This is a genomic window from Pseudomonas sp. HMSC076A11 (assembly GCF_001810205.1).
Taxonomy (GTDB): domain Bacteria; phylum Pseudomonadota; class Gammaproteobacteria; order Pseudomonadales; family Pseudomonadaceae; genus Pseudomonas; species Pseudomonas aeruginosa.
Map to the genome: position 1 here is coordinate 356,491 of NZ_KV800287.1, position 46,284 is coordinate 402,774.

At 68.0% G+C, this 46,284-nt stretch carries 38 protein-coding genes; 19 read left to right on the top strand and 19 right to left on the bottom strand.

The genetic code is table 11. From position 1 onward, the window contains the following. Nucleotides 1-172: 172 nt before the first annotated feature. Complete coding sequence (locus HMPREF2716_RS09355) at nt 173-598, bottom strand: VOC family protein (RefSeq protein WP_003158599.1); 426 nt, start codon at nt 596-598, stop codon at nt 173-175. Nucleotides 599-698: 100 nt separating this feature from the next. Here HMPREF2716_RS09355 and HMPREF2716_RS09360 point away from each other — a divergent pair, with 100 nt between their 5' ends. Continuing rightward, nucleotides 699-1,583 (top strand): LysR family transcriptional regulator, encoded by an 885-nt coding sequence (locus HMPREF2716_RS09360; RefSeq protein ID WP_003085663.1) that lies wholly within the window; start codon nt 699-701, stop codon nt 1,581-1,583. Here HMPREF2716_RS09360 and HMPREF2716_RS09365 read toward each other — a convergent pair. Next, nucleotides 1,556-2,509 (bottom strand): LysR family transcriptional regulator, encoded by a 954-nt coding sequence (locus HMPREF2716_RS09365; RefSeq protein ID WP_003085661.1) that lies wholly within the window; start codon nt 2,507-2,509, stop codon nt 1,556-1,558. The two genes, HMPREF2716_RS09360 and HMPREF2716_RS09365, sit on opposite strands and share 28 nt — an antisense overlap. Before the next feature lie 220 nt (nt 2,510-2,729). Here HMPREF2716_RS09365 and HMPREF2716_RS09370 point away from each other — a divergent pair, with 220 nt between their 5' ends. The 6 genes from HMPREF2716_RS09370 (at nt 2,730) to HMPREF2716_RS09395 (ending at nt 9,391) form a co-directional block, all read left to right on the top strand. Next, the gene (locus HMPREF2716_RS09370; protein ID WP_003116494.1) at nt 2,730-3,164 is read left to right on the top strand and encodes a RidA family protein; all 435 of its coding nucleotides are present in this window, start codon (nt 2,730-2,732) and stop codon (nt 3,162-3,164) included. Beyond that, nucleotides 3,161-4,408 (top strand): aminotransferase class V-fold PLP-dependent enzyme, encoded by a 1,248-nt coding sequence (locus tag HMPREF2716_RS09375; protein ID WP_070621866.1) that lies wholly within the window; start codon nt 3,161-3,163, stop codon nt 4,406-4,408. Before HMPREF2716_RS09370 ends, HMPREF2716_RS09375 begins: the two co-directional genes overlap by 4 nt. Nucleotides 4,409-4,696: 288 nt before the next feature. Further along, the gene (locus HMPREF2716_RS09380) at nt 4,697-5,992 is read left to right on the top strand and encodes a 3-keto-5-aminohexanoate cleavage protein (RefSeq protein ID WP_003124233.1); all 1,296 of its coding nucleotides are present in this window, start codon (nt 4,697-4,699) and stop codon (nt 5,990-5,992) included. Then, complete coding sequence (locus HMPREF2716_RS09385) at nt 5,989-7,236, top strand: MFS transporter (RefSeq protein WP_003085654.1); 1,248 nt, start codon at nt 5,989-5,991, stop codon at nt 7,234-7,236. The genes HMPREF2716_RS09380 and HMPREF2716_RS09385 overlap by 4 nt, the downstream gene beginning before the upstream one ends. 30 nt (nt 7,237-7,266) lie before the next feature. After that, nucleotides 7,267-7,968 (top strand): haloacid dehalogenase type II, encoded by a 702-nt coding sequence (locus tag HMPREF2716_RS09390; RefSeq protein WP_003085652.1) that lies wholly within the window; start codon nt 7,267-7,269, stop codon nt 7,966-7,968. A 106-nt stretch (nt 7,969-8,074) separates the two neighbouring features. Next, entirely contained in the window at nt 8,075-9,391 is a 1,317-nt protein-coding gene (locus HMPREF2716_RS09395; protein ID WP_003106624.1) for an Nramp family divalent metal transporter, read from the top strand. A gap of 51 nt (nt 9,392-9,442) precedes the next feature. Here the strand turns inward: HMPREF2716_RS09395 and HMPREF2716_RS09400 are convergent, their stop codons facing one another. From HMPREF2716_RS09400 to HMPREF2716_RS09410, 3 genes are all read right to left on the bottom strand, one after another. Then, nucleotides 9,443-9,916 carry an SRPBCC family protein gene (locus HMPREF2716_RS09400; protein WP_003085649.1) on the bottom strand — a complete coding sequence of 158 codons (474 nt, stop codon included), beginning with the start codon at nt 9,914-9,916 and terminating at the stop codon, nt 9,443-9,445. A 68-nt stretch (nt 9,917-9,984) separates the two neighbouring features. Continuing rightward, the gene (gene ampDh3 / locus HMPREF2716_RS09405; RefSeq protein ID WP_003106625.1) at nt 9,985-10,752 is read right to left on the bottom strand and encodes an N-acetylmuramoyl-L-alanine amidase AmpDh3; all 768 of its coding nucleotides are present in this window, start codon (nt 10,750-10,752) and stop codon (nt 9,985-9,987) included. 626 nt (nt 10,753-11,378) lie between these two features. Beyond that, nucleotides 11,379-11,774 carry a DoxX family protein gene (locus HMPREF2716_RS09410; RefSeq protein WP_003114197.1) on the bottom strand — a complete coding sequence of 132 codons (396 nt, stop codon included), beginning with the start codon at nt 11,772-11,774 and terminating at the stop codon, nt 11,379-11,381. A gap of 560 nt (nt 11,775-12,334) precedes the next feature. Here HMPREF2716_RS09410 and HMPREF2716_RS09415 point away from each other — a divergent pair. Then, a complete protein-coding gene (locus HMPREF2716_RS09415; protein WP_003085644.1) occupies nt 12,335-12,562 on the top strand; it encodes a hypothetical protein in 228 nt (75 codons plus the stop codon). Between the two features lie 209 nt (nt 12,563-12,771). On the opposite strand, the gene HMPREF2716_RS09420 is transcribed toward HMPREF2716_RS09415, so the two are convergent. From HMPREF2716_RS09420 to HMPREF2716_RS29675, 5 genes are all read right to left on the bottom strand, one after another. Further along, a complete protein-coding gene (locus HMPREF2716_RS09420) occupies nt 12,772-13,593 on the bottom strand; it encodes an aldo/keto reductase (protein ID WP_003109743.1) in 822 nt (273 codons plus the stop codon). 31 nt (nt 13,594-13,624) lie between these two features. Continuing rightward, nucleotides 13,625-14,065, bottom strand: coding sequence for a VOC family protein (locus HMPREF2716_RS09425; protein ID WP_003085641.1), 441 nt, complete (start codon nt 14,063-14,065; stop codon nt 13,625-13,627). A gap of 85 nt (nt 14,066-14,150) precedes the next feature. After that, nucleotides 14,151-14,474 (bottom strand): DUF3325 domain-containing protein, encoded by a 324-nt coding sequence (locus tag HMPREF2716_RS09430; protein ID WP_003114195.1) that lies wholly within the window; start codon nt 14,472-14,474, stop codon nt 14,151-14,153. Next, nucleotides 14,474-15,994 (bottom strand): PepSY-associated TM helix domain-containing protein, encoded by a 1,521-nt coding sequence (locus tag HMPREF2716_RS09435; RefSeq protein ID WP_003103038.1) that lies wholly within the window; start codon nt 15,992-15,994, stop codon nt 14,474-14,476. Before HMPREF2716_RS09435 ends, HMPREF2716_RS09430 begins: the two co-directional genes overlap by 1 nt. Beyond that, nucleotides 15,991-16,287, bottom strand: a complete 297-nt coding sequence (locus tag HMPREF2716_RS29675) for a DUF3649 domain-containing protein (RefSeq protein ID WP_003085639.1) — start codon at nt 16,285-16,287, stop codon at nt 15,991-15,993. The genes HMPREF2716_RS09435 and HMPREF2716_RS29675 overlap by 4 nt, the downstream gene beginning before the upstream one ends. 655 nt (nt 16,288-16,942) lie before the next feature. On the opposite strand from HMPREF2716_RS29675, the gene HMPREF2716_RS09445 reads away from it, so the two are divergent. Continuing rightward, entirely contained in the window at nt 16,943-18,934 is a 1,992-nt protein-coding gene (locus tag HMPREF2716_RS09445; RefSeq protein WP_003118645.1) for a DEAD/DEAH box helicase, read from the top strand. A gap of 13 nt (nt 18,935-18,947) precedes the next feature. On the opposite strand, the gene HMPREF2716_RS09450 is transcribed toward HMPREF2716_RS09445, so the two are convergent. Continuing rightward, on the bottom strand, nt 18,948-19,598 hold the full coding sequence (locus HMPREF2716_RS09450) for a class I SAM-dependent methyltransferase (protein WP_003118644.1): 651 nt from the start codon (nt 19,596-19,598) through the stop codon (nt 18,948-18,950). A 117-nt stretch (nt 19,599-19,715) separates the two neighbouring features. On the opposite strand from HMPREF2716_RS09450, the gene HMPREF2716_RS09455 reads away from it, so the two are divergent. From HMPREF2716_RS09455 to prpD, 6 genes are all read left to right on the top strand, one after another. Continuing rightward, nucleotides 19,716-20,438 carry a GntR family transcriptional regulator gene (locus HMPREF2716_RS09455; protein WP_003085635.1) on the top strand — a complete coding sequence of 241 codons (723 nt, stop codon included), beginning with the start codon at nt 19,716-19,718 and terminating at the stop codon, nt 20,436-20,438. A 10-nt stretch (nt 20,439-20,448) separates the two neighbouring features. Next, nucleotides 20,449-21,345: a methylisocitrate lyase gene (gene prpB / locus HMPREF2716_RS09460; protein ID WP_003103044.1), complete on the top strand. Its 897-nt coding sequence runs from the start codon at nt 20,449-20,451 to the stop codon at nt 21,343-21,345. A 92-nt stretch (nt 21,346-21,437) separates the two neighbouring features. After that, nucleotides 21,438-22,565 (top strand): bifunctional 2-methylcitrate synthase/citrate synthase, encoded by a 1,128-nt coding sequence (gene prpC / locus HMPREF2716_RS09465; protein WP_003103050.1) that lies wholly within the window; start codon nt 21,438-21,440, stop codon nt 22,563-22,565. Nucleotides 22,566-22,695: 130 nt separating this feature from the next. Continuing rightward, the gene (gene acnD / locus HMPREF2716_RS09470) at nt 22,696-25,302 is read left to right on the top strand and encodes a Fe/S-dependent 2-methylisocitrate dehydratase AcnD (RefSeq protein ID WP_003085627.1); all 2,607 of its coding nucleotides are present in this window, start codon (nt 22,696-22,698) and stop codon (nt 25,300-25,302) included. A gap of 118 nt (nt 25,303-25,420) precedes the next feature. After that, nucleotides 25,421-26,608, top strand: coding sequence for a 2-methylaconitate cis-trans isomerase PrpF (gene prpF, locus HMPREF2716_RS09475; RefSeq protein WP_003103056.1), 1,188 nt, complete (start codon nt 25,421-25,423; stop codon nt 26,606-26,608). Nucleotides 26,609-26,742: 134 nt separating this feature from the next. After that, entirely contained in the window at nt 26,743-28,227 is a 1,485-nt protein-coding gene (prpD, locus tag HMPREF2716_RS09480) for a 2-methylcitrate dehydratase (protein WP_023120831.1), read from the top strand. Here prpD and HMPREF2716_RS09485 read toward each other — a convergent pair. Then, on the bottom strand, nt 28,205-28,993 hold the full coding sequence (locus tag HMPREF2716_RS09485) for an AraC family transcriptional regulator (protein ID WP_023120832.1): 789 nt from the start codon (nt 28,991-28,993) through the stop codon (nt 28,205-28,207). The two genes, prpD and HMPREF2716_RS09485, sit on opposite strands and share 23 nt — an antisense overlap. A 106-nt stretch (nt 28,994-29,099) precedes the next feature. Here HMPREF2716_RS09485 and HMPREF2716_RS09490 point away from each other — a divergent pair, with 106 nt between their 5' ends. Continuing rightward, on the top strand, nt 29,100-29,915 hold the full coding sequence (locus HMPREF2716_RS09490) for a sulfite exporter TauE/SafE family protein (protein WP_003085615.1): 816 nt from the start codon (nt 29,100-29,102) through the stop codon (nt 29,913-29,915). A gap of 125 nt (nt 29,916-30,040) precedes the next feature. Here the strand turns inward: HMPREF2716_RS09490 and HMPREF2716_RS09495 are convergent, their stop codons facing one another. Continuing rightward, on the bottom strand, nt 30,041-31,456 hold the full coding sequence (locus HMPREF2716_RS09495) for an amino acid permease (RefSeq protein ID WP_003103066.1): 1,416 nt from the start codon (nt 31,454-31,456) through the stop codon (nt 30,041-30,043). Between the two features lie 430 nt (nt 31,457-31,886). Then, nucleotides 31,887-32,096 carry a hypothetical protein gene (locus HMPREF2716_RS09500; RefSeq protein ID WP_003147247.1) on the bottom strand — a complete coding sequence of 70 codons (210 nt, stop codon included), beginning with the start codon at nt 32,094-32,096 and terminating at the stop codon, nt 31,887-31,889. A gap of 154 nt (nt 32,097-32,250) precedes the next feature. Between HMPREF2716_RS09500 and HMPREF2716_RS09505 the strand changes: the two genes are divergently transcribed. Continuing rightward, entirely contained in the window at nt 32,251-35,376 is a 3,126-nt protein-coding gene (locus HMPREF2716_RS09505) for a transglycosylase domain-containing protein (RefSeq protein WP_003123023.1), read from the top strand. Between the two features lie 4 nt (nt 35,377-35,380). On the opposite strand, the gene HMPREF2716_RS09510 is transcribed toward HMPREF2716_RS09505, so the two are convergent. From HMPREF2716_RS09510 to azoR1, 3 genes are read right to left on the bottom strand one after another with little or no spacing between them, the layout of a single operon-like run. Further along, nucleotides 35,381-36,544 carry an AAA family ATPase gene (locus HMPREF2716_RS09510; protein WP_003109755.1) on the bottom strand — a complete coding sequence of 388 codons (1,164 nt, stop codon included), beginning with the start codon at nt 36,542-36,544 and terminating at the stop codon, nt 35,381-35,383. A 55-nt stretch (nt 36,545-36,599) separates the two neighbouring features. Then, nucleotides 36,600-36,905 (bottom strand): DMT family transporter, encoded by a 306-nt coding sequence (locus tag HMPREF2716_RS09515; protein ID WP_003103070.1) that lies wholly within the window; start codon nt 36,903-36,905, stop codon nt 36,600-36,602. A 9-nt stretch (nt 36,906-36,914) separates the two neighbouring features. Beyond that, nucleotides 36,915-37,553, bottom strand: coding sequence for an FMN-dependent NADH-azoreductase AzoR1 (azoR1, locus tag HMPREF2716_RS09520; RefSeq protein WP_003120774.1), 639 nt, complete (start codon nt 37,551-37,553; stop codon nt 36,915-36,917). Between the two features lie 126 nt (nt 37,554-37,679). Here azoR1 and HMPREF2716_RS09525 point away from each other — a divergent pair, with 126 nt between their 5' ends. Beyond that, nucleotides 37,680-38,609: a LysR substrate-binding domain-containing protein gene (locus tag HMPREF2716_RS09525; protein WP_003123025.1), complete on the top strand. Its 930-nt coding sequence runs from the start codon at nt 37,680-37,682 to the stop codon at nt 38,607-38,609. A 144-nt stretch (nt 38,610-38,753) separates the two neighbouring features. Here HMPREF2716_RS09525 and putP read toward each other — a convergent pair whose 3' ends face one another. Further along, nucleotides 38,754-40,274, bottom strand: a complete 1,521-nt coding sequence (gene putP, locus HMPREF2716_RS09530; RefSeq protein ID WP_031800179.1) for a sodium/proline symporter PutP — start codon at nt 40,272-40,274, stop codon at nt 38,754-38,756. 311 nt (nt 40,275-40,585) lie between these two features. Then, complete coding sequence (gene putA, locus HMPREF2716_RS09535) at nt 40,586-43,768, bottom strand: bifunctional proline dehydrogenase/L-glutamate gamma-semialdehyde dehydrogenase PutA (protein ID WP_003114187.1); 3,183 nt, start codon at nt 43,766-43,768, stop codon at nt 40,586-40,588. A gap of 463 nt (nt 43,769-44,231) precedes the next feature. On the opposite strand from putA, the gene HMPREF2716_RS09540 reads away from it, so the two are divergent. Further along, a partial coding sequence (locus HMPREF2716_RS09540) for a TonB-dependent receptor (RefSeq protein WP_070621867.1) occupies nt 44,232-46,284 on the top strand: 2,053 nt, incomplete at its 3' end.

The following is a 46,284-nucleotide window of genomic DNA, read 5'->3' on the forward strand; positions in this document are numbered from 1 at the left end:
TGCGTCGCAGGGGGATGAAGGTGGAAGGGGACTGGCGCCGCTGGGTAGCGTGGTGCGCAAGAAAGAGTGCGCGACGTCGAGCCTGCCGGATGAGCAGTCCAGCTGCGCGGCGCTGGAGTTCTGCACGGACTGCGCGCAGTAAGCGCAGCCTCCAGGCGGAGCGCCGGCAATCTCACTTGGCGAACAACTGGTCCATGTCGCGGAAGCTCTTGAACTCCAGCGCGTTGCCGCAGGGGTCGAAGAGAAACAGCGTGGCCTGCTCGCCGACCTGGCCCTTGAAGCGGATGTAGGGCTCGATCACGAAGCGGGTGCCGCGCTGCTGCAGGCGTTCGGCCAGGGCGTGCCAGTCGTCCCAGGCGAGGACCACGCCGAAGTGCGGCACCGGCACGTCGTGGCCGTCCACCGGGTTGCTGCCGGCGTGGCGCTGGGAGTCGGTCTGCGGGTGCTGGTGGATGACCAACTGGTGGCCGAAGAAGTCGAAGTCGACCCAGTGCTCGGCGGAGCGGCCTTCGCTCAGGCCGAAGACCTCGCCGTAAAAGCGCCGGGCGGCGGGCAGGTCGTGGACGGGGATGGCGAGGTGGAAGGGCATCAGGCTCATGGCGCGGTTCCTCTGTGGGTGTGCCGGGATTATTTGCCGTGCCGATTTCGATGGAAAGCGCATAATATTTCGCCTGAGCAACACTTTTTTCGAGGCTTGGATGATCCGCGAACTCCGCACCCTGGTCGCCGTGGCGCGCCGGGGCTCCTTCGCCGCGGCGGGGGAACAGGTGGGGCTGACGCAGTCGGCGGTGAGCGCGCAGATCCGCGCGCTGGAACGCAGCGTCGGCGTCGAGTTGTTCAAGCGCACGCCGCGCGCGGCACACCTGAACGAGGTCGGGAGGCAGGCGGTGCGTACGGCCGAGCAGATCCTCGCGCTGTTCGACGGCATCGGCCAGGGCGACAGCCCGCGCGGACGCCTGCGCATCGGTGCGGTGAACACGGCGCAGACCGGGCTGCTGCCGGAGGTGCTCAAGCGCCTCGCCGAACAGGCGCCACACATCGAGCCGCAGGTGGTGCCGGGCGTCTCGCTGCACCTGCTGGACCAGGTGGACGCCGCCGAACTGGACCTGGCGATCCTCATCCGCCCGCCGTTCAACCTGCCGCGCGGGCTCTCCGCGCAACGGGTCGAGCGCCAGCCGTTCGTGCTGATCGCGCCGCCGCAATGCACTGCGACGGATGCGCTGGAATTGCTGCGCACGCAACCGTTCATCCGCTACGACCATGTGTCCTTCGGCGGTCGCCTGGTGGGCGATTTCCTCGAGGCGCAACAGCTCAGGCCACGCCAGGTGATGGAGCTGGATGAGATCGACGCGATCGCGCGGATGGTGGAGAACGGTCTCGGCGTGGCGCTGCTGCCCCGGGCCGGGCTGTGGCTACGCGAGCCGGCGCGGGTACGGGTGATCGAACTGGGCGCACTGGAATTCCAGCGCGAGCTGGTGATGGTCAGCCGCAGCGGTTCGGCGCAGGACGACCTGGTCGGTGAATTCCGCCGCGCCCTGCTGGCCGAGACGGCGGCTCAGGAGGCCGCGCCGACCACCGCGTAGCGCGGCGCCGGGCGCGCCAGCTCGCCGAGGAAGGTCCACAGGCGTTCGGCCTCGCCGGGTAGCGGCAGGCGGCGACGGATCAGGGTGTAGCGCAACGGCACGTCGAAGCGCTGGCCGCCGGCGCGCACCAGGCGACGGCTGGCGAGGTCCTCGCGGACCAGGGTATGCGGCAGCCAGGCGACGCCCAGGCGCGACTGGGCGAAGAAGCGCAGCCCCTCGGTCTGGCTGGAACTGTGATGGCGCTGGAGGAACAGGCCGCTGTCGCGCAGCAGCGGTTCCAGGGCCCAGCCCAGGTGGCATTCCTCGGAGTAGCCGAGGAACGATAGCGCTTCGGTCTGCAGGCGGTCGAGGTTGAACAGCGGCTGGCCGGCGGCGTCCGGCGCGCAGACCGCCACCAGTTGTTCGTGGCCAAGCTCCAGGCGCTGGAACTCGGCTTCGCTGTCGATGCCCAGGCGGCGCGACACCGCCTCGCCTTCGTCGAGCAACGCCACCACGTAGTCTACCGAGCCGTCGCGCAGGCGCGACAGGCATTGCGGCAGGTAATCGCAGTCGACGCTGAACTTGGCGCTGCGGAAGTCCGCCTGCAGGCGCGGAATCCAGTGCGGGAAGAACACCGAGGAGAGGATGTGCGGGGCGCAGAAACGAATGCGCCGCTGGGCGTCTTCGTCGCGCTCGCGGATCGACTGGCGCAGGTTGTCCAGGGCGCGCACCGCGTCCTGCGCCACGCCTTGCAACTGGCGGCCGGCCTCGGTCAGTTCGAGGGCGTGCTTGTGGCGCTCGAAGACCGGCGCGCCGAGCCACTGTTCCAGGGTCTGGATACGCCGGCTGAGCCCGGACACGGAGACATGGCACTCCTGCGCCGCACGGCTGAAGCTCTTGATCCGACAGAGGACGAGGAAGTCCTTGAGCATCACCAGGTCGATCATCGTTGCGCGTTCCTCAACGGTCGGGCGTTTTCAGTCTACTTCGCGCGGCGGTGCCTGTTGCAAGGCTAAAGTTCGGTTTGTTTTGCCGATTTGGCAAGCAGCTCGTCGACTCCCGCAAAACAGACCGGGAAAACCGGCCCACAGTAGTGAGGTCGCGCTTTTCCAGCCATCGACCCGCCCGAGCATCGTGGCCGGGCGGGTCCGCCACGAGGACAGGACCATGCAGACATCCCCCGCTCCGGCCATCGTCGCCGGCGGCGCCTACCAGCCGGTGGTGCTCCACGCCGGCATCGCCTACGTCAGCGGCCAGTTGCCGCGCCAGCACGGCGAGCTGCGCTGGACCGGCAAGGTCGGCAGCGAACTCGACCTGGAACAGGCCCGCCAGGCCGCCCGGCTCTGCGCGGCGCGCTGCCTGCAGGCGCTGGAGGAGGCGCTGGGCGGCCTGCAACGGGTCGAGCGGCTGCTCAAGGTGACCGGCTACGTCGCCAGCGCGGCGGGTTTCGTCCAGCAGCCGGCGGTGATCGATGCCGCCAGCGAATATTTCGACGAGGTGCTCGGCGCGCGCGGCGGCCACGCCCGCGCCGCCGTCGGCGTGGCCGAGCTGCCGCGCGGCGCCGCGGTGGAGGTGGAACTGATCGCGGCGGTGCGGCCATGAGCGCGCTCTTCCCCGCCGCCCCCGACGCCTTCGGTGCCGACGAACTGCTGCGCCTGCGCCGCGAGACCCCGGCCTGGGGCAGCTACGCGCACTTCGCCCATGGCTCCGCCAGCCTGCCGCCGCAGGTGCTCTACGACGCCCTCGACAACTGGCTGGAAGCCGAGCGGCGCTGGGGCGTGCAGCGCGCCGCCGAGCATTTCGCCGAGCCCTTGCTGGCGGTCCGCGACAGCGTCGCGCGAGTGCTCGGCACCCAGCCACGGCACATCGCCCTGCTCGACTGCGCCAGCCGCGCCTGGTCGGTGGCCTTTGCCGCGGCCCTGGCCGCCCATCCACGGATACGGGCGATCAGCAGCTTCGACGAATACGGTTCCAACAGCCTGTGCCTGCTCGCCGCGCGCCAGCAGCGCGGGCTGGAGCTGCGCCTGATCGACGCACGCGGCGACGCCGCACAGCTGTTGCAACGGCTCGACGAGCAGTTGCACGACCTCGCCCCCGGCCAGACGCCGCTGCTGTCGCTCAGCGCGGTGCCCACCGGGCATGGCGCGGCTACCGCGCTGGAGGGCGTGGCCGAGCGCATCCGCGCCCATGACGGGCTGTTCTTCCTCGATGCCAGCCATGCGGTCGGCCAGTTGCCGCTGGCGGTGGAGGCGATCGGCTGCGACGTGCTGGTGTTCCCGCCACGCAAGTGGCTGCGCGGGCCAAAGGGACTCGGCGTGCTCTATCTCGGCGAACGCGCCCTGGAGCGCCTGGCCCTGCCCGACGGGCTGGACGTCGGCGGCGCGCAATGGAGCGACGCCTTCGCCTTGCAGGCACGGGATGATGCGCGGCGCTTCGAATGCTCGGAGTTCAACCCGGGGCTGCGCCTGGCGCTCAAGGCCAGTTGCGACTACCTGTTGCAGACCGACGTCCAGCGCATCGCCCGGCGCAACCGCCAGTTGCGCGAACGCATCGCCCAGCAGCTCTACCGCCGGCTCGGCTGGACGCCGCTGGAACAAGGGCCGCACGCCAGCGCGTTGATGACCTACGCGGCCCCCGAACTGAGCGGCGAGCAATGGCTGAAGCGCCTCCACGCGCGCGGCGTGAACGCCTCCTACATCGGCCCGCAGTATGCCCGCTGGGCGCTGCGCGAGCAGGCGCTGCCGGGGGTACTGCGCCTGACTCCGCACTACCTGACCGACGACAGCGAGATCGAGCGCCTCGGCGAGGCCCTGGAGGATTGCCTGCGACAGCGCGCCGCCAGTTGAGCGACCTTGCGCGAATGGCAACGTTGCGCCGCCGTGCCGGCGGTTGGCGCAACGCCGGGCGATTTGCGCAAGGTCTTTGTGCCGGCGGCAACGAGCGTTGCCGAATGCGCCGCGCACGGCCGCCGCCATGCGGTTTAAATCCCTCTCGTAGAACAACGCATAACGATCCCGCCAGCGACATCTTTCACCTGCCTGAGACACCGACGACTTTCGACGCCCTGGGCAGCCTTTCGGTCCCCCGCGGACCGCTCCGCCCTCAATGGAATGATGAATGGAGGAAAGACGACCATGACCGGATCCCGGAAAACCCTGATTCTCGGATGCGCCTCCACCGGCGCCAAGTTCACCCCGCGCAACCACGCCGCCACCGGCGACCGCCTGCTCGACAGCATCTGCACCGGCGCCACCATCCGCACCGCCCCTGGCGAACTGCTGGACGAAGCGCGCCAGCTCTACGAGATGGGTTGCCGCTACTACCACTATCACGCGCGCAACCCGCTGACCCAGGAACAGACCACCGACAACGACATCTACCAGGCGGTCAGCCGCGCCCTGCAGAACCGCTTCCCCGACCTGATGTTGAGCTTCGGCGCCAGCCGCAACGGCAGCGAGGTGCAGGAGAACATCCGCCGCTTCGGCGAGTGGGAGCGGGTCAGCCACTGCGCCATCCCGCTGCACCTGGGCGGTGCGCACTTCGTGACGATCCAGGCGGCCATCGAATTGCAGGTGATCTGCGAGCTGGAGAAGCAAAGGCGCAAGCTCGACCTCGACTATGCCTCCAGCCCGGCCTTCCTCGCCGACCTGCGCGACTACCAGCCGTCGACGGCGCTGGAAAAGGCCGAGTTGCAGACCCACTCCACCAGCAAGGGCGCCGACTACGGGGTGACCTCGCCGATGACCCAGTTCCAGGTCTACCGCAACGCCATCCAGGCGCGCCAGAAGCTCGGCCTGTTCCACGAGGTGGAGTGGGTGCAGCACGTGCGCAGCTACGCCATGACCCGTTTCGCCGTGGAGCACCCGCGCCTGCGCCTGGGCGGTTCCGGCCAGTTGAACGTGATCCTGCTGTTCGGCTTCTCGCCACGCCTGCCGTTCCCGGAGACCTACCAGCAGTTCCGCGCGGTGATCGAGAGCGCCAAGAGCCTGGAGTACGATATCGGCGAACCCGGCGTGCGCAAGCGCAAGGTCAGCATCACGGTCGGCGCGGCGGTGATGCCGCAGCATGCCGCGCAGCACTTCCGGCCGCTCGACGTCGGCCCTCGCGCCGGCACCCCGCTCTGCGCGGTGCGCCGGCTGGCCGCCTATGCCGCGCAGGCGGACAGCCAGGTCGACGTGCTGCGGGTCGGCATGGAGGACACGCCCTATGCGGTGGACGATGACGGCCAGGTGACGCTCAGCGACAACTGCCAGTTGCTGCGCCAGGCTCTCGACGAACTGCGCGCCAACGGCGCCGAGGCCGAGCTCGACGGCGAACGGATCTTCCAGCGCATGGGCATGGAACGCACCCTCGGCGAATACCTGTCGCTGCAGCGCCTGCATCCGCTCGGCGAAGCCAACTTCACCCTCGCACGGGAGTTCGTCCAGTGACCGCCGCCCTCGCCGCGAACCCGACCCAGCGCTACCGCTGGGTCATCCTGCTGATCGCCACCTTCGCCCAGGCCTGCGCCTGCTTCTTCGTCCAGGGCATCGGCGCGATCGCCGTGTTCATCCAGAACGACCTGCAACTCTCGTCGCTACAGATCGGCCTGCTGGTGTCGGCGGCGCAGCTGGTGCCGATCGTCGGCCTGCTGGTGGCCGGCGAGCTGCTCGACCGCTACTCCGAGCGGCTGGTGGTCGGCCTCGGCACGCTGATCGTCGCGCTGGCCCTCTGCGCCTCGCTGTGGGCCACCGACTACCTGACCATCCTGCTGTTCCTGGTGGTCGTCGGCGCCGGCTACAGCACGGCGCAGCCGGGCGGCAGCAAGTCGGTGTCACGCTGGTTCGCCAAGACCCAGCTGGGCTTCGCCATGGGCATCCGCCAGGCCGGGCTGCCGCTGGGCGGCGCGCTGTCCGCCGCGCTGCTGCCGTACCTGGCGGGGATCTACGGCTGGCGCAGCGCATTCCTCGCCGGCGGCCTGGTAGCGTTCCTCGGCGCGCTGGCCTTCATGCTCTTCTACCGCACCCCGCCGGACGCCCCCGCGCCCGGCGCGAACCCCGCCGAACGCGACCTGGGCGCGGTGGTGAAGTCGCGGCTGGCGATGATCACCGATCCAGCGATGAAGAACATCGTCTGTTCCGGGGTGGCGCTGATCTCGGTGCAGTACGGCATCCTGGTGTTCACCGTGCTCTACCTGCACGAGACCCTGGAGATCGGCATCGGCATGGCCGCGACCCTGCTGTTCGTCGCCCAGGGCAGCGGCGTCGCCGGGCGCATCCTGCTGGCCGCCTGGAGCGACCGCTGCCGCGCCGGGCGCTACTTCCCGGTGATGGTCTGCCTCGGCGCGGTGATCCTCGGCCTGCTGGCGCTGGTCCTGCTGCCCCTGCAATCGCCGTTGGGGATGGGCCTGGTAGTGGCCTGGCTGGGCTTCTTCGGCTTCGGCTGGTACGGTCCCTGGGTGGCCTATGTGGCGGATACCGCGCCGGTCGGCAAGACCGGCTTCGCCCTCGGCCTGGCGATGGCCATCAACCAGTTGGCGATCGTTCTCGCGCCGCCGGCGCTGGGGCTGCTCAAGGACTTCAGCCACAGCTTCGTCCCCGGCTGGCTGGCGCTCTGCCTGATGGCGGCGGTAGCCCTTGTGGTCACCGCCTGGAGCGGCCGCGGCCTGCCCACCGCGCTGCCACAGAAGCACTGAAGCGATGACGGCCACGGCCGAGGAGGCACGATGCGCGCGATCCTGTTCGATGTGTTCGGTACCCTGGTGGACTGGCGTTCCAGCCTGATCGAGCAGTTCCAGGCGTTGGAGCGCGAACTCGGCGGGACCCTGCCCTGCGTGGAACTGACCGACCGCTGGCGCCAGCAATACAAGCCGGCGATGGACCGGGTACGCAACGGCCAGGCGCCCTGGCAGCACCTCGACCAGTTGCACCGGCAGAGTCTCGAGGCCCTGGCCGGAGAGTTCGGCCTGGCGCTGGACGAGGCCCTGCTGCAACGCATCACTGGCTTCTGGCACCGCCTGCGGCCGTGGCCGGACACGCTCGCCGGGATGCACGCGCTGAAGGCCGACTACTGGCTCGCCGCGCTGAGCAACGGCAACACCGCGCTGATGCTCGACGTCGCGCGGCACGCCGGGCTGCCCTGGGACATGCTGCTGTGCGCCGACCTGTTCGGCCACTACAAGCCCGACCCGCAGGTCTACCTCGGCGCCTGCCGCCTGCTCGACCTGCCGCCGCAGGAGGTGATGCTCTGCGCGGCGCACAACTACGACCTCAAGGCCGCGCGCGCCCTCGGCCTGAAGACCGCGTTCATCGCCCGGCCGCTGGAATACGGCCCCGGCCAGTCCCAGGACCTCGCCGCCGAGCAGGACTGGGACCTGATCGCCAGCGACCTGCCGGACCTGCACCGGCAACTGGCGGCCTCGGCCTGACCGACTTCCTCCTTCCTGCCCCCTGAACCGCTCGCCCAACCCGCGCGCCACGGCGCGCCGGGAAAGGCGCGCGCAGCGCCGGCACGCGTCCGGCAGGAGCTTCGTCATGTCCGCGAAGGATACCCCGGCCCCCCAGGCCGCCGAGCCCGGTCGCGCCCAGCCGGTCGAAGTCCCCGGCGGCGGCCACTGGTGGCGCCGCCTGCTGGCCTTCGCCGGCCCCGGCTACCTGGTCGCGGTGGGCTACATGGACCCGGGCAACTGGGCCACCGACGTCGCCGGCGGCGCGCAACTGGGCTACCTGCTGCTCTCGGTAATCCTGCTCTCCAGCCTGATGGCGATGCTGCTGCAGGCGCTGTCCGCGCGCCTGGGCATCGCCAGCGGCCTGGACCTGGCCCAGGCCTGCCGCGAACGCTACTCGCCGAGCACCTGCCGCCTGCTGTGGCTGGCCTGCGAGACGGCGATCATCGCCTGCGACCTGGCCGAGGTGATCGGCACCGCCATCGCCCTGAAGCTGCTGTTCGGCCTGCCGCTGGCCTGGGGCGCCTTGCTCTGCGTGGGCGACGCGCTGCTGGTGCTGGTCCTGATCGGACGTGGCCAGCGGCCGCTGGAGGCCTTCGTGGTGGCGTTGCTGACACTGATCTTCGCCTGCTTCGCGGTACAGTTGCTGCTCTCGCGTCCCGAACTCGGCGAGGTGCTCCAAGGGTTCTTGCCGAGCCCGCGGGTGCTCAGCGACCCGGCTGCCCTGTACCTGGCGATCGGCATCGTCGGCGCGACCGTCATGCCGCACAACCTCTACCTGCATTCCTCGCTGGTGCAGAGCCGCGCCTACCCGCGCAGCCTTGCCGGCAAGCGCCAGGCGCTGCGCTGGGCGGTGGCCGACAGCAGCCTGGCGCTGACCCTGGCGCTGCTGGTCAACGCGGCGATCCTGATCGTCGCCGCCAGCGTGTTCCACCGCAACGGGCACACCGAGGTGGTCGATATCGAGCAGGCCCACGCGCTGCTCTCGCCATTGCTCGGCCTGGAACTCGCCTCGCTGCTGTTCGCCGTGGCGCTGCTCGCGTCCGGCCTCAACTCGACGGTCACCACCACCCTGGCCGGGCAGATCGTCATGGAGGGCTTCCTCCGCCTGCGCCTGGCGCCCTGGGCGCGGCGCCTGCTGACCCGTGGCGTCGCAGTGCTGCCGGTGCTGCTGGTGACCCTGCTCTACGGCGAGGATGGCACCGCGCGGCTGCTGATCTTCAGCCAGGTGATCCTGTCGATGCAGTTGCCGCTGGCAGTGATCCCGCTGCTACAGTTCGTTTCCGACCGGCGCCTGATGGGCCCGCTGGCGATCGGCGCCGGGACCCGGTGGCTGGCCTGGGCGGTAGCGCTGGCGATCGTCGGCCTGAACCTGCAACTGCTGGCCGACTTCGCGTTCGGCTGAGCATTGCCTGAGGGCACGCTGCGCGGTGCGGGACGCGCACTCAGGCAATGCTCAGCCATCGAGACCGCGGGGAAAACGGTCGGCCACCAGGTTCAAGGCGATGCCATGCTCCAGGCAGGCCTTGAGCCCGGCCAGCACCAGGGTGAAACCTTCGGTGGCGTCGACCACCCGCGGGATGACCTCTTCCGGGGTGCCGACGAAACCGCTGTTGCGGATGCTGACGAAGGTCCCGGCGCCGGGCAGTTCCTCGAACAGCCACTCCACCTGGGAAGGGTTGCTGTCGCCATTCGGCCATTCGATGAGGATGCGGCGGTTCGTCTGCAGGTCCTTCACTTCGATTTCCTGGGAAACCCCGTACATGTCCCAGTGCCAGCGCAGCCGTTTCCCGGCTTCGAGGCGGGCATCGCCGCGGCTGAACCAGAACCTGGCGGTGATGGCCGGATCGACGAAGGCTTCGAAGACCTCGGCGATGGGGCGGCGGATCAGCATTTCCGCCTTGGCGACGACCTGTGCGACGGCAGTCATGGCAAGTCCTCCATGGGGGTGGGCAAGGGAGCGGCCGCCGCATCGGGCGGCCGCTCGTGGCTAGTGGCTCAGGCCGGGTATTTCTCGTTCAGAGCGTAGAGGATCGCCGCCGTCTCCACATCCAGCGCGCCGTCGTAGTTCTCCGGGCGGAAATGCATCTGGAAAGCGCGCAGCAGGCTGGTGAAGTAGGCATCGTCGACCGTCGCCGGCAGCGCATAGCCGTACAGGCGGAACGCCTCCAGCAGGTCGGCGCGCGGCGGCAGGCCGTCGCGCTCGAAGCCTTCGCGATAGCGATCGCGGGTGGCGTCGTCGTACCAGGCGCCGATACCGGCCTCGTAGAGTTCCTTCCAAGGCAGCTTCGGACCCGGGTCGGACTTGCGCCCGACGGCGATGTCGGAGTGGCCGACCACGTTCTTCGGGGTCATGTCCGGGTAGCGCTGCAGGATGTTCTTCGCCAGTTGCTTGAGTGCGTTGATCTGCGAGCGCTCGTAGTCGGGGAAGGTGAACACGCCGTCGTCGTCGCGGGCGAGGTTGACGATCTCGATGCCGATGGAGGTGTCGTTGAGGTTGTCGCGGCGCGCCCAGCCGCTGACGCCGGCGTGCCAGGCGCGGTCTTCCTCGGCGACCAGGTTGAAGATGCGCTGGCCCTTGAAGCCGGCGGCCTTGTAGCTGGGGTCATGCGGCGCCGGGATCAGGTAGTGGGCACTGGCGGCGCCGGTGGTCAGCGCCTTGACCGAGGCGGCGAAGTCGAGCGCGGTGTAGTGCAGCACCAGGAAGCGCACGCGTTTGCCGTAGGGGGTAGTGGTGCGATAGCTGTTGTAGTCGATGGTCAGCATGGTTTTCACCTTTTTGCGGATGATGGAAAGCCCCCGGCCACAGGCTCGCCTGTAGCTAGGGACGTCGATGCAGCGATGAGGTTCAGGGGCCGGCCAAGAAAACGCGGACCCCGGCTAAACCGGAAGGAAGAAGACCGGGCATAAAAAAGCCCGGCACGCGGCCGGGCAAAAGGGATACACCAAAGGCAAGCCCCAGCGAACTGGGGGTGCGGGGGCTCACCGAGGCCACTGAACGATGGCGTTATGACAGCACCCGGCACAACCGAACTTTAAGTTGGCCGGACGCCGTGCGGGCGCACCCCAGAGCCTTTCGCACCGGTCGCCGCCCGCTGCGTCCGGTTGCGCGGCGGGCAGAAACGACGAAGCCCGGCGCTGGGGCCGGGCTTCGAGGGCGACCACGGGAAACGTGATCATGGGAAAAAACTACCGCGAGCGTCCCGCCGCGTGCAACACCGTTCGTCCGTTGGCCGCTCTACTTTGCACTTCTTCACAAAGTTCACCAATAGCCATACAGACCCTCGACAGAGTGACTACTACTCTATCCACGCCAGGTCCGATTGCTCCTCCATCTCCTGGCATTCCCGGCCACTGTCCACCCCCGCACAGTGGCTTTTTTTCGCCTGCGCCTAGCGTCGTGCCAGCGGCGCCTCGTCCCGCGCCAGCATCAGCGCCAGGATGCAGCCGAGGAGGAACGCCTGCAGCGCCAGGCGAGCGGCCAGCAGCGTCGGCGGGAAGGATGGGAACAGGTCGGGGTGCTGCCACATGTAGAGGTTGGCCGGGGTCACGCAGAGGGTCAGGATGAACAGCCCGCACGCCGCCAGCCGGCGCCATGCCGGCACCAGCAGGGCGGCGGCGCCGAGCAGTTCGAAGACCCCGCTGACCCACACCGCCGCCAGCGGCCAGGGCACGTAGGGCGGGACGATGCCGACGAAGAAATCGGTGAAGACGAAGTGGCCCAGCCCACCCAGCAGGAACCAGGCGGACACGAAGGCCAGGAGCAGCGTGCGAGCGGGCGACGGCATGGATAACCTCGGCGCGGCGATGGAACGGCAATCCTGCCACGCGCCGCCGACGCCAGGCCCATAACCTTTGCCCGGTTGGCAGGCGTCCGCCGAAACAAATGCTCAAACATTCCCGCCGCCGGGGCGACATCTGCTCAAAAAATGTCCTGGCCTTTCTTCGTCGAAAGACATACAATCCGGGACTGCGTACCAAACTGAAAGTCAATCAGGCTTTACCCCAAGACCGGGCCCACAGATGAAAAGGGCTCTACCATCAGGGTTACAGCCTTCCGATGGTTCTTCGGTCGCCACTCTTCTGAAGCAATCCCCTGCCAAGCAGGGCCGATGGGAAGACCGGCGTCCCGCAATACCACCCGCAGATTGATCAGGATCCTGGCCTGGAAACTTTCCTGCCAATCGATCCTCTGATTAGTACCTGAACTGCCAGCTTGCTCTTTTCGAAAAAAGCCGGCATAACCAGTACGTTCCCCCGACACAAAGCTTTCTTGGCACTGTCACGGAGCGGGAACATTTGCAATATACGCTGCTCCATAAGCGTGAAAGTAAAGGAACATAAGAATATGTCTATTCAACATCGTACTCAGGATGCAATTCGCACCCTAACCGCCGCATTTGCGCCGTTCGACTGCCTGATCCAGGCAACTCGTAAAGGAAACTTCAGTTTCACCATCGTTGACCAGCATGGCGTGGCCTGCCACAGCGAGCGCCTGTATCCGGAGCAGTACGACGACTCCGGCAAAATGGAAGAAGTGATCAATCGAGTTCGCAAGAAAACACTGGCTGCCTGAATCATGCAAGCATCAGCGCGAATGCAAGGAAAAGCCCCGTCCCCGACGGGGCTTTTTTGTGGGACAGCGAAAAGTACAGGTTAAGTTGAAGAAAGTTCCCACGCAGGAAATAAATATTTACTTATTCCTTTTTAAATATTTCCTCGCCAACTTCGTCATATTCCCGCGGCCAGGGGAAACAAGCGCAGGCCGTTTCTCCCGTACTCCACTCAGACGATCGCCAGGTTTCGCTTGCGGGTAGGCGGCGGAAACGCCTGGTCGAGCGCCCGCAGGTCATCGGCGCTCAGTTCCAGGTCGGCCGCCGCTGCATTCTGGCGGATGTGAGCGGACGTCACCGCCTTCGGGATCGCGATCACCCCCTGCTCCAGTAGCCAGGCCAGGGCGACCTGGGCGCTGCTGGCGTCGTGGCGCGCGGCGATCTCGCCGAGCGCCGGGTGCCGTAGCAGCCTGCCGCCCTGCCCCACCGGACAGTAGGCCATCACCGGCATGCCGCGCTCCTGGCACCAGGGCAGCAGGTCGTATTCGATACCGCGTTCCTCCAGGTTGTACATCACCTGGTTGGCGGCACAGGCGCTGCCGTCCAGTTCGTACATGTCGCCCAGGTCGAAGTTGGACACGCCCCAGCGCAGGATCTTGCCCTGGTCGCGCAACCGCTCGAAGGCTTCGATGGTTTCCTCCAGCGGATACCGGCCCTGCCAGTGCAGCAGGTAGAGGTCGATGGTTTCGCAACCGAGCCGGCGCAGGCTGCGCTCGCAGGCCGCCGGCAGACCCTTGCGGCTGGCGTTGTGCGGGTAGACCTTGCTGACTAGGAAGACCTCTTCGCGGCGTCCCGCGATAGCCGCGCCGACCACGTCTTCGGCGCCGCCCTCGGCGTACATCTCGGCGGTATCGATCAGCGTCATCCCCAGCTCGATGCCTTCGCGCAGCGCCGCGACCTCGCGCTTGCGTTCGCCGGGCTGCTCGCCGATATGCCAGGTACCCTGGCCGATGGCGGCGACCTCCTGGCCATCGATCAGCGTGAGCGTTTTCATGCAGCGTCTCCTGTGGTGAATGGACGGGGCCTCATGCCCAGGGATCATAGCTGCCGAAGCTCCAGACGTGGCCCTCCGGATCGCGGCAAGTGAAGCCGCGACCGCCGTAGTCCTCGTCCTTGATGTCGATGACGATCTCGGCGCCGGCGGCCTGGGCGCTGCGGAACAGGGCGTCGGGATCGGCGACCACCAGGTAGAGGCTCTGGGTATTGCCGCCGGCTTCGTCGACGTGCCGCATCAGCCGACCGTAGGCGTTGTCGCGGACGCTCGAGCCGAGCATCAGCATGCCGTTGGCGCCGTTCGGGCTGGCGTAGGTCAACTCGGCGTGGAGCACCTGTCCGTCCTCGCCGGGCACCACCAGCTTGCGCTGGAAGCCAAAGGTCCGGCACAGCCAGTCGATGGCGGCCGGCGCATCGCGGTAACGCAGGCAGGGAATGACGCTGGCGACGGTGTTGCTGGCGGGCGTGTGCATGGCGCATACCTCCGGGGGAAAGCACGACCACCAGCATAGACGCTGGACCGGACCGCCCCCGAGGCACGGATGGGCGGCGCGCCCTTCAGCGCAGCAGCGCCAGCACCCCGCCGAGCAACGGCACTCCGGCGGCGCAAGGCAATGCCCAGCGTGGCCGCCAGGCGAGCAGCAGGACCAGCGTGCCGGCCGCCAGCATCAGCAGGCAGGACCAGAAGACGATGCCGATCTCCACGCCCTGCCGGTGGATCGAGAAGGCCAGTGCCAGGCCCAGGTCGAGCAGCGCCACGCCGCGTAGCAGAAGCACCCGGGGAGCCGACGGCTCGTGGCCGAGGAGGTTCTTGTGGTGGCGGTTCATGGCCAGGCAGAGAGCGGTGAAAGCCAGCAGGTTGAGGCCGAAGACCAGCAGCATCAGGCCACCTCCTGGACGTTCAGGCGTCGCCGGACGGGCTTGCTCGACGCTTGCCGACGTCGCCAACCTAGCCAGGCGCAGAGCAGGCCGAGGCCCAGCAGGCTGAGGTCGACGCCGGCCAGCACCCAGTCGCCGCGCTGCAGGCTGGCCAACAGGTTGCCTTCCGGGCTACGCAGCAGGCCGAGCAGCGGCAGGCCCAGCGCCAGCACGGCGGCGAGGCGCAGTTGCGTGCGACCGAGGGTCCCGCTGTTGCGGCGGACGATGGCCCACAGCGCGACCAGCGCCCAACTGGCGCAAAACACGCGGATCTCCCAGGTGTCGCGGCCGGCCAGTTGCGTCGGCAGCAGGCGGTTGCCCCACAGCAGCGCCAGGCTGGCCAGCGGCAGGCCGCCGCAGACCGCCAGGTTCAGCGCCCGCACCAGACCAACGCCACGACTGCCGCGGACCTCGCGCTTGGCCAGCCAGACCTGCAACCCGCCGAAGATCATCATCGCCCCGGACAGCCCGAGCAACAGGTACATCCAGCGCACCAACTGGCCGCCCCACTGGATCATGTGCAGGCCGGTCAGCCAGCCGTAGGTGGCGTAGCCGGGCGCATAGGACGGCTGGGCATGCAGCAGTTCGCCGCTGGAGGCATCGAAGTTGACCGTGCGCTGGTCGTCGAGGATGCGCGAGGCGTCGCGCCGGCGGATGTCCACGGTGGCCGCCTCGTCATAGGGATGGTGGACGCTGATCCAGCCCGGCGCGCCGCCGTCGCCCCAGACCTTGCCGGCCTCGACGATCAGGCCGTCGATGGACGCCGGCGGCCCCGCCGGGCGGCCGACTTCCTCGCGTTCGTAGGAGCCCTGCACTTCATGGAAGAAGCGCTCGCCATCGTTCTGGTAGACCACCTGCAGGCCCGCCTGCATGTAGTAGACGATGAAGATCACCAGGCCGGTGTAGGCGATCATCAGGTGGAACGGCAGGCCGATCACCCCCAGCACGTTGTGCGCGTCGAGCCAGGCGCGCTGCCGCGCCGCCTGCGGGCGCAGGGTGAAGAAGTCCTTGAAGATCCGCCGGTGCACGATGGTCCCGCTGACCAGCGCCACCAGCATCAGCATCCCGGCGATGCCGACGATGTACAGGCCGACCATGCCGGCGTGCAGGTCGTAGTGCAGGGTGAAGAAGAACTCGCCGCCGACTGTCTTCGGCAGCGGCTGGCCGCTCACCGCGTCCAGCTGAAAGACCTTGAACTCGCTGCCGTCGCGCGGCTCCCAGCCGGCGTTCCAGTAGGGCGCCCGCTCGCTCGGCGGCAGCATCCACCAGGCATGGGCATCGGGGGCGCGCTGGCGCAACCAGTCGCGCACCTGGTCGGCGCCCAGCGACTGCGCGCCGGGCAGGTGCAGGTCCGGCTGCATCCAGCGGGTCAGCTCCTTGTCGAAGCTGGCCAGGCTGCCGGCGAAGACGATGACGAACAGCAGCCAGCTGACCAGCAGCCCCGACCAGGTATGCAGGCCGGACATCGATTGACGCAGGTTCATGGACGCGCTCCGTAGTCGAGGCCGAGCCAGGCCAGGCCGCCCAGCGCCAGGCTGGCCAGCGCCAGCACCCAGCAGGCGCGCCAGGCGCTGCGCGCGGCGAAGGCGTAGACGATGGCCGCGACCCACACGGCGAAGCAGCCGAGGCTGCCGAACGAGACCCGGTCGGGACGCGGCAGCGGCAGGTAGATGCTCAGGCAGGCGGTGACCGCATAGGCCAGCGCGTAGCCAAGCAGGACCGCGACGAGGATGCGGCCGGTGACGGACAGTCCGCCGGCCAGGGCCTGGCTGGTCATGGGGTGGCGTCCCGGGTGGAAACAGGGCCTTGCATCGTCGCTACCTCGTCTGGCTGGCACGGCGACGCCGCGCTCGCGGGTGGCGAGGCGGTCGTCGATTCGGAAGGTTTGCGACTGTATCTCAATTACGTTCGCATTTGTACTTGCTCCGGACGACCGCCAGGTCGCGTCGCGCCAGGGATTGCCGGGGTCCGACGAGTGCGGGTCGTATCCCGTCGCATTCGTCCGCCGCGCCATACGTCCATCTCCGCTCTGCGCAAGCGCGCCGAGCTTGGTAATATCGGCTGTTTGCGGTTTCGGCTGGTCTCGCCGAAGGACATACCGGATGACTTCACCCTCCGCCCCAGACACCCAGCTCAGCCTGGCCATCGACCCGGCCCGGCCGTATGCGCGGCTGACCCTCGGCAGCCACGTGCACAGCGGCTACGACCTGCGCAGCGGACGCATGCAGAGCATTTCCCGGCACCGTGCGGCGCTGGCCTTCATCTATGCCGGCGAGGCGGTTTCCGGGCGTCCCGGCAGCGAGCCACGGGAGGCCCAGCGGCGTATCGAACGGCGTCCGGCGCACGAGCAGGAATACCGCGAGACCCTGCGCCGCCTCGGCTTCAAGCCGGCGACCCGGCGCAGCGACGCGCTCGAGGAGAGCGCCGGCGAGATGTTCGAACTGCCCGGCGACAACGCCTGGCTGCACTTCATGCAGGACGACCTGCCGCGCCTGCGCCAGCAAGGCTGGTTCATCGACATCCGCGCCGACTTCGCCTACGACCTGACGCCCATCGACGCCTGGTACGCCGAGGTCGAGGAAGCCGACGACCGCCAGTGGTTCGAGCTGGAACTGGGCATCCAGGTCGCCGGCCAGCGGGTCAGCCTGCTGCCGGCGCTGACCGAACTGATCCGCCGCAGCCCGGCCCTGCTCGATCCGCGCGCCCTCGCCCGGCACGCCGACGAAGAGCAACTGGTGCTGCGCCTGGAACTCAACCCGCCGCTGCGCGTGGCGCTGCCCTTCGGCCGCCTGAAGCCGGTGCTGGCGGCGCTTTCCGACTTCTACCTGGGCGACCCCGAACCGCAGCGCAAGCTGCGCCTGGGCGCACCGGACGCGGCGCGCCTGGCCGATCTCGACGAGTTGCCGCTGGCCTGGGAAGGCGGCGACAACCTGCGCGACTTCGCCCGCCGCCTACGCAGTTTCCAGGCTCGTCCGGCGACCCCGCCGCAAGGCCTGCGCGCCGAACTGCGGCCCTACCAGCTCGAAGGCCTGAGCTGGATGCAGACCCTGCGCGAACTCGACAGCGGCGGCGTGCTGGCCGACGACATGGGGCTGGGCAAGACCTTGCAGTCGCTGGCCCACGTGCTCCTGGAAAAGCAGGCCGGGCGGCTCGACACGCCGGCGCTGGTGGTGATGCCCACCAGCCTGATCCCCAACTGGCTGGACGAGGCCGAGCGCTTCGCCCCCGATCTGCGCGTGCTGGCCCTGCACGGCGCCGGCCGGCGCCGCGACTTCGCCCGCATCGACGAGCACGACCTGGTGCTGACCACCTATGCCCTGCTGCCACGCGACGCCGCCGAGCTGGGCAAGCGGCGGTTCCACCTGCTGATCCTCGACGAGGCGCAGAACATCAAGAACGCCACCACCAAGGCCGCCGTCGCCGCCCGCGAGCTGGCGGCACGGCATCGCCTGTGCCTGACCGGCACGCCGCTGGAGAACCACCTCGGCGAACTCTGGTCGCTGTTCCATTTCCTGATGCCCGGCTGGCTCGGCGACGCCCGCCAGTTCGCCCAGGACTACCGCACGCCGATCGAGAAGCACGGCGACGAGGCACGCCTCAGCCACCTGGCCGCGCGCCTGCGGCCGTTCCTGCTGCGACGGACCAAGGAACAGGTGGCCTCGGAACTGCCGCCGAAGAGCGAGTTCACCCAGTTCGTCGAACTCAGCGAGGCGCAACGCGAACTCTACGAGACCGTGCGCCTGGCGCTGGACCGCAAGGTCCGCGAGGAGATCGCCCGGCGCGGCCTGGCGCGCAGCCGCATCGTGATCCTCGAGGCGCTGCTCAAGCTGCGCCAGGTCTGCTGCGACACGCGCCTGCTGCAACGCCAGGAAGACGGCGCGCGCAGCGGCCGGGCGCTCAGCTCGGGCAAGCTGGCCTACCTGCTCGACATGCTCGACGAACTGATCGCCGAGGGTCGCCGGGTCCTGCTGTTCTCGCAGTTCACCTCGATGCTCGCGCTGATCGAGGACGCCCTGCGCCAGCGCGGCGTCGACTACGTCCTGCTGACCGGCGAGACCCGCGACCGCCGCGCCCCGGTACAGCGCTTCCAGAGCGGCAAGGTGCCGGTGTTCCTGATCAGCTTGAAGGCAGGCGGGGTCGGCCTCAACCTGACCGCGGCGGACACCGTGATCCACTACGATCCCTGGTGGAACCCGGCGGTGGAGAACCAGGCCAGCGACCGCGCCTACCGCATCGGCCAGGACAAGCCGGTGTTCGTCTACCGGCTGATCGCCCGCGGCACGGTGGAAGAGAAGATCCAGCACCTGCAGCAGGAAAAGGCCGCCCTCGCCGACGGCTTGTTCAGCGAAGGCAACGGCGACGGCTGGAAGCTCGACGAGGCCGATATCGACGCGCTGTTCGCGCCCTTGCCCAAGGCGCTCTGAGGGCCGCCCGGATTCAGCGCGCGACGCCGCGGTAGACGTAGGTCATCGGCCGCGGCCCGGGCAGGTAGCCCTGTTCCAGCTCGTCGATGCGAAAGCCGGCCTCGCGCAGCAAGGCCGGCATGTCGCGGTCCAGGTGGCAACCGCCGGCCAGCGGTTTCCACCAGGGCGTCAGGCGCCGTTGCCAGGCCAGCACCGAGGCGTCCGGCGCGCGCCCATGCTCGCAGAACAGCAATTCGCCGCCACGCTTCAGCACCCGACGCATCTCGCCCAGCGCCGGCAGCGGCGCGGCGATGGAGCAAAGGGTGAAAGTGCAGACGATGGTGTCGAAGCTTTCCGCCTCGGCGCGGATCTCGCCAAGCTCGAGGGCGACCATTTCCACCGGGATGCCGATTTGCGCCGCGCGCTCGCGGGCCAGCGCCTGCATTTGCGCGGCCGGGTCGACGCCGACGATCGCCGACACCTTCGCCGCGTCGTAGAAGCCCAGGTTGAGCCCGGTGCCCAGACCGATCTCCAGCACCCGCCCATGGGCGCGCGGCACCAGCAGCGAACGCTGCTTCATCACGTCGCCCATGCCGCAGGCGAAGTCGATCAGGCGCGGCAACACGTAACGGTCATAGATGCCCACGAAACTCTCTCCTGGCACAGCGGCTGGAGGGGAAAGCATAGACCAGCGATGCATTAGACGATTGTCGACAATCAAGCGACGAATGATTGACCCCACGCAATCCAGGCGGTAGCTTTCGCAAACATTGTCGACACATCGACCCGAACAGCCAGTACCATGACCCAGAACCCGCCCCCTCTCGAGATTGCCCATGACGACGGAGAGACCTTGTCGGAACACGTCTTCCGCAAGATCCAGAGCGCCATCGTCAGCGGCGAGATCGCGCCGGGCAGCAAGATCTCCGAGCCGGAGCTGGCGCGCACCTACGGCATCAGCCGCGGCCCGCTGCGCGAGGCGATCCACCGCCTGGAAGGCCTGCGCCTGCTGGTGCGGGTGCCGCATGTCGGGGCGCGGGTGGTGTCGCTGAGCCACGCCGAGCTGATCGAGCTCTACGAGATCCGCGAGTCCCTGGAAGGCATGGCCTGCCGACTGGCCGCCGAGCGCATGAGCCAGGCCGAGATCGACGAGTTGCGCCGGGTGCTCGACACCCACGAGCGCGACGAGGCGTTCCAGGCCGGGCGCGGCTATTACCAGCAGGAAGGCGACTACGACTTCCACTACCGGATCATCCAGGGCAGCGGCAACGCCACTCTCACCCGCATGCTCTGCGGCGAGCTCTACCAACTGGTGCGGATGTACCGCATCCAGTACTCGACCACGCCGAACCGGCCGCGCCAGGCCTTCGCCGAACACCACCGCATTCTCGACGCCATCGCCGACCGTGACGGCGAACTGGCCGAGCTGCTGATGCGCCGCCACATCAGTGCGTCGCGCCGCAATATCGAGCGCCAGCTGGAACCCCAGCCGGCGAAGCTCGCCTCCGCTTCCTCCACCGTCTAAGAGGTCCGTGATGAGCCAGACGTCCCTTACCCCCGGCCAGCGCTTCCGCGAAGCCGTGGCCACCGAACACCCGCTGCAGGTGGTCGGCACCATCAACGCCAACCACGCCCTGCTGGCCAAGCGCGCCGGCTTCAAGGCCATCTACCTGTCCGGCGGCGGCGTCGCCGCCGGTTCCCTGGGCCTGCCGGACCTGGGTATCAGCGGCCTCGACGACGTGCTCACCGACGTGCGCCGGATCACCGACGTCTGCGACCTGCCGCTGCTGGTGGACGTCGACACCGGCTTCGGCTCCTCGGCGTTCAACGTCGCCCGCACGGTGAAGTCGATGATCAAGTTCGGCGCCGCCGCGATGCATATCGAGGACCAGGTCGGCGCCAAGCGCTGCGGCCATAGGCCGAACAAGGAGATCGTCTCGCAGCAGGAGATGGTCGACCGCATCAAGGCCGCCGTCGATGCCCGCAGCGACGACTCCTTCGTGATCATGGCGCGCACCGACGCGCTGGCCGTGGAAGGCCTGCAGGCCGCCATCGACCGCGCCTGCGCCTGTGTCGAGGCCGGTGCCGACATGATCTTCCCGGAAGCCATGACCGAACTGGCCATGTACAAGGAATTCGCCGCCGCGGTGAAGGTGCCGGTGCTGGCCAACATCACCGAGTTCGGCGCCACCCCGCTGTTCACCACCGACGAACTGGCCTCCGCCGACGTGTCCCTGGTGCTCTACCCGCTGTCGGCCTTCCGCGCCATGAACAAGGCGGCGGAGAACGTCTACACCGCGATCCGTCGCGACGGCACCCAGAAGAATGTGATCGATACCATGCAGACCCGCATGGAGCTGTACGATCGCATCGATTACCACAGCTTCGAGCAGAAGCTCGACGCGCTCTTCGCGCAGAAGAAGAACGCCTGAACATCGAGCCCGGCGTGCGCCTGAGCGCCGGTCCGCGAACCCCGTGAAACCGAGTTGCAGCATCCAGAAAAAGTTCAAGAAAGGAGAGAGCAATGGCTGAAGCAAAAGTACTGAGTGGCGCCGGCCTGCGTGGCCAGGTGGCCGGTCAGACAGCCCTGTCCACCGTCGGCCAGGAAGGCGCCGGCCTGACCTACCGTGGCTACGACGTCCGCGACCTGGCGGCGGCGGCGATCTTCGAGGAAGTCGCCTACCTGCTGCTCTACGGCGAACTGCCGAACAAGCAACAGCTCGACGCCTACCTGAAGAAGCTCCAGGGCCAGCGCGACCTGCCGCAGGCGCTGAAGGAAGTTCTCGAACGGATTCCCAAGGACGCCCACCCGATGGACGTGATGCGCACTGGCGCCTCGGTCCTCGGCACCCTGGAACCGGAGCTGAGCTTCGACCAGCAGCGCGACGTCGCCGACCGCCTGCTCGCCGCCTTCCCGGCGATCATGACCTACTGGTACCGCTTCACCCACGAAGGCCAGCGCATCGACTGCAACAGCGACGAGCCGACCATCGGCGGGCACTTCCTCGCCCTGCTCCACGGCAAGAAGCCCAGCGAGCTGCACGTGAAGGTGATGAACGTCTCGCTGATCCTCTACGCCGAGCATGAGTTCAACGCATCCACCTTCACCGCGCGGGTTTGCGCCTCGACCCTGTCCGACCTCTACTCCTGCGTCACCGGCGCCATCGGCTCGCTGCGCGGCCCGCTGCACGGCGGCGCCAACGAGGCGGCGATGGAACTGATCGAACGCTTCTCTTCGCCGCAGGAAGCCACCGCCGAGCTGCTGAAGATGCTCGAGCGCAAGGACAAGATCATGGGCTTCGGGCATGCCATCTACAAGGATTCCGACCCACGCAACGAAGTGATCAAGGGTTGGTCGAAGCAGCTCGCCGACGAGGTCGGCGACAAGGTCCTGTTCGCGGTTTCCGAGGCCATCGACAAGACCATGTGGGAGCAGAAGAAGCTGTTCCCCAACGCCGACTTCTACCACGCCTCGGCGTATCACTTCATGGGCATCCCGACCAAGCTGTTCACGCCGATCTTCGTCTGCTCGCGGACCAGCGGCTGGACCGCCCACGTCTTCGAACAGCGCGCCAACAACCGCATCATCCGCCCGAGCGCCGAGTACACCGGCGTCGAGCAGCGCGCGTTCGTGCCGCTGGAGCAACGCTGATCCACGCCGTCCGGCGCGCCGAACGCGAGCGCGCCGGACGGTTGCCGCACCCAGAATTCGAAAGGCCGGCGTGGGCTGCGCCACGGCGCGAGCGACACGCTTCCGAACACCCCGTGATTGAGTCCGAGCCATGAACAGCGCACACCGCAAACCGCTCCCCGGCACCCGCCTGGACTACTTCGACGCCCGCGAGGCGGTCGAGGCGATCCAGCCCGGTGCCTACGCCAAGCTGCCCTATACCTCCCGCGTGCTCGCCGAGAACCTGGTGCGCCGCTGCGACCCGGCGACCCTGGAGGCTTCGCTGCGCCAACTGGTCGAGCGCAAGCGCGACCTCGACTTCCCCTGGTACCCGGCGCGGGTGGTCTGCCATGACATCCTCGGGCAGACCGCTCTGGTCGACCTCGCCGGCCTGCGCGACGCCATCGCCGACAAGGGCGGCGATCCGGCCCAGGTCAACCCGGTGGTGCCGGTGCAACTGATCGTCGACCACTCGCTGGCGGTGGAATGCGGCGGCTACGACCCCGAGGCCTTCGCCAAGAACCGCGCCATCGAGGACCGCCGCAACGAGGACCGCTTCCACTTCATCGACTGGACCAAGCAGGCCTTCCGCAACGTCGACGTGATCCCGCCGGGCAACGGCATCATGCACCAGATCAACCTGGAGAAAATGTCGCCGGTGATCCAGGCGCGCGACGGCGTGGCCTTCCCCGATACCTGCGTGGGCACCGACAGCCATACCCCGCACGTCGACGCCCTGGGCGTGATCGCCATCGGCGTCGGCGGCCTGGAAGCGGAAAACGTGATGCTCGGCCGCGCCTCCTGGATGCGCCTGCCGGACATCGTCGGCGTCGAGCTGAGCGGCCGTCGCCAGCCGGGCATCACCGCCACCGACGTGGTGCTGGCCCTGACCGAGTTCCTGCGCAAGCAGAAGGTGGTCGGCGCCTACCTGGAGTTCTACGGCGAAGGCGCCTCCAGCCTGACCCTCGGCGACCGCGCGACCATCTCCAACATGGCTCCGGAATACGGCGCCACCGCGGCGATGTTCGCCATCGACCAGCAGACCATCGACTACCTGCGCCTCACCGGCCGCGACGACGAGCAGGTCGCCCTGGTGGAGGCCTATGCGCGCACCGCCGGACTCTGGGCCGACAGCCTGGTCGACGCCGAGTACGAGCGGGTACTGAAGTTCGACCTGTCCAGCGTGGTGCGCAACATGGCCGGCCCGTCCAATCCGCACGCCAGGGTCGCCACCAGCGAACTGGCGGCGAAAGGCATCGCCGGCAACCTCGAGCGGGCCCGCGCCGAGGAAGCCGAGGGCCTGATGCCGGACGGCGCGGTGATCATCGCCGCGATCACCAGTTGCACCAACACCAGCAACCCGCGCAACGTGATCGCCGCCGGCCTGCTGGCGCGCAACGCCGACCGCCTCGGCCTGGTCCGCAAGCCATGGGTGAAGACCTCGCTGGCACCCGGCTCCAAGGTGGTCACCGAATACCTGCGCGAAGCCGGCCTGCTGCCGCACCTGGAAGCCCTCGGCTTCGGCGTGGTGGCCTACGCCTGCACGTCTTGCAACGGCATGTCCGGCGCCCTCGACCCGGCGATCCAGCAGGAGATCGTCGAGCGCGACCTGTACGCCACCGCGGTGCTCTCCGGCAACCGCAACTTCGACGGGCGCATCCACCCCTACGCCAAGCAGGCCTTCCTCGCCTCGCCGCCGCTGGTGGTGGCCTACGCCATCGCCGGGACCATCCGCTTCGACATCGAGCGCGACGTGCTCGGCGTGGTGGACGGCAAGGAGATCCGCCTGAAGGACCTCTGGCCGAGCGACGAGGAGATCGACGCAGTGGTCAGGGCGGCGGTGAAGCCCGAGCAGTTCCGCCAGGTCTACATCCCGATGTTCGACATCACCCACGGCGAGCGCGAGAAGGTCGACCCGCTCTACGCCTGGCGCCCGACGAGCACCTACATCCGCCGCCCGCCGTACTGGGAAGGCGCCCTCGCCGGCGAACGCACCCTGCGCGGCATGCGCCCGCTGGCGGTGCTGCCGGACAACATCACCACCGACCACCTGTCGCCGTCCAACGCGATCCTCGCCGACAGCGCGGCGGGCGAATACCTGGCGAAAATGGGCCTGCCCGAGGAGGACTTCAACTCCTACGCCACCCACCGCGGCGACCACCTCACCGCACAACGCGCGACCTTCGCCAACCCGAAGCTGTTCAACGAGATGGTGCGCAACGCCGACGGCAGCGTGAAGCAGGGTTCGCTGGCGCGGGTCGAGCCGGAAGGCAAGGTGATGCGCATGTGGGAAGCCATCGAGACCTACATGGAGCGCAAGCAGCCGCTGATCATCGTCGCCGGCGCCGACTACGGGCAGGGTTCTTCGCGCGACTGGGCAGCCAAGGGCGTGCGCCTGGCCGGGGTGGAGGCGATCGTCGCCGAGGGCTTCGAGCGCATCCACCGCACCAACCTGATCGGCATGGGCGTGCTGCCGCTGGAGTTCAAGCCGGGTACCACCCGCCTGACCCTGGGGATCGACGGCAGCGAGACCTTCGACGTGCTCGGCGCTCGCCGGCCGCGCGCCGACCTGACCCTGGTCATCCACCGGCGCGACGGGGAGCGGCTCGAAGTGCCGGTGACCTGCCGCCTGGACAGCGACGAGGAAGTCTCCATCTACGAAGCCGGCGGCGTACTGCAACGCTTCGCCCAGGACTTCCTGGAGGCGGCCGGCGCCTGATGGCGCCGGCGAAACACCCTGGTAGGACGGACGACGCGTAGCGTCATCCGCCGACGACCGGCAGCGGCTGTCGAACGCAGCCGCTGCCCCTGAATTCGATTGCCGAGGACGACGACGCATGGCCCACCCACCCCAGATCCGCATCCCCGCCACCTACCTGCGCGGCGGCACCAGCAAGGGCGTGTTCTTCCGCCTGGAAGACCTGCCGGAATCCTGCCGGGTCCCCGGCGAGGCGCGCGACCGGCTGTTCATGCGGGTGATCGGCAGCCCCGACCCCTATGCCGCGCACATCGACGGGATGGGCGGCGCCACCTCCAGCACCAGCAAGTGCGTGATCCTCTCGAAGAGCAGCCAGCCGGGCCATGACGTCGACTACCTCTACGGCCAGGTCTCCATCGACAAGCCCTTCGTCGACTGGAGCGGCAACTGCGGCAACCTCTCCACCGGGGCCGGCGCCTTCGCCCTGCACGCCGGGCTGGTGGATCCAGCGCGGATACCGGAAGACGGCATCTGCGAGGTGCGCATCTGGCAGGCCAATATCGGCAAGACCATCATCGCCCACGTGCCGGTGAGCGGCGGCCAAGTCCAGGAAACCGGCGACTTCGAGCTGGACGGAGTGACCTTCCCGGCGGCCGAGATCGTGCTGGAGTTCCTCGACCCGTCCGACGACGGCGAGGACGGCGGCGCCATGTTCCCCACCGGCAACCTGGTGGACGATCTGGAGGTGCCGGGGGTCGGTACCTTCAAGGCGACCATGATCAACGCCGGGATTCCCACGGTGTTCGTCAATGCCGAGGAGATCGGCTACCGCGGCACCGAGCTGCGCGAAGAGATCAACGGAGACCCGCAGCAACTGGCGCGCTTCGAACGGATCCGCGTCGCCGGCGCCCTGCGCATGGGCCTGATCAAGACCCCCGAGGAAGCCGCGACCCGCCAGCACACGCCGAAGATCGCCTTCGTCGCCCCGCCCCGCGACTACCGCACCGCCAGCGGCAAGCTGGTGGCGGCCGGCGATATCGACCTGCTGGTCCGCGCGCTGTCCATGGGCAAGCTGCACCACGCGATGATGGGTACCGCGGCGGTGGCCATCGGCACCGCCGCAGCCATTCCCGGCACCCTGGTGAACCTCGCCGCCGGCGGCGGCGAACGCAGCGCGGTACGCTTCGGCCATCCCTCCGGCACCCTGCGAGTGGGCGCCGAGGCCAGCCAGGCGAACGGCGAATGGACGGTGACCAAGGCGATCATGAGCCGCAGCGCGCGAATCCTCATGGAAGGCTGGGTGCGCGTACCCGGCGACGCCTTCTGAACCGACCTATCCTTGCCCCGGCCTTCCGCCACCGCGAAAGGCCGGGGCGTCTTGCAGCCACGACAAGAAAAACCATCCCCGAACCAGCCTGACCCGAGAGGAAACCCACCACTTACGAACCACTGGAGTACGCGATGAGTGCCAACGTCGATCTCAACCAACGTCCCGACTACGACGCCGTCCTGCAGGACATCGCCGACTACGTGCTGGACTACCGCATCGATTCCACGGAGGCCCTGGACACCGCCCGCAACTGCCTGATGGATACCCTCGGCTGCGGCCTGCTGGCGCTGCGCTTCCCGGAATGCACCAAGCACCTCGGCCCGCTGGTCGAGGGCACCCTGGTCCCGCACGGCGCGCGGGTGCCGGGCACCTCCTTCCGGCTCGACCCGGTCAAGGCCGCCTGGGACATCGGCTGCATCGTCCGCTGGCTGGACTACAACGACACCTGGCTGGCCGCCGAGTGGGGCCATCCCTCGGACAACCTCGGCGGCATCCTCGCCGTCGCCGACCACCTCTCGCAGAAACGCCTGGCCAACGGCGAAGCGCCGCTGAGCATGCGCCAGGTACTGGAAGCGATGATCATGGCCCACGAGATCCAGGGCGTGATCGCCCTGGAGAACTCGTTCAATCGCGTCGGCCTCGACCATGTGCTGCTGGTCAAGGTCGCGTCCACCGCCGTCTGCGCCAAGCTGATGGGGGCCGACCGCGAGCAACTGCTGGCCGCCCTCTCCCACGCCTTCGTCGACGGCCAGGCCCTGCGCACCTACCGTCACGCACCGAACGCCGGCTCGCGCAAGTCCTGGGCCGCTGGCGACGCGACGAGCCGCGGCGTGCGCCTGGCGGACATCGCCTTGCGCGGCGAGATGGGCATTCCCGGCGTGCTCAGCGCGCCGCAGTGGGGTTTCTACGATGTCCTGTTCAGCCACACCAGCAAGGACCTGGCGACCAAGCCCGAGGACAAGCGGCGCTTCAGCCTCCCCCAGGGCTACGGCAGCTACGTGATGGAAAACGTGCTGTTCAAGATCAGCTTCCCCGCCGAATTCCACGCGCAGACCGCCGCCGAGGCCGCCGTGCGCCTGCATCCGCTGGTGAAGGACCGCCTGCAACGGATCAGCCGCATCGTCATCACCACCCACGAGTCGGCGATCCGCATCATTTCCAAGGTCGGCCCGCTGGCCAACCCCGCAGACCGCGACCATTGCCTGCAGTACATGACCGCCGTGCCGCTGATCTTCGGCGACCTGGTGGCCGAGCACTACGAGGACGCCTTCCACGCCGCCCACCCGCTGATCGACCGCTTGCGCGAGAAAATGGAGATCGTCGAGGAGCCGCGCTACAGCCGTGAATACCTGGAGGCGGACAAGCGCTCCATCGCCAACGCCGTGGAAGTGTTCTTCGACGACGGCAGCAGCACCGGCCAGGTCGCCGTGGAGTACCCGCTCGGCCATCGCCGCCGGCGCGCCGAAGGCATCCCGCTGCTGCAGGAGAAGTTCAAGGCCAACCTGGCCACGCGCTTCCCGCCGCAGCGCTGCCAGAGGATCTTCGACCTGTGCAGCCACCAGGCATCGCTGGAAGCCACGCCGGTGAACCGCTTCATGGACCTCCTGGCGATCTGAGCGCGCCCGCCTGGAAGGCGCTGGGCGGCTGGCCGAGGACCCGGCGGAACATGGTCGAGAAGGCTGCCGGGCTCTGGTAGCCGCAGTCCAGGGCGATGGCGGTGACCGTTTCGCCGCCGGCCAGCCGCGCCAGTGCCTGCACCACGCAGGCGCGTTGCTTCCAGGCACCGAAGCTGAGGCCGGTGTAGCGAAGGAAGGTGCGGTTGAAACTGCGCAGGCTGGTATGCAGCAACCCGGCCCAGCGTTCGGCGCTGGCGCGGATGTCGGGCTCGACGAGGAACGCCTCGCAGAGCGCCAGCCAGCGCGGCTCGGGCGGCAAGGGCACGTGCAGCGGCAGCGTCTCGGCCGCCGCCAGCTCATGGAGCAACAGCGTCGCCAACGCGCCGTCGCGACCTTCGGTGTCGTATTCCAGGGGCATGTCCACCGCCGCCAGCAACAGTTGCCGCAGCAGCGGCGACACCGCCAGCACCTGGCAGTGCGCCGGCATCGCCATGGCGCTGCCGGGCTCGATGTACAGGCTGCGGGTGCTCACCCCGAGCATTCGCACCTCGTGCTCGACGCCCGGCGGAATCCACACTGCGCGCTGTGGCGGCACCACCCAGCCGGCGTCGCCGGTACGTACCTGCATCACCCCGCTGGCACCGTACAGCAATTGCGCGCGACGATGCCGATGGCGCGGCAGCAGGTAGCCGTCGGGATAGTCGGTACCCATGGCCACCACGGCCCGGGGCGTGGCGTCGTACTGCTCGATGGAAGCGTTGCGCATGGTCGAAGCACCTGGCCGAAATGCGAATAGTATTGGCCAACCTCGCGAAGCGGGCCAGCCCCGGGACGCCTAAGCTGGCCTTCCGCTCTCGCTCCGGAAACCCGCCATGTTCTATCTCCTGCTCTTTCTCTGCGGCTGCCTCACCGGGGTCAGCGCCGTGTTGTTCGGCTTTGGCGGCGGCTTCGTGGTGGTGCCGCTGCTCTATCACCTGCTGCAACTCGGTCGCGCCGCCGACGACCCGCTGGCCCAGGCGGCCATGCAGGTCGCGGTGGCCACCTCGACCTGCGTGATGATCGTCAACGCCGCCCTCGCCACCTATCGCCACCGGCGCGCCGGCAGCCTGCTGCGCGCCTATGTCTGGCCGCTGGGCGCGTACATCGGTGTCGGCGCGGTGCTTGGCGCGGCGCTGGTCGGCCTGGCCAGCGGCGACTTCATTCGCCTGGCCTTCGTCGCCTACCTCGCCATCACCATCCTCGACTGCCTGTTGCGTCGCGGCTTCCTCAGCCGCGCCGAGGAGCGCCAGGCGCGGCCGCTGGGCGTCGGCGAGACGCGCCTGGGCGGAACGCTGATCGGTGCGATCGCCACCTTCCTCGGCGTCGGAGGCAGCGTGATGACCGTACCACTGCTGCGCCGCTGCGGGCTGAGCATGACCCAGGCGACCTCCATGGCCAACCCGCTGAGCCTGCCGGTGGCTCTTGGCGGCACCCTTACCTACCTGGTCCTGGCCGGCTACCAGGAGCAAGGCCTGGGCCGAGGCTTCGTCGGCTACATCGACCTGCTGGCCTTCGCCACCCTGGCCGGCGGCGGCTGGCTCGGCATCCGCCTGGCGACCCCGCTGATCGGGCGGATTCCCGATGCGCTGCATGCACGGGTGTACGTCGGCCTGCTGGCGGCGGTGATGCTGAGCATGCTGGCGGGCTGATGCCCCAGCCTGGGTAGGGCGAATAACGCCAACGGCGTTATCCGCCGGATGCACCGGACCGGATATCGGCGCAACGAAAAAAGGGCCTCGTCCGAGGCCCCTTTTCTTTTCCGGCGCTACACCGCTCAGGACGCCGCGCGGCTTACCGAGCCGGTGCCGGCAGGCTCCTTCGGCGCCAGGTTGAAGGCGTAGTACAGGACGGTCAGCAGCAGGATGAACGGCGGGCCGATGTAGAGGGCGATGCGGGTGTCCTCGAAGAAGGCCATCAGCACCACCACCATCACCAGGAACGCCAGCGCCAGGTAGGAACTGACCGGGTACAGCCACATGCGGTATTGCAGCTTGTCGCACTCGGCCGGGCTGAGCGTCTTGCGGAAGCGCAACTGGGCCAGCAGGATCATCGCCCAGGTCCAGATCGCGCCGAAGGTGGCGATGGAAGTCACCCAGACGAATACCTTCTCCGGCACCAGGTAGTTCAGCAACACGCCCAGCAGCAGCGCCAGGATCGACAGGATCAGCGCCCGGCGCGGTACGCCGCTGCGCGAGGCCTTGCCGAAGAAGGCCGGGGCCTGGCGATGCTGGGCCAGGCTGTAGAGCATGCGCCCGGTACTGAAGATGCCGCCATTGCAGGACGACAGTGCGGCGGTGATCACCACGAAGTTGATGATCCCGGCGGCGGTCTTGATGCCCATGCGCTCGAAGGTCATCACGAAGGGGCTACCCTGGGTGCCGATCTCGTTCCACGGATAGAGCGACATGATCACGAACAGCGAGCCGACATAGAACAGCAGGATGCGCCAGAACACCGAGTTGATCGCGCTGGGAATGGTCTTGGTCGGGTTACGCGCTTCGCCGGCGGTGAGGCCGATCATTTCCACCCCGAGGTAGGCGAACATCACCATCTGCAGCGACATCAGCACGCCCTGGATGCCATTGGGCATGAAGCCGCCGTGGGCCCAGAGGTTGGAGATGCCGGTGGCGATGCCGTCGTTGCCGAAGCCGAAGGCGATCATGCCGATGCCGACCACCACCATCGCCAGGATGGTGACGATCTTGATCAGGGCGAACCAGAACTCGAACTCGCCGAAGGCACGCACCGCGATGAGGTTGATCGTGCCCATGCTCGCCAGGGCCGCCAGGGCCCAGATCCAGCGCGGCACGTCGGGGAACCAGATACCCATGTAGACGGCGACGGCGGTGATTTCGGCGACACAGGTCACCAGCCAGAGGAACCAGTAGTTCCAGCCGGTGATGAAGCCCGCCAGCGGGCCCAGGTAGTCCTTGGCGTACTGGCTGAAGGAACCGGCCACCGGATTGTGTACCGCCATCTCGCCGAGGGCGCGCATGATCACCAGGATCGCCAGGCCGCCGAGGATGTAGGAGATCATGATGGCCGGGCCGGCCATCTGGATGGCCTTCGCCGAGCCCAGGAACAGGCCGACGCCGATACAGGCGCCGAGCGCCATCAGGCGGATGTGTCGCTCACCGAGCTCGCGCTTCAGGGAGCCGTCTTGAACCTTCTGTTCGCCGACAGACGACATGGGAACAACCTCATTTTGTTATTGAGATAGATCAGTTGCGGACTCGCTCGTGCGGTCGGGGTAGGGAAGCGGATTTCGCCAACGGCGCGGCCCCTGCGCGATACCGCACAGCGGGCGACGACGGGGCGTCATAGGTTCCAGGACTGCACACCGGAAGAGGCTGTCCGCTCTCGTGGAGCGAACGTGGGCATTGCGGGAGTCGACTACAACTGAGGTCGGGCCGGAGTTTTACACAAGATTTCAAGGCCGTCATGCCCCGCGATGGGGCAACTGGACCAAAGGCGTAAGGACCGCCAACGCTGAATGGATTCACTCCCTGGGCCGCGCGCGCGGCAGCAGGGACAGCGGCCGGCCGAGCCGGGAGTGGACGGTTTCGCGCTGGCCTTGCAGGCGCCAGCTGCGCTCGAGCAGCCGGCTGCGCTGCATGGGGTCAGCGCAGGGGTTCGCGGCAGCGGAGATCGCGGTAGGGGCCGTCGAGCCTGACCCAGCCGTCTCCCGGCGAGGTCTGCATGCAGGCGACCTGACCGTCGAGCTTGCTCTGCCATTTGTAGAAGGGCGCCGGCGCGGCCTGCGCCGCGAGGCCGGAGAAACCCGCCAGGACGACACCGACGAGAAGGGAGAAAAGTGTGCGCATCGACATTCCGGACCCGAAACACAAGGAACTCAGACAGACACTCTAACCCCTGCGCCACGCCGCTCCAATCCTCGGTCGTCCGATTGCCGCCGGGGAGATTTTCCTTGCACGAATGACAGCAGGGTTGCAGCGGGACAACTAGACTTCCCCCCAGGTGCGGATGAATTGCGCAGCTACAGGCGGTGCGAGCATGGGTGCATCAGAACGATCCACGAACGACCCTTCCGAGCTGCAACCCTGCAGTCTCCCTGCCTCCGCTTCTCCTCGAAAAAGCCGTCTCCGCCAACGCCTGATGCTGATCGGCTTCGCCTTGCCGATCCTCGCCGCGGTGGGCATCGTGGTACTTCACGAAGCGCACACCTCGCGGCTGCAGGCACGCGAGCTGGCACGCTATGCCGCGACCCTGGACTACGAGGTGCGCCAGGGTCCCAGCGAGGCCATCCTGTTCCCGGCGGACGGCCCCTTCGACCGCCGCCTCGGCTACCAGTTGCTGCCTTCGTTCATGCAGCGCCTGTACGACCGCGACTACGCCATCACCCGCCAGGCGCACTTCTCCCCGGCACTGATGCGCTACGCCGAACACCGGCTGTTCCCGCCCTACGCGGAAAAGGCCCAGGCCGGGCTGGACATCGCCGATTGCCGCGGCGTGCCGATCTACGACTTCCGCTATCCGCAACGGCGCTACGCGAACTTCGCCAGCCTGCCACCGCTGGTGGTGCAGAGCCTGCTGTTCATCGAGAACCGCGACCTGCTCGATCACGAACGCCCCTACCTCAACCCGGCGGTGGACTGGGGTCGCTTCACCCAAGCGGCGCTGTCGCAGGTCGGCAAGATGCTCGGCTTCAGCGCGCACTCCTCCGGCGGCAGCACCCTGGCGACCCAGATCGAGAAATACCGCCACTCTGCCGAAGGGCGCACCGGCAGCATCGGCGACAAGCTGCGGCAGATGCTCTCGGCCAGCGTACGCAGCTATCGCGAAGGCCCGGCCAACTTCGCCGCGCGCCAGGACATCGTGCTCACCTACCTCAACTCGGTGCCGCTGTCGGCGGCGCCGGGCTACGGCGAGGTCACCGGCCTGGCCGATGGCCTGTGGGTCTGGTACGGCGCCGACTACCGGCAGGTCGGCGAGGCACTCGACGGCAAGGCCGGACTGGCCGCCCAGGGCCTGGCCCTGCGCCAGGTGCTGGCGCTGATGATCGCCCACCGCCGGCCTTCCTTCTATCTGGCGCCGCGCGGCCGCGACGAGCTGGACCGGATGACCGACAGCCACCTGCGGGTCCTGACCCAGGCCGGCGTCATCGAGGCGCCGTTACGCGATGCGGCGCTGGCGCAGAAGCTGGCGTTCCGCGACCCACGCAGCCAGCCGACGGTGCAACCGCTGCCGACCAACAAGGGCGTGACCCTGGCTCGCACCCGCCTGGCCGGGATGCTCGGCGTGCCACTGTACGACCTCGACCGTCTCGACCTGCGGGCCAATACCACCCTCCAGCACGAGTTGCAGGAAAGCGTCACCGCCTACTTGCAGAAACTCGCCGACCCGGACTACGCCGCCCAGCTCGGGCTGATCGGCGAACGCCTGCTGACCCCGACCTCGACCCGCTCGGTACGCTACAGCTTCACCCTGTTCGAACGTACGCCGAGCGGCAACCAGGTGCGGGTGCAGACCGACAACACCGACCAGCCCTTCGACATCAACGAAGGCAGCAAGCTGGAGTTGGGCTCCACCGCCAAGCTACGGGTGCTGGCCAGCTACCTGGAGACCGTCGCGCAGATCCACCGCGACTATGGCGGCATGAGCGTCGCCGAGCTGCGTAAGGTGGAAGTGGAGCCGCTCGATTTCATCCTCCGCTGGGGCATCGACTACCTGGTCGCCAGCCGCGACCGCGATCTTTCCGCGATGCTCCAGGCGGCCATGGAACGGCGCTATTCGGCCAGCCCCTACGAGAGCTTCTTCACCGGCGGCGGGCTGCACACCTTCAACAACTTCCGCAAGGAAGACAACGGCCGCCGGCCGATGCTGCTGGAAGCCCTGCGCGAATCGATCAACCTGCCCTTCGTGCGCCTGCTGCGCGACCTGATCCGCCACGATATCTACCAGAACGCCGGGAGCAAGGTGCAGTTGCTGGCCGACGACAAGGACCCGCGCCGCGCCGACTACCTCGACCGTTTCGTCGACAAGGAAAGCCAGGTCTACCTGCGCCGCTTCTGGGTCAAGTACCGCGACAAGGACGCCAACCAGCGCCTGGAGACCTTCCTCGACGGCCTGCGTCCCTGGCCGGTGCGGCTGGCCGCGATCCACCGCTACCTGCAGCCACAGGCCGACCTGGCGAGCTTCAGCGCCTTCCTCCGCGAACGCCTGCCCCGCGGCAGCCTGACTGACAAGCGCGCCGCCGAGCTGTACGAGCGCTACGGCCCGGGCAAGTTCAACCTCAACGACCAGGGCTACGTCGCCCGCGTGCACCCGCTGGAGCTATGGCTGCTCGGCTATCTGCAGAAGCAGCCGCAGGCGACCTTCGGCGAGGCGGTGGCGGCCAGCGGCGCCGAGCGCAAGGAGGTCTACGGCTGGCTGTTCAAGTCGCGGCACAAGAACGCCCGCGACAAGCGCATCCGCATCCTGCTGGAGGTGGAGGCCTTCCTCGACCTGCACCAGCAATGGAAGAAACTCGGCTATCCCTTCGATCACCTGGTGCCCTCCTACGCCACCGCCCTGGGCAGCTCCGGCGACCGCCCGGCGGCGCTGGCCGAACTGATGGGGATCATCGTCAACGATGGCGTGCGCATGCCGACCCTGCGCCTGGAGCACCTCGACTTCGCCCTGGGTACGCCCTACGAGACGCGCTTCGCCCCGGAAGCCACCCTCGGCCAGCGGGTGATGACCTCGGAGGTCGCCACGACCCTGCGCAACGCGCTGTCCCAGGTGGTCGACGCCGGCACCGCGCGGCGCCTGCAAGGCACCTTCAGCCGTCCGGACGGCGCGCCACTGGTGATGGGCGGCAAGACCGGCACCGGCGACAACCGCCTGCAGACCTTCAGCGCCGGCGGCCACGTGCGCAGTTCGAAGGCACTGAACCGCACCGCCACTTTCGTCTTCTACATCGGCCCGCGGCACTTCGGTACCCTCACCGCCTACGTCGACGGCAGCGAGTCGAGCCAGTTCAAGTTCACCTCGGCCCTGCCAGTGCAGGTACTCAAGGGCATGGCACCGCTCCTCAGGGACTACCTCGACCCACGCACCGCCACCCGCTGCCAGGTACCGTTGTCGCCGCAACAGATCGGCCGCCTGTAGCGGTTCAGCGCACCGGCCAGTACCAGGCCGGCCGGTCCAGCTCGCGCAGCCCCTGGATGCGGGTCTCGCCGAAGTCCTTCTCCAGCCCCAGCGAATGGCATTCCGGGTGCTCTTCGAGCGTCGCGACAAGCCGCGCGGCGTGCGACACCACCAGCACCTGGGAGTGCTGCGCGGCCTGGCCGACCAGGCGCCCGAGGGCCGGCAGCAGGTCGGGATGCAGGCTGGTTTCCGGTTCGTTGAGCACCAGCAGCGCCGGCGGCCGCGGCGACAACAGGGCGGCGATCCACAGCAGGTAGCGCAGGGTGCCGTCCGACAGCTCCGCGGTGCGCAGCGGCCGCAGCAGGCCGGGCTGCTCGATCAGCACTTCGAAGCGCCCTCCCGGGTTGTCGATGTGCAGGCGGCTGCCGGGAAAGGCATCGTCCACCGCCTCGTCCAGCGCCGCCGCATCACCGATCTCGCGGATGGTCTGCAGGGCCGCGGCCAGGTCGGCGCCGTCGGCGCCCAGCACCGGCGTATGGGTGCCGATCTGCGGCCGCCGCGCCGGTGCCTCGGCGTCGCTGCGGAAATGGTCGTAGAAGCGCCAGGAGCGGATCCGCTCGCGCAGGCCGAGCAGTTCCGGCACCTGTCGCGGGTCCACCGCCGCGCCCAGCATGCTGTCGAAGGTGGCGAGGTGCTGCGCCGCCACTTCCCAGCGACCGCCGCCGCCGCGTGCGCGCAACAACGGCCCGCGACGGTCGACGAGGACATTGGCCGGGCGCAGGAACGGGCCGGCCCAGATGCATTCGCGCTTGATCACCGGGTCGAGACCGAACTTGCTCTGGCTTGGCTCCGGCAGGCCGAGGTCGATGCAATAACCGAAATCCTCCCCGGCGAAGCCCAGGCGCAGGTTCACCGACTGCCGGCGCACGCTGCCTTCGATCGGCTGGGCGCCACTGCGCATGGCCCGGCTGATGTCCTCCGGTCCCGCCCACAGGGTCGATGGCAGGCCGCCCTCGCGCGCCAGCGACGGGATCACTTCGCCGCGCGCGCTGTCCGCCAGCAGGCGCAAGGCCCGGTAGACGTTGGACTTGCCGGCGCCGTTGGCGCCGGTGATCAGGTTCAGGCGCCGCAGCGGCATCACCAGGTCGCGCAGGGTGCGGTAGTTGGACACCGCCAGGGTGGTCAGCATGGCTGCTCTCGAAGGAACGGAAACGCGGCCGATTGTAGGCCAAATGCCGCATCGCTTACTTGAGCCCGGCTACCCCGGCGACGATCAACCCGACAGAAACCAGCTTCACCGCCGTCAGGCTCTCGCCAAGCAGCAGGACGCCGAGGAACACCGTGCCCAGCGAGCCGATCGCGGTCCAGATCGGATAGGCGACGCTGACCGGCAATTCGCGCAGCGCCAGGGTCAGGAAATAGATCCCGCCGATCGCCGCGACCACCGTCAGCAGCGACGGCCAGAGTCTGCCGAAGCCGTTGGAGAACTTCATGCCCATGGCGAAGGCGACCTCGAAGGCCGCCGCCACCAGCAGATGGAACCAGGCCATGGCGGCTCCTCAGGCCGACCGCGCCAGCGCCAGCAGACGCTGTTCCGCCTCGGCGCAGGAGTCCTCGAAGGACCTGCCGCCGGATTCCTCGCCTTCCGCCGCGACCACCGTGACCTCGTCGATGCCGATGAAACCCAGCGCGGTGCGCAACCAGGGATCGGCGTGGTTCATCGCCTGGTTCTCGCCGCCCGGGCCGAAGCCATGGCCACCGCGACTGGTGACGATCAGCGCACGCTTGCCACGCAGCAGCGGCCGGTACTGGGCGACGCCATTGTCGAGGACGAAATCGAAGGTCACCCCGAGGCGCACGATCTGGTCGATCCAGGCCTTCAGGCCGCTGGGCACGCTGAAGTTGTACATCGGCGTGGAGATCACCAGTAGGTCGCTGTCGAACAGTTCGCCGACCAGTTGGTCGCTCAGCGCCAGGTCGGCCTGCATCGCCAGCGAACGCTGTTCCGGCTGGGGATGGAAGGCGGCGGCGACGAAGGCCTCGGTGACCGCCGGAAGCGGTACCCGGCCGACTTCGCGGCGAGCCACGCGGGCCTGCGGATGGGCTTCGCGATAGGCCGCCAGGAAAACCTCGGCGAGACGCCGGGACTGCGAGCGCTCGCCTCGCGGACTGGCATGCACCGCAAGAATTCTACTCATCTGTATCTCCTTGGATTCGGCTAGACTCGAATGGCCTCAAGGCCCTTCTCCTGGAGCCAGAAATTATTGGCAGCGGGGGTTCCCGACAAATGAGCAATAGTTGTTCATGGTGAATTCAGTTCACCCATGGAGATTCCAATGTTCGCTTCCCTGCCGCTGACCGCGTTGCGCACCTTCGAATCGGCGGCCCGCCAGTCGAGCTTCAAGGCCGCCGCCGAGGAGCTTGCGGTAACGCCAACCGCGGTTTCCCACCAGATCCGTTCGCTGGAAGCCTGGCTCGGCGTTCCGCTGTTCCAGCGCCTGCCACGGAAAGTGCGCCTGACCGACTGCGGCGAACGGCTGTTCCGCAGCCTGCACGGGGCCCTGCTGGAAATTTCGCAGAGCGTCGACACGCTGCGTCCGCAGCGCAGCGTAGGCAACCTGACGGTCTCCACCACCCCGGCCTTCGCCGCCCTCTGGCTGGTGCCGCGTCTCGGCCGCTTCTACGCCGCGCACCCGCAGATCAACCTGCGCCTGGACACCAACTGCGAAGTCCTCGACCTGCACCAGGACGCCAGCATCGACCTGGTGATCCGCTACAGCCTCGACGACCATCCGAACTTCTACGGTCTCTGCCTGTTCGACGAATGCTTCGCGGTCTACGGCTCGCCGGCCCAGGTCGCCCTGGCCGCAGAACGGCAGCCGACCCTGATCAGCGTGCGCTGGCACAACTCCAGGCTCTACGCCCACGGCTGGGAGGCCTGGTGCGCGCAGGCCGGCGAAGACTGGATGGAGGGCCAGCCGGTGATCCGCCAGTACGACGAGGAGCACTATGCCCTGCAGGCGGCCATCGCCGGCCAGGGACTGGTGCTGGCCAGTTCGATCCTGGTTTCGGAAAGCGTCGCCAGCGGCCTGCTGCAACCCTACAGAGCGGATATCAGTGTCGACGGCGCCGGCTACAGCGCGCTATGCGTGCCCGGACGGGAACGTCATCCGCCGGTGAAGGCATTCTTCGAATGGCTGAGGCTGGAGGCACGACAGTCGGGGCACGCTTGCCGGCTGGAGCGGGACGCCTGAGCGGCGCGGCGGGACAGGGACAACGCGGCTGCCGTTATCCGTCCTGCGCGGAGAGGCGCAGCAGTCGCCGGAAAAAACGACGGCCCGCACCTTGCGGGGCGGGCCGTCTCCATGCGCGGGCGCTTTACCCGCCCGCAGGCTCGATCAGCGCTGGGTTACCGGAGCGGCGGAACCCTGGTACGCCTCGCGGTACTCCTGCTCCGCATCGTCGAAGCGCTTGAGCATGCTCGTCGAAGGCGCCTTGCCGAGCAGGCTGAAGACGACGATGGCGACGCTGGCGAAGAGGAAGCCGGGGATGATCTCGTACAGGCCGGTCCAGCCCAACAGGTTCTTCCACAGGATCACCGTCGCCGCGCCGACGATCATGCCGGCCAGCGCGCCGTTGCGGGTCATCCGCTTCCACAGCAGGGAGAACAGCACCAGCGGGCCGAAGGCGGCGCCGAAGCCGGCCCAGGCATAGGACACCAGGCCGAGCACGCGGTTTTCCGGGTTGGAGGCCAGCCAGATGGCGATCACCGCCACCAGCAGCACCATGGCGCGACCGACCCAGACCAGTTCCAGCTGGCTGGCGCCCTTGCGCAGGAAGGCCTTGTAGAAGTCCTCGGTGAGCGCCGAGGAGCAGACCAGCAGCTGGCAGCTCAGGGTGCTCATGACCGCGGCGAGGATGGCGGACAGCAACACGCCGGCGATCCACGGGTTGAACAGGATCTTGGCCAGCTCGATGAATACCCGCTCGGGGTTCTCGCTGACCGCGCCGGCCTGCTCCGGATGCGCCTGGAAGTAGGCGATGCCGAAGAAGCCCACGGCCACGGCGCCACCGAGGCAGAGGATCATCCAGGTCATGGAGATGCGGCGCGCGGCAGGGATCGATTTCACCGAGTCGGCGGCCATGAAGCGCGCCAGGATGTGCGGCTGGCCGAAGTAGCCCAGGCCCCAGGCCATCAGCGAGATCACGCCGATGAAGGAGGCGCCCTTGAGCATGTCGAAGCTGGTCGCGTCCTTCAGCTCGATGGCGGTGAAGGTCGGCTCGACGCCGCCGGTGGCGAGCATCACGATCACCGGGGTGAGGATCAGCGCGAAGATCATCAGCGAGGCCTGCACGGTGTCGGTCCAGCTCACCGCGAGGAAGCCACCGATGAAGGTGTAGGCGATGGTCGCCGCGGCACCGGCCCACAGCGCGGTCTCGTAGGAGAGGCCGAAGGTGCTCTCGAACAGGCGCGCACCGGCGACGATGCCGGAAGCGCAGTAGATGGTGAAGAACACCAGGATCACCAGGGCCGAGAAGATCCGCAGCAGGCGGCTGTTGTCCTCGAAGCGGTTGGTGAAGTAGTCGGGCAGGGTCAGCGCGTTGCCGTTGTGCTCGGTCTGCACCCGCAGGCGGCCAGCGACGAACAGCCAGTTGAGGTAGGCGCCGACGATCAGGCCGATGGCGATCCAGCTTTCGGACAGGCCGGACAGGTACACCGCGCCGGGCAGGCCCATCAGCAGCCAGCCGCTCATGTCGGAGGCGCCGGCGGACAGCGCCGTGACGAAGCTGCCGAGGCTGCGGCCACCGAGGATGTAGTCGGAGAAGTTGTTGGTGGAGCGATATGCCGCCAGGCCGATCAGGACCATGGCCGCGATGTAGATCACGAAGGTGATCAGCGTGGGCGTATTGACACTCATAGGGACTCCCCTATTGCTTGTTTTTATCCGGGCCCTTGCGTGTGCAAGCAACGGGTAGCGGGCCCTTGGTTGGCAGAATGGCGCTTGTGGCGTCACTCCGTGAGCGCTTGCCGGAGCAAGCCGGAAACGTGGGTGGCCTCAAACGAGTCCGAACAGGCCCACGCCTCACGATCCCTCCCCTGTCGGGCAGGGAAAATCGTCCTTTATGGTCCGTTCCGGGCACGCACCGGAACGGCGGTCATTTCCCTCGGCGTTCGCTGCGGCGAACCCCGGAAACCGACCCGGGCGCCAAGGCGCCCGGGAACGGAGTATCACTCGGCGTCGGCCAGCGACAGCAGCGACGCGTTGCCGCCCACCGCGGTGGTGTTCACCGACGTGGTGCGCTCGCTGACGAAACGCAGCAGGTAGTTCGGCCCGCCGGCCTTGGGACCGGTGCCGGACAGCCCGTGGCCGCCGAACGGTTGCACGCCCACCACCGCGCCGATCTGGTTGCGGTTGATGTAGAGGTTGCCGACCCGCGCCAGCTCTTCGATGCGACGGGCGGTTTCCTCGTTGCGGCTATGGACCCCCATGGTCAGGCCGAAACCGGTGGCGTTGATCGCCTGCACGACCTTTTCCAGGTCCTGCGCGGCATAACGCACCACGTGCAGCACCGGGCCGAAGTTCTCTTTCTTCAGCTCGTCGATGCCGCTGATCTCGAACGCGACGGGAGCGACGAAGTGACCGTTCAGGTTGCCCGGCACCTTGGTCTCGGCGATCAGCTTGCCGGCGGCCTTCAGCGCGGCGATGTGCTGCTCCAGGCCGGCCTTGGCCTCGGCGTCGATCACCGGGCCGACGTCGCTGACGCGCACCTCGGTCGGGCCGACCTTCAGCTCGGCCATGGCGCCCTTGAGCAACTCGATCACCCGCTCGGCGATGTCCTGCTGCACGTACATCACGCGCAGCGCGGAGCAGCGCTGGCCGGCGCTGGTGAACGCGGATTGTACCGCATCCTTGATCACCTGTTCCGGCAAAGCGGTGGAATCGACGATCATCGCGTTCTGCCCGCCGGTCTCGGCGATCAGGGTGGCGATGGCACCGGGCTTCTCGGCCAGTTGGCGGTTGATGATGCGGGCGGTGTCGGTGGAGCCGGTGAAGGCCACCCCGGCGACCCGCGCGTCACGGCAGAACACGCCGCCGAGGGTGGCGCCGTCGCCCGGCAGCAGGGCGATAACGTCCTTCGGCAGGCCGGCTTCGAACATCAGTTCGACGGTGCGCGCGGCGATCAGGCTGGTCTGCTCGGCCGGCTTGGCCAGCACGGTGTTGCCGGCCACCAGCGCGGCACTGATCTGGCCGAGGAAGATCGCCAGCGGGAAGTTCCACGGGCTGACGCAGGCGAAGATGCCGCGGCCTTCGTAGAACAGCTCGTTGCGCTCGCCGGTCGGGCCGCGCAGTTCCTCGCGGACCAGGCGCTGGCGGGCCTGCTGGGCGTAGTAGCGGCAGAAGTCGACCGCCTCGCGGATCTCGTCGATACCGTCCTGCAACGACTTGCCGGCTTCCAGGGTGCACAGCGCCATCAGCTCGCCGCGCTGGGCTTCCAGCAGGTCGGCGAGACGCTCGAGGATGCCGGCACGCTCGTCCACCGGGGTGGCGCTCCAGCGCGGCCAGGCCGCCTGCAACACGTCGAGGGCCTTGCCGGCCTGCTCGGCGGACGCGTACTGGACGCTGCCGACCAGCCTCTCCAGGTCGTACGGGCAACGCACTTCGTGGGCCGGGCCGGAGAGCTTCTCGCCGTTGACGATCGGCGCGGCTTGCCACTGGCGGGTCAGGTGCGGCTTGTAGGCGAGCTCCAGCTCGTTCCACTGGTTCTGGATGTTCATGTTGATGCCCTGGGAGTTTTTCCGCCCGGCGCCGAAGATCGCCTGGGGCAGAGGGATACGGTCGTTGGCCAGCGTCTTGAACTGGCGCAGTTGGGTAACCGGGTGCTGGATCAGCGTCTCCACCGGCACGCGCGGGTCCACCAGCTTGTGCACGAAGGAAGAGTTGGCGCCGTTCTCCAGCAGGCGGCGGACCAGGTACGGCAGCAGGTCCTTGTGCGCGCCGACCGGGGCGTAGATGCGCACGTTGCGGCGGTACTTCTCGATCACCGTGTCGTACAGCGCGTCGCCCATGCCGTGCAGGCGCTGGAACTCGAAGTCGCGCTCCTCGCCGCCGGCGGCCCTGGCTTCGTCGGCCAGGGCGAGGATGGCGGTCACGGTGTGGGCGTTGTGGCTGGCGAACTGCGGGTAGATCACCCCGCGGGTGTGCTCGCTGAGCAGGTAGCGGGCGCAGGCCAGGTAGGAAGTGTCGGTGCCTTCCTTGCGGGTGTAGACGGGGTAGCCATCGGCGCCCTGCACCTGGCACTGCTTGATCTCGCTGTCCCAGTAGGCACCCTTCACCAGGCGCAGCGGGATGCGTGCGCCAAGCTCGCGGCCGAGCAGGGTCAGCCATACCAGCACCGGCAGGCAGCGCTTGGAGTAGGCCTGGATGACCAGGCCGAACTCGCCCCAGCCGGCGATGGCCGGGTCGCGCATCAGCTTCTCGTAGAGTTCGAGGGACAGCTCCAGGCGATCGGCTTCCTCGGCGTCGATGGTGATGCCGACGTTCAGCTTGCGCGCGCGCACCGCCAGTTCCAGGACATTGGCGAACAGCTCGCTGAGCACCCGCTCGCGCTGCGCCACTTCGTAGCGCGGATGCAGCGCCGAGAGCTTGATCGAGATCGACGGCCGCGGCCCCGGACCGACCTGCGGCTCGGCGCCGACGGTGTCGATGGCCTGGCGGTAGTCGGCCATGTATTTCTCGGCGTCGGCGGCGGTCAGCGCGGCCTCGCCGAGCATGTCGAAGGAATAGGTGTAGCCCTGCTCGCGGCATGGACGACCGTTCTTCAGCGCTTCGGAGATGGTCCGGCCAAGCACGAACTGCTTGCCCATCAGCTTCATCGCCTGGTTCATCGCGGCGCGGATCACCGGTTCGCCGGAGCGCTGCACCAGCCGGCTGATGACGCTCGGGGCGCGGCCGTCGGTGCGTTCGTCGATGTTCACCACCTTGCCGGTCATCACCAGGCCCCAGGCGGCGAAATTGACCAGAACGTTGTCGCTCTGGCCGAGATGGCGCTGCCAGTCGGCGGCGGACAGCTTGTCGCGGATCAGCGCGTCGGCGGTCGCCGCGTCAGGCACACGCAACAGCGCCTCGGCCAGACACATCAGCATCAGGCCTTCCTGGGTGTCCAGGCTGTATTGGCGCAGGAGTGCGTCGAGGGTATCGACGGCGTTGTCCCGGCTGCGCACGGTTTCGATCAGTGCGCGGGCGTTGCGGCGGATAGCCTCGATGCCGTCGGGACCGGGGTCGGCGAGCTGCAGCAGTTCGCCCAGGTAGGCTTCCTCGTCGACCGCGTAGTTGGCGCTGATGACAGGGAAGAATTCGGCTGCGGACCGGGTCTGGTCCTCGCCCTGCAAGACGTGACTGGCTTTGAACATCACGCCCTCCTCTTGTGGAGCCATTGTTATTGAAAGAAGTCCGGCCAGGCGTCCATTGCCCGGGGCACCGCCGCCGGCGGGTTGTGCCGGCGGCGCGGCACGTCCTGTGGCGCGGGAATACGGATCAGTATGGGTCAGGCCCATTCCGCCGGCGCGAGGCACCAGCGGATAGCGGAATGTAGTGGCTGCGAGAGGGGCGATTCTTGCGAAAGACTCTGGAGTTTTTGCGGAAAACTCCTGGCTGCGGAACTTTCCCGTTCCTCTTCGCCGGCAGGCATGCGGACATTGCCGCTGCACGTCGGCACGACGCCATGCAGAGTGGCTACGCGGGTCTACCGACACAAAAAGAAATAATATAACATCCCAATAAATACGCCGATCCGACCCCGTCGCCCTTCCTCCGGGAAGGGCCTGGGTTCGCTTTGGCCTGAAAAAAGTCCGACCCATGACCATGGAGCCCGCAATGTCCTCTTCCGGCCTTTTCCCTTCCCGTCCGCTCTGGCCTCTCACGCCACTGGCGCTGGCCTGCCTGATTGTTTCGGGGGAAACGCTCGGCGCCGACGGCCGCCCCAGCGAATTGCCCTCCCAGGTGATCACCGCCAACCCGCTGGGCAACGAATCTCCCGCCACGCCCAGCAGCGTGCTCGAAGGCGACGAGCTGACCCTGCGACAGAAAGGCAGCCTCGGCGAAACCCTCAACGGCCTGCCCGGGGTGTCCTCCACCTACTTCGGACCGGGCGCCAGCCGACCGGTGATCCGCGGCATGGACGGTGATCGCATCCGCCTGCTGCGCAACGGCGTCGGTGCGCTCGACGCCTCGTCGCTGTCCTACGACCACGCGGTGCCGGAAGACCCCAACAGCGTCGAGCGCCTGGAAGTGGTACGCGGCCCGGCCGCCCTGCTCTACGGCGGCAATGCCATCGGCGGGGTGGTGAACAGCTTCGACAACCGCATCCCCAGCGAACCCGTCGACGGCATCCACGGCAGCGGCGAACTGCGCTACGGCGGCGCCGACACCACCCGTAGCCGCTCCGGCGCACTGGAGGCCGGCGACGGCAACTTCGCCCTGCACGTGGACGCCGCCAGCCGCGAGTTCAACGACATCAGGATTCCCGGCTACGCCCATTCCAGCCGCCAGCGGCAGATCGACGGCGACACCGGCAAGCATCGGGTGCAGAACAGCGACGGCCGCCAGGACGGCGGCGCCGTCGGTGGCTCCTATCACTGGGAGCACGGTTACGCCGGCCTCTCCTACAGCGGCTACGACAGCAACTATGGCTCGCCGGCCGAGGACGACGTGCGCCTGAAGATGCAGCAGGACCGCTACGCCTTCGCCTCCGAGATCCGCGACCTCGAAGGCCCGTTCACCTCGCTGAAGCTGGACGCCGCCTATACCAAGTACGAGCACAAGGAAATCGAGGACGGCGAGACCGGCACCACCTTCAAGAACGAAGGCTACGAAGGCCGCATCGAGGCCCGCCACCGCCCGCTCGGCCCGCTGAACGGGGTGGTCGGCGCGCAGTTCGCCAACAGCCGCTTCTCCGCCCTCGGCGAGGAAGCCTTCGTGCCGCACACGGAAACCGACAGCGCCGCGCTGTTCGCCCTGGAGGAATGGAAGCTCAGCGACCGCCTCGACCTCAGCTTCGGCGCCCGCCTGGAGCACACCCGCGTGGACCCCGACGCCAAGGGCAACGAGCGCTTCGCCGAGAACGACGGTTCACAGAGCTTCACCACCGGCAGCCTGTCCACCGGCGCGGTGTACAAGCTGACGCCGATCTGGTCGCTGGCCGCCACCCTCAGCTACACCGAGCGCGCCCCGACCTTCTACGAGCTGTACGCCAACGGTCCGCACGCCGCCACCGGCACCTACGAGGTAGGCGATGCCGACGCGGACAAGGAAAAGGCGGTCTCCACCGACCTCGCCCTGCGCTTCGACAACGGCGTGCACAAGGGCAGCGTCGGGGTGTTCTACAGCCGCTTCTCCAACTACATCGGCCTGCTCGCCAGCGGTCGCCATCGCAACGAGGAAGGCGAAGTGGTCGCCGCCGGCGATGACGAGGCGCTGCCGGAATACCTCTACAGCGGCGTTCGCGCGGACTTCTACGGCGTCGAGGCGCAGGACCGCATCCACCTGCTGGAAAGCCCGTACGGCAACTTCGACCTGGAACTCTCCGGGGACTACACCCGCGCCAAGAACAAGGACACCGGCGAACCGCTGCCACGCATCGCCCCGCTGCGCCTGAACACCGCGCTGATCTGGGAGTTGCAGCAGTGGCAGGCGCGGGTCGACGTCGAACACGCCGCCTCGCAGCACCGCGTGCCGGAGGAAGAACTCTCCACCGACGGCTACACCACCCTCGGCGCCAGCCTCGGCTACAACTTCGACCTCGGCGAGAGCCGCTGGCTGGCCTTCGTCAAGGGCACCAACCTGACCAACCAGACCGTGCGCTACGCCAGTTCGATCCTGCGCGACCGGGTGCCGGCGGCGGGACGCGGCATCGAGGCGGGGGTGAAGG

Bases quoted from the DNA above. Each gene is read 5' to 3' on its own strand.
- HMPREF2716_RS09395 (WP_003106624.1), top strand. From the start codon at position 8,075: ATGTCCGCGAAGGATACCCCGGCCCCCCAGGCCGCCGAGCCCGGTCGC.
- HMPREF2716_RS09510 (WP_003109755.1), bottom strand. From the start codon at position 36,544: ATGCTGACCACCCTGGCGGTGTCCAACTACCGCACCCTGCGCGACCTG.
- HMPREF2716_RS09415 (WP_003085644.1), top strand. From the start codon at position 12,335: ATGTCTATTCAACATCGTACTCAGGATGCAATTCGCACCCTAACCGCC.
- HMPREF2716_RS09430 (WP_003114195.1), bottom strand. From the start codon at position 14,474: ATGCTGCTGGTCTTCGGCCTCAACCTGCTGGCTTTCACCGCTCTCTGC.
- HMPREF2716_RS09390 (WP_003085652.1), top strand. From the start codon at position 7,267: ATGCGCGCGATCCTGTTCGATGTGTTCGGTACCCTGGTGGACTGGCGT.
- ampDh3 (WP_003106625.1), bottom strand. From the start codon at position 10,752: ATGCTGACCATCGACTACAACAGCTATCGCACCACTACCCCCTACGGC.
- putA (WP_003114187.1), bottom strand. From the start codon at position 43,768: ATGTTCAAAGCCAGTCACGTCTTGCAGGGCGAGGACCAGACCCGGTCC.
- HMPREF2716_RS09360 (WP_003085663.1), top strand. From the start codon at position 699: ATGATCCGCGAACTCCGCACCCTGGTCGCCGTGGCGCGCCGGGGCTCC.
- HMPREF2716_RS09370 (WP_003116494.1), top strand. From the start codon at position 2,730: ATGCAGACATCCCCCGCTCCGGCCATCGTCGCCGGCGGCGCCTACCAG.
- HMPREF2716_RS09495 (WP_003103066.1), bottom strand. From the start codon at position 31,456: ATGTCGTCTGTCGGCGAACAGAAGGTTCAAGACGGCTCCCTGAAGCGC.
- HMPREF2716_RS09500 (WP_003147247.1), bottom strand. From the start codon at position 32,096: ATGTCGATGCGCACACTTTTCTCCCTTCTCGTCGGTGTCGTCCTGGCG.
- HMPREF2716_RS09410 (WP_003114197.1), bottom strand. From the start codon at position 11,774: ATGCCGTCGCCCGCTCGCACGCTGCTCCTGGCCTTCGTGTCCGCCTGG.
- HMPREF2716_RS09380 (WP_003124233.1), top strand. From the start codon at position 4,697: ATGACCGGATCCCGGAAAACCCTGATTCTCGGATGCGCCTCCACCGGC.
- HMPREF2716_RS09450 (WP_003118644.1), bottom strand. From the start codon at position 19,598: ATGCTTTCCCCTCCAGCCGCTGTGCCAGGAGAGAGTTTCGTGGGCATC.
- HMPREF2716_RS09435 (WP_003103038.1), bottom strand. From the start codon at position 15,994: ATGAACCTGCGTCAATCGATGTCCGGCCTGCATACCTGGTCGGGGCTG.
- azoR1 (WP_003120774.1), bottom strand. From the start codon at position 37,553: ATGAGTAGAATTCTTGCGGTGCATGCCAGTCCGCGAGGCGAGCGCTCG.
- HMPREF2716_RS09420 (WP_003109743.1), bottom strand. From the start codon at position 13,593: ATGAAAACGCTCACGCTGATCGATGGCCAGGAGGTCGCCGCCATCGGC.
- HMPREF2716_RS09525 (WP_003123025.1), top strand. From the start codon at position 37,680: ATGGAGATTCCAATGTTCGCTTCCCTGCCGCTGACCGCGTTGCGCACC.
- HMPREF2716_RS09485 (WP_023120832.1), bottom strand. From the start codon at position 28,993: ATGCGCAACGCTTCCATCGAGCAGTACGACGCCACGCCCCGGGCCGTG.
- HMPREF2716_RS09425 (WP_003085641.1), bottom strand. From the start codon at position 14,065: ATGCACACGCCCGCCAGCAACACCGTCGCCAGCGTCATTCCCTGCCTG.
- putP (WP_031800179.1), bottom strand. From the start codon at position 40,274: ATGAGTGTCAATACGCCCACGCTGATCACCTTCGTGATCTACATCGCG.
- acnD (WP_003085627.1), top strand. From the start codon at position 22,696: ATGAACAGCGCACACCGCAAACCGCTCCCCGGCACCCGCCTGGACTAC.
- HMPREF2716_RS09455 (WP_003085635.1), top strand. From the start codon at position 19,716: ATGACCCAGAACCCGCCCCCTCTCGAGATTGCCCATGACGACGGAGAG.
- HMPREF2716_RS09505 (WP_003123023.1), top strand. From the start codon at position 32,251: ATGAATTGCGCAGCTACAGGCGGTGCGAGCATGGGTGCATCAGAACGA.
- HMPREF2716_RS09365 (WP_003085661.1), bottom strand. From the start codon at position 2,509: ATGATCGACCTGGTGATGCTCAAGGACTTCCTCGTCCTCTGTCGGATC.
- prpC (WP_003103050.1), top strand. From the start codon at position 21,438: ATGGCTGAAGCAAAAGTACTGAGTGGCGCCGGCCTGCGTGGCCAGGTG.
- HMPREF2716_RS09400 (WP_003085649.1), bottom strand. From the start codon at position 9,916: ATGACTGCCGTCGCACAGGTCGTCGCCAAGGCGGAAATGCTGATCCGC.
- HMPREF2716_RS09490 (WP_003085615.1), top strand. From the start codon at position 29,100: ATGTTCTATCTCCTGCTCTTTCTCTGCGGCTGCCTCACCGGGGTCAGC.
- HMPREF2716_RS09375 (WP_070621866.1), top strand. From the start codon at position 3,161: ATGAGCGCGCTCTTCCCCGCCGCCCCCGACGCCTTCGGTGCCGACGAA.
- HMPREF2716_RS09515 (WP_003103070.1), bottom strand. From the start codon at position 36,905: ATGGCCTGGTTCCATCTGCTGGTGGCGGCGGCCTTCGAGGTCGCCTTC.
- HMPREF2716_RS09355 (WP_003158599.1), bottom strand. From the start codon at position 598: ATGAGCCTGATGCCCTTCCACCTCGCCATCCCCGTCCACGACCTGCCC.
- HMPREF2716_RS09445 (WP_003118645.1), top strand. From the start codon at position 16,943: ATGTTCGAACTGCCCGGCGACAACGCCTGGCTGCACTTCATGCAGGAC.
- prpB (WP_003103044.1), top strand. From the start codon at position 20,449: ATGAGCCAGACGTCCCTTACCCCCGGCCAGCGCTTCCGCGAAGCCGTG.
- prpF (WP_003103056.1), top strand. From the start codon at position 25,421: ATGGCCCACCCACCCCAGATCCGCATCCCCGCCACCTACCTGCGCGGC.
- prpD (WP_023120831.1), top strand. From the start codon at position 26,743: ATGAGTGCCAACGTCGATCTCAACCAACGTCCCGACTACGACGCCGTC.
- HMPREF2716_RS29675 (WP_003085639.1), bottom strand. From the start codon at position 16,287: ATGACCAGCCAGGCCCTGGCCGGCGGACTGTCCGTCACCGGCCGCATC.